43 protein-coding genes and 1 other annotated feature are annotated in these 57,671 nt (G+C 48.4%); of the genes, 23 read left to right on the top strand and 20 right to left on the bottom strand.

Features of this window, described 5'->3' with window-relative positions; translation table 11 throughout:
• Positions 1–5: 5 nt before the first annotated feature.
• On the bottom strand, positions 6–773 hold the full coding sequence (locus ACGTIC_RS13925) for a class I SAM-dependent methyltransferase (RefSeq protein WP_002586626.1): 768 nt from the start codon (positions 771–773) through the stop codon (positions 6–8).
• Positions 774–823: 50 nt separating this feature from the next.
• Positions 824–2,743: a tetracycline resistance ribosomal protection protein Tet(W) gene (gene tet(W), locus ACGTIC_RS13920; protein WP_002586627.1), complete on the bottom strand. Its 1,920-nt coding sequence runs from the start codon at positions 2,741–2,743 to the stop codon at positions 824–826.
• Positions 2,744–3,447: 704 nt separating this feature from the next.
• Between tet(W) and ACGTIC_RS13915 the strand changes: the two genes are divergently transcribed.
• Positions 3,448–3,648: a hypothetical protein gene (locus tag ACGTIC_RS13915; RefSeq protein WP_257536564.1), complete on the top strand. Its 201-nt coding sequence runs from the start codon at positions 3,448–3,450 to the stop codon at positions 3,646–3,648.
• Positions 3,649–3,729: 81 nt separating this feature from the next.
• On the opposite strand, the gene ACGTIC_RS13910 is transcribed toward ACGTIC_RS13915, so the two are convergent.
• Positions 3,730–4,617 (bottom strand): radical SAM protein, encoded by an 888-nt coding sequence (locus ACGTIC_RS13910; protein WP_113856377.1) that lies wholly within the window; start codon positions 4,615–4,617, stop codon positions 3,730–3,732.
• A 180-nt stretch (positions 4,618–4,797) separates the two neighbouring features.
• On the opposite strand from ACGTIC_RS13910, the gene ACGTIC_RS13905 reads away from it, so the two are divergent.
• From ACGTIC_RS13905 to ACGTIC_RS13890, 4 genes are read left to right on the top strand one after another with little or no spacing between them, the layout of a single operon-like run.
• Positions 4,798–5,796, top strand: a complete 999-nt coding sequence (locus ACGTIC_RS13905) for a permease (protein ID WP_113856376.1) — start codon at positions 4,798–4,800, stop codon at positions 5,794–5,796.
• A 9-nt stretch (positions 5,797–5,805) separates the two neighbouring features.
• On the top strand, positions 5,806–6,138 hold the full coding sequence (locus ACGTIC_RS13900; protein WP_059076554.1) for a helix-turn-helix transcriptional regulator: 333 nt from the start codon (positions 5,806–5,808) through the stop codon (positions 6,136–6,138).
• A 27-nt stretch (positions 6,139–6,165) separates the two neighbouring features.
• Positions 6,166–6,606 carry an arsenate reductase ArsC gene (locus ACGTIC_RS13895; protein WP_059076555.1) on the top strand — a complete coding sequence of 147 codons (441 nt, stop codon included), beginning with the start codon at positions 6,166–6,168 and terminating at the stop codon, positions 6,604–6,606.
• Positions 6,603–6,836 carry a thioredoxin family protein gene (locus tag ACGTIC_RS13890; RefSeq protein ID WP_236699663.1) on the top strand — a complete coding sequence of 78 codons (234 nt, stop codon included), beginning with the start codon at positions 6,603–6,605 and terminating at the stop codon, positions 6,834–6,836. Before ACGTIC_RS13895 ends, ACGTIC_RS13890 begins: the two co-directional genes overlap by 4 nt.
• A gap of 75 nt (positions 6,837–6,911) precedes the next feature.
• Here the strand turns inward: ACGTIC_RS13890 and gltB are convergent, their stop codons facing one another.
• The 5 genes from gltB to ACGTIC_RS13865 form a co-directional block, all read right to left on the bottom strand.
• Positions 6,912–11,462 carry a glutamate synthase large subunit gene (gltB, locus tag ACGTIC_RS13885; protein WP_113856375.1) on the bottom strand — a complete coding sequence of 1,517 codons (4,551 nt, stop codon included), beginning with the start codon at positions 11,460–11,462 and terminating at the stop codon, positions 6,912–6,914.
• A 362-nt stretch (positions 11,463–11,824) separates the two neighbouring features.
• Entirely contained in the window at positions 11,825–12,517 is a 693-nt protein-coding gene (locus ACGTIC_RS13880) for a uracil-DNA glycosylase (RefSeq protein WP_113856374.1), read from the bottom strand.
• Positions 12,514–14,139, bottom strand: coding sequence for a glycosyltransferase family 39 protein (locus tag ACGTIC_RS13875; protein ID WP_113856373.1), 1,626 nt, complete (start codon positions 14,137–14,139; stop codon positions 12,514–12,516). The genes ACGTIC_RS13880 and ACGTIC_RS13875 overlap by 4 nt, the downstream gene beginning before the upstream one ends.
• An 81-nt stretch (positions 14,140–14,220) precedes the next feature.
• Positions 14,221–14,823: a DedA family protein gene (locus ACGTIC_RS13870; RefSeq protein ID WP_113856586.1), complete on the bottom strand. Its 603-nt coding sequence runs from the start codon at positions 14,821–14,823 to the stop codon at positions 14,221–14,223.
• Between the two features lie 122 nt (positions 14,824–14,945).
• Positions 14,946–16,037, bottom strand: a complete 1,092-nt coding sequence (locus ACGTIC_RS13865) for an acyltransferase family protein (RefSeq protein WP_113856372.1) — start codon at positions 16,035–16,037, stop codon at positions 14,946–14,948.
• A 154-nt stretch (positions 16,038–16,191) separates the two neighbouring features.
• Here ACGTIC_RS13865 and ACGTIC_RS13860 point away from each other — a divergent pair, with 154 nt between their 5' ends.
• Entirely contained in the window at positions 16,192–16,905 is a 714-nt protein-coding gene (locus ACGTIC_RS13860; protein ID WP_257536563.1) for an MgtC/SapB family protein, read from the top strand.
• A gap of 85 nt (positions 16,906–16,990) precedes the next feature.
• Positions 16,991–18,235, top strand: coding sequence for a pyridoxal phosphate-dependent aminotransferase (locus tag ACGTIC_RS13855; RefSeq protein WP_113856371.1), 1,245 nt, complete (start codon positions 16,991–16,993; stop codon positions 18,233–18,235).
• A gap of 88 nt (positions 18,236–18,323) precedes the next feature.
• Here ACGTIC_RS13855 and ACGTIC_RS13850 read toward each other — a convergent pair whose 3' ends face one another.
• Positions 18,324–18,698, bottom strand: coding sequence for a P-II family nitrogen regulator (locus tag ACGTIC_RS13850; RefSeq protein ID WP_059076561.1), 375 nt, complete (start codon positions 18,696–18,698; stop codon positions 18,324–18,326).
• Positions 18,699–18,867: 169 nt separating this feature from the next.
• The gene (locus ACGTIC_RS13845) at positions 18,868–20,169 is read right to left on the bottom strand and encodes an ammonium transporter (RefSeq protein ID WP_113856370.1); all 1,302 of its coding nucleotides are present in this window, start codon (positions 20,167–20,169) and stop codon (positions 18,868–18,870) included.
• 945 nt (positions 20,170–21,114) lie between these two features.
• On the opposite strand from ACGTIC_RS13845, the gene ACGTIC_RS13840 reads away from it, so the two are divergent.
• A complete protein-coding gene (locus ACGTIC_RS13840; protein ID WP_113856369.1) occupies positions 21,115–21,846 on the top strand; it encodes a LytTR family DNA-binding domain-containing protein in 732 nt (243 codons plus the stop codon).
• Between the two features lie 93 nt (positions 21,847–21,939).
• Complete coding sequence (locus ACGTIC_RS13835) at positions 21,940–28,224, top strand: ESPR-type extended signal peptide-containing protein (RefSeq protein ID WP_113856368.1); 6,285 nt, start codon at positions 21,940–21,942, stop codon at positions 28,222–28,224.
• A 261-nt stretch (positions 28,225–28,485) separates the two neighbouring features.
• Here ACGTIC_RS13835 and ACGTIC_RS13830 read toward each other — a convergent pair whose 3' ends face one another.
• The 4 genes from ACGTIC_RS13830 to ACGTIC_RS13815 all read right to left on the bottom strand — a co-directional run bounded on the left by ACGTIC_RS13830 (position 28,486) and on the right by ACGTIC_RS13815 (position 32,173).
• A complete protein-coding gene (locus tag ACGTIC_RS13830) occupies positions 28,486–29,835 on the bottom strand; it encodes a sensor histidine kinase (protein ID WP_113856367.1) in 1,350 nt (449 codons plus the stop codon).
• Positions 29,832–30,995, bottom strand: coding sequence for a hypothetical protein (locus ACGTIC_RS13825; protein ID WP_162816293.1), 1,164 nt, complete (start codon positions 30,993–30,995; stop codon positions 29,832–29,834). The genes ACGTIC_RS13830 and ACGTIC_RS13825 overlap by 4 nt, the downstream gene beginning before the upstream one ends.
• Positions 30,974–31,159, bottom strand: a complete 186-nt coding sequence (locus tag ACGTIC_RS13820) for a hypothetical protein (RefSeq protein WP_113856365.1) — start codon at positions 31,157–31,159, stop codon at positions 30,974–30,976. Before ACGTIC_RS13820 ends, ACGTIC_RS13825 begins: the two co-directional genes overlap by 22 nt.
• Positions 31,160–31,258: 99 nt before the next feature.
• Entirely contained in the window at positions 31,259–32,173 is a 915-nt protein-coding gene (locus ACGTIC_RS13815) for a LysR family transcriptional regulator (protein ID WP_113856364.1), read from the bottom strand.
• 172 nt (positions 32,174–32,345) lie between these two features.
• Here ACGTIC_RS13815 and ACGTIC_RS13810 point away from each other — a divergent pair, with 172 nt between their 5' ends.
• The 4 genes from ACGTIC_RS13810 to ACGTIC_RS13795 all read left to right on the top strand — a co-directional run bounded on the left by ACGTIC_RS13810 (position 32,346) and on the right by ACGTIC_RS13795 (position 36,474).
• Positions 32,346–33,023, top strand: a complete 678-nt coding sequence (locus tag ACGTIC_RS13810; RefSeq protein WP_113856363.1) for an RraA family protein — start codon at positions 32,346–32,348, stop codon at positions 33,021–33,023.
• A gap of 31 nt (positions 33,024–33,054) precedes the next feature.
• Positions 33,055–33,945 carry an NAD(P)-dependent oxidoreductase gene (locus ACGTIC_RS13805; protein ID WP_162816292.1) on the top strand — a complete coding sequence of 297 codons (891 nt, stop codon included), beginning with the start codon at positions 33,055–33,057 and terminating at the stop codon, positions 33,943–33,945.
• A 30-nt stretch (positions 33,946–33,975) separates the two neighbouring features.
• Positions 33,976–35,283, top strand: coding sequence for an MFS transporter (locus ACGTIC_RS13800; protein WP_113856361.1), 1,308 nt, complete (start codon positions 33,976–33,978; stop codon positions 35,281–35,283).
• Between the two features lie 279 nt (positions 35,284–35,562).
• The gene (locus tag ACGTIC_RS13795; RefSeq protein ID WP_113856360.1) at positions 35,563–36,474 is read left to right on the top strand and encodes an Rpn family recombination-promoting nuclease/putative transposase; all 912 of its coding nucleotides are present in this window, start codon (positions 35,563–35,565) and stop codon (positions 36,472–36,474) included.
• Positions 36,475–36,547: 73 nt separating this feature from the next.
• Here ACGTIC_RS13795 and ACGTIC_RS13790 read toward each other — a convergent pair whose 3' ends face one another.
• Genes ACGTIC_RS13790 through ACGTIC_RS13780 form a run of 3 tightly spaced genes read right to left on the bottom strand, consistent with a single transcriptional unit; the run spans position 36,548 to position 39,880 of the window.
• Complete coding sequence (locus ACGTIC_RS13790; protein ID WP_162816291.1) at positions 36,548–37,492, bottom strand: hydroxyacid dehydrogenase; 945 nt, start codon at positions 37,490–37,492, stop codon at positions 36,548–36,550.
• Positions 37,493–37,521: 29 nt separating this feature from the next.
• Positions 37,522–38,871, bottom strand: a complete 1,350-nt coding sequence (locus ACGTIC_RS13785; RefSeq protein ID WP_257536562.1) for an MFS transporter — start codon at positions 38,869–38,871, stop codon at positions 37,522–37,524.
• 16 nt (positions 38,872–38,887) lie between these two features.
• Positions 38,888–39,880 (bottom strand): hypothetical protein, encoded by a 993-nt coding sequence (locus ACGTIC_RS13780; RefSeq protein WP_394522378.1) that lies wholly within the window; start codon positions 39,878–39,880, stop codon positions 38,888–38,890.
• A 170-nt stretch (positions 39,881–40,050) separates the two neighbouring features.
• On the opposite strand from ACGTIC_RS13780, the gene ACGTIC_RS13775 reads away from it, so the two are divergent.
• Entirely contained in the window at positions 40,051–41,007 is a 957-nt protein-coding gene (locus ACGTIC_RS13775; protein ID WP_059076573.1) for a LysR family transcriptional regulator, read from the top strand.
• A 78-nt stretch (positions 41,008–41,085) separates the two neighbouring features.
• Here the strand turns inward: ACGTIC_RS13775 and ACGTIC_RS13770 are convergent, their stop codons facing one another.
• Both ACGTIC_RS13770 and ACGTIC_RS13765 read right to left on the bottom strand, forming a co-directional pair.
• Complete coding sequence (locus ACGTIC_RS13770; RefSeq protein ID WP_113856357.1) at positions 41,086–41,535, bottom strand: flavodoxin family protein; 450 nt, start codon at positions 41,533–41,535, stop codon at positions 41,086–41,088.
• A 208-nt stretch (positions 41,536–41,743) separates the two neighbouring features.
• On the bottom strand, positions 41,744–42,718 hold the full coding sequence (locus ACGTIC_RS13765; protein WP_059076575.1) for an AEC family transporter: 975 nt from the start codon (positions 42,716–42,718) through the stop codon (positions 41,744–41,746).
• Between the two features lie 187 nt (positions 42,719–42,905).
• Here ACGTIC_RS13765 and ACGTIC_RS13760 point away from each other — a divergent pair, with 187 nt between their 5' ends.
• Positions 42,906–43,820: a LysR family transcriptional regulator gene (locus ACGTIC_RS13760; protein ID WP_075581578.1), complete on the top strand. Its 915-nt coding sequence runs from the start codon at positions 42,906–42,908 to the stop codon at positions 43,818–43,820.
• Here ACGTIC_RS13760 and ACGTIC_RS13755 read toward each other — a convergent pair.
• Positions 43,791–44,975, bottom strand: coding sequence for a M20 family metallopeptidase (locus ACGTIC_RS13755; RefSeq protein WP_257536561.1), 1,185 nt, complete (start codon positions 44,973–44,975; stop codon positions 43,791–43,793). The two genes, ACGTIC_RS13760 and ACGTIC_RS13755, sit on opposite strands and share 30 nt — an antisense overlap.
• A gap of 202 nt (positions 44,976–45,177) precedes the next feature.
• On the opposite strand from ACGTIC_RS13755, the gene ACGTIC_RS13750 reads away from it, so the two are divergent.
• The 8 genes from ACGTIC_RS13750 to nifJ all read left to right on the top strand — a co-directional run bounded on the left by ACGTIC_RS13750 (position 45,178) and on the right by nifJ (position 57,610).
• A complete protein-coding gene (locus ACGTIC_RS13750; RefSeq protein ID WP_059076578.1) occupies positions 45,178–46,749 on the top strand; it encodes a ClC family H(+)/Cl(-) exchange transporter in 1,572 nt (523 codons plus the stop codon).
• A gap of 279 nt (positions 46,750–47,028) precedes the next feature.
• Positions 47,029–47,529: a peptidoglycan-binding protein gene (locus ACGTIC_RS13745; protein WP_072235729.1), complete on the top strand. Its 501-nt coding sequence runs from the start codon at positions 47,029–47,031 to the stop codon at positions 47,527–47,529.
• Between the two features lie 177 nt (positions 47,530–47,706).
• Positions 47,707–49,080, top strand: coding sequence for a bifunctional UDP-N-acetylglucosamine diphosphorylase/glucosamine-1-phosphate N-acetyltransferase GlmU (gene glmU / locus ACGTIC_RS13740; protein ID WP_059076579.1), 1,374 nt, complete (start codon positions 47,707–47,709; stop codon positions 49,078–49,080).
• Positions 49,081–49,140: 60 nt separating this feature from the next.
• Entirely contained in the window at positions 49,141–50,106 is a 966-nt protein-coding gene (locus ACGTIC_RS13735) for a ribose-phosphate pyrophosphokinase (protein WP_059076580.1), read from the top strand.
• A gap of 21 nt (positions 50,107–50,127) precedes the next feature.
• A complete protein-coding gene (gene pth, locus ACGTIC_RS13730; protein WP_059076581.1) occupies positions 50,128–50,694 on the top strand; it encodes an aminoacyl-tRNA hydrolase in 567 nt (188 codons plus the stop codon).
• 137 nt (positions 50,695–50,831) lie between these two features.
• Positions 50,832–51,056 (top strand) — a binding site (T-box leader).
• Between the two features lie 434 nt (positions 51,057–51,490).
• Positions 51,491–52,477, top strand: coding sequence for an MBL fold metallo-hydrolase (locus tag ACGTIC_RS13725; RefSeq protein ID WP_234995353.1), 987 nt, complete (start codon positions 51,491–51,493; stop codon positions 52,475–52,477).
• A gap of 250 nt (positions 52,478–52,727) precedes the next feature.
• Entirely contained in the window at positions 52,728–53,927 is a 1,200-nt protein-coding gene (megL, locus tag ACGTIC_RS13720; RefSeq protein WP_059076583.1) for a methionine gamma-lyase, read from the top strand.
• A 170-nt stretch (positions 53,928–54,097) separates the two neighbouring features.
• Entirely contained in the window at positions 54,098–57,610 is a 3,513-nt protein-coding gene (nifJ, locus tag ACGTIC_RS13715) for a pyruvate:ferredoxin (flavodoxin) oxidoreductase (RefSeq protein WP_113856355.1), read from the top strand.
• Positions 57,611–57,671: the final 61 nt, after the last annotated feature.

The raw sequence follows: 57,671 nt of genomic DNA, 5'->3' as shown, positions 1-57,671 counted from the left end.
TGAATTTATTTTAAGCTATCACGTTTTACCTTCTTAAGCCTTACTATCATTACCATAGGAATTTCTTTGTTGGTTTTAAAACATTCTTCATAAAATCCATCAATGACAAATCCAGCTCTAAAACAAAGGTTAAAAATATCTTGTATGGAACGATGATAATAAATCTGCTCTTTCGGTTGCCCTTCAATCGCTATATCATAGTAACTGTGCGGTGTCATATATTTTTCAGTCAACGTGACAAAACAAGGGTGTTGCGTTGCAAAGACAAAAATTCCGCTTTCCTGCAACAGTTCATAAACAGCCATAAGAAGTGGTTCAATATCCGTAATATCCATAATTGCCATATTAGAAACTGCTTTCGTAAAGGCTCGATTTCTTTTTAATTCTAATATACTTTTTCTATCGGTCGCATCCGCCACACAAAATTCAATTTGTTTTGCATATTGTGATTGCCGTCTTTTAGCCAATTCTATCATTTTTTTGCTGTAATCAAAAGCGACAACCGAAGCGCCTCTTTGTGCAAGATACGAAGAATAATTTCCATTGCCACACGCAATATCCAAAATGTAATCCGCAGGATTAGGAGATAGAAGTTCCGTTACTTTGGGACGCACTACCTCTCTGTGAAATTCATTAGATTCGTCACCCATTGCATTATCCCAAAATTGTGCGTTCTCCTCCCAGATTTTTTTACTTTCCTCTGTTCCCATGTTCTCTCCCACTCCCCAAATTTGCTTTTTTGCTTCCATTAAATCTTCCTTACTATATTCCATTGTTACCCTCCATAACTTCTGATTGTTGCCGTCTTGACGATTATGTATCTTTACATTACCTTCTGAAACATATGGCGCACCTTGTCCAGGCGGCTGTTTGGACGGCGGGGCTGGATGACCGGCTGACCGACAGCGGCCTGATATCCTTTCAGCTCTGTAAGGCATACGCTCCGCCCGTTGGTGTAAAAGGCCAGATCAGTACGGTATGCCTGTATACAGCGGGCGGGAATCTCGCCAGTAAAGACAACTTCATCCTTTTTTACCTGGGCCGTTTCGATGGTGGCACAGTATTTCGGTGCATCATGATAAGCCCTGGAAAGGTATTCCTGGGGCGCATAGAGGATGAAGGAGAGATAAGGTTCCAGCAGCTGCGTCCCCGATTCCTTCAATGCCTGTTCCAATACAATCGGGGCCAATGAGCGGAAGTCCGCCGGCGTGCTGACCGGACTGTAATAAAGCCCGTATTCAAAGCAAATCTTACAGTCCGTTACGTTCCAGCCGAACAAGCCCTGCTCCAGCCCGTAACGGATACCATCCCTGACAGCGTTTTGAAAACTCTGGTTCAAGTATCCCAGCGAAACCCGGCTCTCGTATTGTACACCGGAGCCAAGCGAGAGTGGTGTAACAGACAGTCCTATGGATGCCCAAAACGGGTTGGGCGGCACCTCGATATGGATGGTGTGGCTGGCTGCTTTGAGCGGCCGCTCCATATAAATGACGGAGGGTTCCTTTACCACTGTTTCAAGCTTGTATTTTTCCGACAGCAAAGCGGAAACAACCTCCAACTGCACCCGGCCCAAAAAAGAAAGAATGATCTCATGGGTGATGGAATCCACTTCGCAACGCAAAAGCGGGTCAGTATCCGCAAGTTGCGTAAGAGCGTCCAGCAGCCGTTCTCTTTGCGCTGCCGTTTTCGGCGCAATCGTCGTCCGCAGCATGGGGAGGGGGTCCTCGCGCCACCTTTTACGAGGGAGCCGGGTTTGGTCCCCTAATACATCGTTTAACCTCACGCTGTCGCTGGGAAGGATAACAATTTCACCCTGATAAGCGGTGTCTGTCCGAACAATTTCCCCTTTGGATGGAATACGCATCTCTGTGATTTTCAGCTTTTCTCTCCCGGCCAGGGCCACCGTATCCCGCAGGCGCAGCGTTCCGCTGTATAACCGTAGATAGACACGCCGCTGGCCGCAATCGGTGTACTCAACCTTGAAAACGCTGCCGCATAGGGCGGCGCCCCCCTGTTCCCCAATCGGTTGGAACAGCCCTGTCACCGCATCCATCAACGGTTGAATGCCAAGGCCATTTTTGGCGCTGCCATGATAGACTGGGAACAGGGAGGCGTCTTGAACCCGCTGCTGTTCCTCCCGCGCAAGTTTTTCCCGGCTGATTGGTTCTCCTGCGATATACTTTTCCAATAATTCATCGTTATTTTCGATGACCGCATCCCATGCTTCTATGTCGGTATTTTCCTCCAGGACTATTTCCGGGGACAGCGACACCGTCTGCTTGATGATAATATCGGCGGAGAGCTTATCCCGAACAGACTGAACCACGCTCTGCAAATCAACGCCAGCCTGGTCGATCTTGTTGATAAAGATAACGGTGGGAATGTTCATTTTCCGCAGGGCATGGAACAGAATACGGGTCTGGGCCTGCACGCCATCTTTAGCGGAGATCACCAAGATGGCCCCATCTAAAACAGCCAAAGAGCGGTACACCTCCGCCAAAAAATCCATGTGGCCGGGCGTATCCACAATGTTAACTTTACATCTGTGCCACTGGAAGGAAGTGACTGCCGCTTGAATGGTAATCCCACGCTGCCGCTCCAAAAACATGGTGTCCGTCCTCGTTGTCCCTTTTTCGACGCTCCCCGGTTCTGAAATGGCTCCGCTGGCATATAGCAGGCTCTCCGTCAAGGTCGTCTTTCCAGCGTCTACATGGGCAAGAATTCCAATATTGATTATTTTCATGTGATTGTCCTCCCTTTACAGCCCCAAAGGGCATAAAAATCCCCAGCAGTAAAATACTTTTACCACTGGGGATTATAAGTTGCGGACATACACATATACAGCATACACCTGTTTGTGATTGCTGTTTTTGGGGATATGTCAAAATTGATAAGGCAAAAGTATTCTTAAATTGGGTACAAAAAACTAAGCCCCTACAAAAGGAGCTATCATAATCCTTTGTTCCCACTATTTGATTATAGTTTTATTTAAGAATACCTTGCCGCATATTTTTTACTCCTTTTCTGGATTAAATCATTGTATCACATCAGTTTTAGGAAAGCAAGTACCTAAAAGAAATTTTTCTTCCCCTTATATGTAACAATCATACCGGCTTCCTAGCGTTCAGAATGTTTTCTGCTGTCTGCTGTGGTGTTTGGTTGGAATTGTCCAACCAAAAGCCGATCCGTGGTGTTGTCTGCATTTTACTAAATACAAATTCAATGTATACAGAAAGATATAAGGAGTGGGAGGGATTCCGCCGTAGTTGGCATTGTAGGAAAATCCAAAAGTTTAGATTTTCCCACAATGCTTATCTTTTGGTCTTTGGTTCGGAATAGTGTAGTGCTGGCGGTCTATCTCTTGTTTTCGGTTGCTTGCTTCCTTACCGTACATGAGCATTAGGACTGGGTAAGAAACAGCAGCATTCCGTCACGTTGGAAGTTGGCATGCAGAACGATGCCCTGGCTATTTCCCTTGTTTCCGTTTTCTTTGCTCCGGCTGTAGCCATTCCGGCCGCTGTCGGTGCTGCTATCCATCAGGTCACCGGGTCCATCCTGGCCGGGATTTTTGCCCGCAACATGGATAAGATAGAAGCCCGGAATGCAGAAAAACAGCGCGAAACCATTACCGTTCCGGCTCAGCACTAAAAAAGAAAATATAAAAATAAAACAGAGGATGTGCAGAATGGCTTTTAAAGCCTGTAGTGCAGCATCCTCTGTTTTTTTGCTTTAGAAATGGGTCACATCGCCCAGAATGGGTGTCGTATCGTCCATATGGGGCATCATCTGCTCTAATGCCCGGAGCATGGCTTCTTTGTCTTTGGGCAGTGTGCCGCCTACGGGATAGAGATTGGAAACGTGATTGCTGCGGAAAATGCAGGGCTCTGTCATTTCCGTATGGCGCAGGAGCTCGTCCAGTTCCCGGATAAATCCCCGGGCCGTCAGAGGTGTAAAGGTGCCGTTTTGCACTTCCTTGTACAGGGGAACAAATTCGGGGATGATCAGGGACAGGGCGCTGAGCATAGTGGGATTGATGGCAGACACGACTTCTGCCGTGTGCAGGGCGTGTTCATGGGTCCGTTCCTGCCCGCCCAGACCGAGAAGAATCATGGCAGATAATTTAAACCCTGCAGCCAGCGCTTTCTGGCCGGCCCGCACGGTGAGTTCCGCCGTCGTACCCTTATGGACCCGGGTGAGGACCGCATCGTCGCCGCTTTCGATTCCCGTATAGAGAATCCCAAGACCTGCTTCGTGGAGTGCGGCTAGTTCTTCCGGCGTCTTGCGGTCGATATCTGCAGGAGTCGCATAGGCGCCGACGCGGGTCAGTCGGGGAAATAAATCATAGCATTTTTTTATGATGTGTAGCAGGTCTTCCGTTTTCAGGACCAGAGCATCGCCATCGGCGATAAAGACACGGCGGACATAGGGGTAAGCGGCGGCACCGCGTTCAATGATACCGTCGATTTCCTCCAGGGGACGGATCCGGAACCGCGATTCCTTGTACATCGGGCAAAATGTGCACGTATTGTGGGAACAGCCGATGGTGGCACGCAATATGAAACTATACGCTTCGCTGGGGGGACGAAATACCATGCCTTCAGCGTCATCAATATACATATCTATCATCCTTTCATGGGAGAATGGTACTATTATACTATACTTTATATCTTATAGTAAAAAGATTTGTGCCACCGGCAGGTGATTCTGGATAGATTAACTATTCATATTGACAAATATCAATGTGAATGATATTCTTATCACATAGATAAAAATAAATGTGACAAGGAGGCGTACCAGATGTGGCTGTTTATTCAAAATCAGATCTTAGGGATGCAATGGCTGAACGGACTGATTTCTGATGGATTAATCCGGGCCGGTGTAGATATAGAAAGCCGGCTTGGCGGCAGTCTGCAGTTCTTTTTATATGATGTCATCAAGATTACCTTGCTGCTCTGTGTCCTGATTTTTGCTATTTCGTATATCCAGAGCTTTTTCCCTCCCGAGCGGAGCCGGAAAATTATGGGCCGGTTCCATGGAATCGGGGCGAATATCATGGGAGCTTTGCTGGGAACGGTCACTCCCTTTTGTTCATGCTCATCCATTCCGCTGTTTATGGGATTTACCAGTGCCGGTCTTCCGCTGGGAGTTACCTTTTCGTTCCTCATTTCGTCGCCTATGGTGGATCTGGGGAGTCTCGTCCTGTTGATCAGTATTTTTGGTTACAAGATTGCAGCGGCTTATGTCGTGTTTGGCCTTATCATTGCCGTCATAGGGGGTTCGATCATAGAACGGATGCATCTGGAAAATGAGGTCGAAGATTTTATCCGTCAGGCTGTTGCAGGCCCGGATATAGAACCGGCTGAACTGACCGTATGGGACAGGCTGGAATTCGCCAGAGACCAGATGACCGGAACATTTAAAAAAGTATTTCCCTATATCCTGATCGGCGTAGGTATAGGAGCGCTGATTCATAACTGGATTCCAGAAACTATGGTCGAAACGGTGCTTGGCAGTCAGAATCAGTGGGGCGTCATCCTTGCGACGCTGGTAGGCGTTCCTATGTATGCAGATATTTTTGGAACCATTCCCATTGCGGAAGCACTGCTGGGAAAAGGAGCTCTCCTTGGTGCCGTCCTCAGTTTCATGATGGCCGTGACGACACTCAGCCTGCCGTCCCTGATTCTCCTGCGCAAGGCAGTAAAGCCGAAATTGCTGGGCGTCTTTGTAGCTATTTGTGTTGTGGGAATCATCCTGGTCGGATATGGTTTCAATGCTCTGCGATATGTATTATTGTGAGGTGGTAAGATGAATGCTATGGATGTGTCCCTCATATGTAAGGCGCTGGGAGATTCTAACCGTCTGCAGATTGTCGGGCTGCTGACAAAGGGAGAAATGTGCGCCTGTAAGTTATTGGAACATTTTCAGATTACCCAGCCCACGTTATCTCATCATATGAAAATACTGACAGAATGCGGGTTGGTAAAAAGCCGTAAAGAATGGAAGAATACATACTATTCCCTTAATTGTGATGTCCTTACGGCATTCCGTTCCTTTATTGATTCCCTGAATTGCGGCCCTGCCTGTTACCGGAAGGCGGAGCCCTGTTCCGATAAGGACGGAAACGGCGCAGACCGGTAATATCACATAAGGCGTGAGGTGAATCGTATGAATCGTAAAGAATCGGGAATAAAAAAACGTAAACCCGTTGTCGTCTTTATTTGTACCCATAATGCCTGCCGCAGTCAGATTGCCGAGGCTTTCGGGAGAGTGATGGCAGGAGATGTTTTTACCAGTTATTCTGCCGGTACGCATAGTAAAGATGCCATCAACCCCGATGTCGTGCGGCTGATGGCGGAAAAATATGGTATAGATGTTATAAAAAACGGACAGAGGCCCAAGATGATTTCAGAACTTCCCCGTGCAGACTGGGTCATTACCATGGGATGTGGTGTACAATGCCCGGCTGTCCAGGGCAGGCATCATGAAGACTGGGGGCTGGAAGATCCGACAGGGAAAAATGATGCAGTTTATATTGATGTCATGGAACAAATCCGGCGTTATATTGCCGGTTTGAAAGAAAAGATAAAACAGGAGGATGATGTATGATGAAAATCAAAGTATTAGGAAGCGGATGCAGCAAATGCGAAGCCCTGCTGGCAGCGACGAAAGAAGCCGTCCAGCACCTCGGTATTGATGCCAGGATTGAGTACGTAACGGATTTTGCCCAGATTGCCCGGTATGGCGTCATGAGCACACCGGCCCTTGTCGTAGACGAAAAAGTGGTATCGGCAGGCAGAGTACTCAAAGCCGGTCAGATAGAATCACTCCTGAAATAGGGCCCAGAAAAAAACGGCAGCAGCTGTGCAGTGAAAACTGCGCGGCTGCTGCCGTTTTTTTTGCCGGTGTGACTATTATTTTCCGTGTTTTGTCTGGAATGCAATCATATGGGCTTCTTTATCGGTGTGGCCTTCGGCCTTTGCCTTTTCGATGAGAGCCAGCATTTCTTCATAAGCTGTCGGAATGATGCGGGTAATCCGGCCCTGTGTGTCTTCCCAGTTTTCCAGGAGCCGGCGGCCCAGTTCGCTGCCAGTGTACTGGACGTGGCGGGCGAGCATAGCCTTGACGATGGCGATTTCGACTTCATCGGTAAGATCTTCCAGATGTACCAGGTCCTGGTTGCAGTTCGTCGGTTCCAGGTCATAGACATAGGCAATACCGCCAGACATGCCGGCTGCGAAATTCCGGCCCGTACGTCCCAGAACGAGGACGCGGCCACCGGTCATGTATTCACAGCCGTGATTGCCTACGCCTTCGACGACGGCCGTAATACCGCTGTTACGGACGCAGAACCGTTCACCGGCAATGCCGTTGATATAGGCTTCGCCACTGGTCGCGCCATAGAAGGCTACGTTGCCGATGATGATGTTGTCTTCTGCCGGGAATACCGATTCTATTGGCGGATGGACGACAATCTTGCCACCGGAGAGGCCTTTGCCGAGATAATCATTGGCATCGCCTTCCAGTTCCAGCGTCAGTCCCTTGGGGATGAAGGCTCCGAAACTCTGACCGGCCGATCCGACGAAGCAGAGCTTGATTGTATCTTCGGCCAGACCTTCTTCTCCGTAGCGCCGGGTAATTTCACTGCCCAGGAGAGTCCCTGTCACGCGGTCCGTGTTTTTGATGCGCAGGCGGGCACGGATGTGTTTTTTCTGTTCCAGGGCCGGACGGCACATGCGCACCAGTTTCGACATGTCCAGTGTCTTAGAAATTTCATGGTCCTGGGGTGTCGTGAAGTGATGACCGATGCGGATATCCGTGTATGGGCGATAGAGGAGCTGCTTCAGATTGACTGTGGAAGCCTTCCAGTTCGGTGCCGTGTCTTTCTGCTTCAACAGATCATAACGGCCCACCATGTCGTCGATTTTGTGGAATCCCAGACGGGCCATGATTTCCCGCAGGTCCCGGGCGATGAAATGCATGAAATTGATGATATATTCCGGCTTGCCCTTGAAATTCTTCCGCAGTTTTTCGTTCTGTGTGCACACGCCGTACGGGCAGGTATTGAGGTGGCATACGCGGAGCATATGGCAGCCGATGGCCATGAGGGGCGCCGTGCCGAATCCAAAGAGTTCAGCGCCGAACAGAGCGGCAATGGCTACGTCGCGGCCCGTGAGCAGTTTGCCATCCACTTCGACGCGTACCCGGTCGCGGAGCTGATTGAGGAGCAGTGTCTGCTGTACTTCCGAAAGGCCGATTTCCCAGGGAAGTCCGGCATGGCGCAGACTGGTCCGCGGAGATGCCCCGGTACCGCCATCGAAGCCGCTGATAGTCAGTTCATCGGCTTTTGCCTTGACGACGCCGGCGGCAATGGTACCGATGCCGGCACCACTGGTCAGTTTGACGCCGATGCGGGCGTTGCGGTTGGCATTCTTCAGGTCGAAAATGAGTTCTGCCAGATCTTCGATGGAATAAACGTCGTGATGCGGTGGCGGTGAAATGAGGGCGACGCCAGTCGTGGCATGGCGGGTTTTGGCGATGTCGGGATAGACCTTGCTGCCGGGCAGATGGCCGCCTTCGCCGGGCTTGGCACCCTGGGCGCACTTGATCTGTAGTTCTGCCGCATGGACCAGATAGTTGCTGGTTACACCGAAACGGGCCGAAGCGACCTGTTTGATCTTATCATTGGTATCGGTATCAAAACGGGCTGCGTCTTCGCCGCCTTCGCCGGTATTGCTCATGCCGCCGAGCTGATTCATGGCCCGGGCCACACATTCGTGAGCTTCCTTGCTGAGGGCGCCGTAACTCATGGCACCGGTACGGAATCGTTTGACGATATTATCTTCCGATTCGACTTCTTCGATGGGGATGCTGCAACCGGCAGGATAGACAAATTCCAGCAAATCGCGCAGGCGGTACGTGGACGACGTATTGACCCGGTCGGCATATTCACGGTATAGGTCATAATCGTTCGTACGGCAGGCTTTTTGCAGGAGCTGGACTGCCTGGGGATCGATGATATGAGCCTGTCCGCCTTTGCGGTACTGATAGATGTCTCCCTTCGGCAGGATATCGCTGCCAGAAAAAGCAGCTTCATGACGCAGGGCGTTTTCTTTGGCTATTTCTTTCAGGCCGATGCCACCGATGGGGCTGGGCGTATTGACAAAATACTTCTGAATCAGGTCGCGGCTGATACCGACAGCTTCAAAAATCTGGGCGCCATGATAGCTGTGGATGGTGGAAATACCCATTTTGGACATGACAGCCAGCATGCCGTTGACCGAGGCCTGGATATAGTTTTCCCGAGCTTCCTCGCAGGAGATTTTCCCCAGTTTCTTCTTTGCAGCCAGTTCTTTGATGGATTCCAGTGCTACATACGGATTGACGGCGGTGATGCCATAGCCGACGAGGGTGCAGAAGTGATGGATTTCCCGTGGTTCCCCTGATTCCAGGATGAGACCGACATCGGAACGGACGGTCTTGCGGATGAGGAAATGATGGAGTGCAGCCGTAGCCAGCAGGGCCGGGATGGCAGCCATGCGGGAATTGATGCCCCGGTCGGACAGAATCAGGATATTGGCACCGTTGCGGATAGCTTTCAGCGCGTCGATACAGAGTGATTCGATAGCCGTTTCCATAGCGTCGGGGCCGCCGCCTACGGGATACAGCATAGAAATGACCGATGTGTGGAGCTTATCTGTCATGAGTGATTTGATGACCGCCATTTCTTCATTGGTGAGAATAGGTCGTTTCAGGTAGAGAGCGGCCGTGTTTTCGTCATCGGGATCCATGATATTGGCGACGTTCCCTGCCATGACGAGTGAACTCATGACGATGTTTTCCCGTACGCCGTCGATGGGCGGATTGGTGACCTGGGCGAAGTTTTCCTGGAAATAATCATACAGCAGCTGGGGACGGTCCGACAGAACGGGCAGGGATACGTCCATCCCCATCGAGTCAATGGGCTGTTTGCCATCGCGGGCCATTGGCAGGATGATTTTATCCATGTCTTCCTGCGTATAGCCGAAGACCATTTCCTGTTCTTTCAAATCGTATGGTATCGTTTTGTCGCTGCCGATGAGATTCTGGCGGGACATGAGATCATCCAGGTCGATGACGTGTTTTTTATACCATTCCCCATAGGGAAATTCCGTGGCAATCTGCTGTTTGATTTCTTCATCGTCGATGATGCGCTGCTGCTGCGTATCGACGAGGAGCATTTTCCCTGGCTGAAGACGGCCTTTATAAAGAACATCTTCCGGCGGAATGGAGAGTGCCCCTACTTCCGAACTGGCGATGACCCGGTCGTCGCGGGTGACATAATAGCGGGCAGGACGCAGGCCGTTGCGGTCGAGCATGCCGCCGATGACGATGCCGTCACAGAATCCGATAGCGGCAGGGCCGTCCCACGGTTCAATCATGAAGTTATGATAGCGGTAGAAATCCCGTTTTTCCTTGCTCATGAGCGGGTCTTTTTCCCATGGTTCGGGAATCATCATCATCATGGCATGGGGAAGGGAGTGTCCTGTCATATACAGATATTCCAGGCAGTTGTCGAACATGGCCGAGTCGCTGCCACTGTCATCGACGACGGGAAAGACCTTTTCCAGATCTGGAAAATCACTGGATTTGGATTTGCTTTCCCGGGCATTGAGCCAGTTTACATTCCCCTGGATGGTGTTGATTTCTCCGTTGTGGACGATATAACGGTTCGGATGGGCCCGGGCCCAGCTGGGGAATGTATTGGTGCTGAACCGGGAGTGGACGAGTGCCATGGAGGTCGTAAAATCCAGGTCGGACAGGTCCAGATAAAAATGGCGCAGCTGGATAGAAGTCAGCATGCCTTTATAGACAATGGTCCGCGAAGACAGACTGGCAATGTAGAAATCGGAGCCCTTTTCCTGACTGGCCGGGATGATCTTCTTTTCCGCCATCTTGCGGATGACATATAACTTGCGTTCAAAATCCATCGGGTTGGTCATAGCGGGATCTTTGCGGATAAAGACCTGCAGAAAATGAGGACGGATTGTCTTGGCGATGCTCCCGATGAGGCTTTCATCGACTGGTACGTCACGCCAGCCGAGGATGGACAGGCCTTCTTCTTTGACAATCTTTTCAAATTCTTCCATCTGCTTCTTGCGGAATGTTTCGTAGCGATGGGCAAAAATCATACCGACACCATATTCTCCTTCTGGCGGCAGGGTAAAGCCCAGGACTTCACATTCCCGGCAGAAGAACTGATGCGGTATCTGTACGAGGATTCCTGCACCGTCACCGCTCTGGGCATCGGCGCCTTCAGCGCCGCGGTGCTTCAGATTTTCCAGGATGGTTAGAGCCTGGTCGATGATATCATAAGATTTTTTCCCCTTCATATTGACGACGAAGCCAATGCCACATGCATCGTGTTCGAATGCCGGATCGTACAGCCCCTGCGGTGCCGGCAGATCACGTAATTTTTTATACATATCGATTCCCCCTCTTCATATCCCCCCGGTACAACGCAGATGTATTTTTATAACGCATACAATAAACGTTGTACAGATTGGAATTTATTATAAAGGTGAAATGTGGTTATGTCAATAAAAAATTCAAAAATAATATTGTATACATTGACAAAAATAAAGACATACAGCTAAAATAGTTTACCTTTTATTGAATTTGCGATAAAATAAAATCATTTTAACTATGATAAATAATCATAAAATGAGAGCATTGATGATGCCGGTGATTTCTGTACCTGTATAGGATATGCAAGAAAAGACCGTATTGCCATGAGCCTTGGGTTCATGGCAATACGGTCTTATCAGGATAGGCAATAGAATTCGTTTTATACAGTTTTAATCAGCTCGGCAAATTGTTTCCGGAACAGGCCGGCTCCGCCGTTGGCCGGATGACGAGTAGCAATGGCATCAATGCCGGCGCTTTGCAGTGTCTCTGCTGCCTTGCGGCCGATGGCACCGATACGCAGGGGCTGTTGACAGAGCGCGAGGAGCTGGCGGGTGTACGCGAGGCCTGCCGATAATTCTTCATCCGTCGGTGTGCGGTTGGAAAAGGGCGAATCCTTGTGGGGATGAAAGGGAAAAATATTCCAGAGCAGGACGTCCCGCGGATTGAGACCGTTGTCCAGGATGGCACCCCATACGTACGTATCTGTCGGTTCATTCATGCCGTGATCTCTCTGGGGGCGGCTGGTCATATACGGAGAGTCGGGACGGCTCGTGCGCTGTCCTGCATGGCCCAGGACCATGGCACTGGTCACTTGTTTGTGGGCGTCGAGGAGCATCCGTTCGCATGTGATGGCAATGCCCGTAAACCGGCATCCCTGATATCCCGCGGCTTCGGCGACAAAGAGGTAACGGGCCTGCCCGATACGCTGGGCCAGATACTCCTGCAGCTGGTGACGGCGGATTTCCGGTGCCTGTGGTCCCAGATCGCACGTACGGTCATAGTCCCGCCAGGGGTTGCATACAGCCGGGCTGGTATACGTCTGGAGAGAGTGAATGAAATCTTCTATGGTCATGGCAAAGCCTCCTTTGTGTAAAACAGGTAACAAGCGCCTATCTTTCCGGCTTCTCTGGTAAGGGGATAAAATTCTGACTGGACATAATCGCTATAACGGCCCCGTGGCACGAGGATGGTTACCCTTTCCCCTGCCGAAAGGCGCGCCATGAGACGCGGGCTGTCTTCTTCCGGGAAGGGGTGTTTGCCAGCCCAGACAGAAGAACGGTGCAGCCGGGCATTTTCATCGTATCCGGCCGGCTCTGTATACAAAGCGGTACGGCCCGTGTAATAGGCAAAGGATGTGCGGTACTCTTCAAAGAAGTAGAGCTGCCCCTGTAAGGCTTCTTCCTGACGGCGAAATGCCGATGCCGACCGATAATCATAGAACGGTACCAGGCCCTGATAGAGGACCAGAATATAGATGACAGCCGTACCGATGGCTGTCATGACAGGCAGTGCCGGGAAGGCATGGGTCTTCTGGGCAGCCAGGAGAAGGATGATGGAAAGAGCGATGAATAGATACAGTCCGGTCCAGCTTCCGGGAACGAAGGCCGCCTTTTTGAATAATAAGGGAGCAGCGGCGAAGAGCAGCCACCAGATGATGGCAGGCCCGGTAAGAATCGTCCAGAACCGGGCCCTGTTTTTTTCATATAAATCTCCGATACCTAATACGGCAAACAGGAGAAGCGGAATATTGGCAATATAGGCGTAGGTAGGATATTTCGTTGCAACGAGAGTATAGAACAATATCGTTCCCAGTGCCCAGATCATCATGAACTGATATTCGGCGCCATCATGACGGCGATGCCATGCTCCGTAAAGTGCGGGCCCGGTCCAGGGAAGCAGACTGACGGGGACGAGCACCAGATAATAATACCAGACGTTGACTTCCGGGTGTTCCGATGCGGTGGCTCTGGCTACATTGTGCAGTCCCAGGAATCCGTCGATAAAATCGTTTCCGTGGAGCTGATACATAATTCCGTACCAGGGCAGACAGAGTAGGAGAAACAAGGCAATTCCCTGAGGCTGGAAAATCCGGCGTAGCAGTGATGCATCACGGCGCAGGGCGGCAAAGACCAGCAAAAACGTACCGGGCAGGACGATGCCGACCGGGCCTTTGGTAAGAACGGCCAGGGCGGCCATGGCATAGGCGGCCGTCATGTAGGGGCTCCGATTTTCTGTCAGGCCGATATAGGCAAAAAACAGGGTGGCTTCTGTAAAGAAGAAGAGAATCTGATCAGTAATGATAGAATGGGATACGGCCCAGACCTCCAGACTGGTGGCCATGACGGCGGCTCCCAGGACAGCCAGTTCCCGCCGGGTGCCACGGTGCAGCAGATACCAGGAAAACAGGACGACCGATCCCATGCCGAACACGGCTCCCGGCAGGCGGGAAGCAAAATCGCTGAATCCCAGCAGCGTATAAGACAGGCTGAGCATCCAATAGATGAAAATCGGTTTATCATACCAGAATGTATCGAAAATCCGGGGAGAAATCCAATCGCCGGACAAGACCATTTCCTTTGCTGTCAGTGCGTAATTTGATTCTACCGGATCGGTGATGGGCAGAGACGCATTGCCTGTAAGGAAAAATAAAAGGCTGACAATGGCGATAGCGAGTAAGAGACTGCGGGCTTTCATGTAAGACTCCTTTCCAGTGGGCCGTATGTGACAGAAAAAAAACTGCCGCACGATGAGGTATGCGGCAGCAGATGGCACAGATTATTCCGTCTGGCGGCGGTTGCGGCTGCGGCGGTATTTCCAGAGACCGACGACGGCAATGACGGCGCAGACGATGCCCATTCCGATGAGCAGCTGATGATTATACTGAATCAGGTCACGCCAATGACTGCCCAGTACGGAGCCGGCCCAGACGAGCAGCAGTGTCCAGGGAATGGTGCCGATAATCGTAAACAGTACGAACCGGCCGAAGGGATAACGGGCGATGCCGGCCGGAAAGGAAATGAATGTCCGTACGCCGGGCAGGCAGCGGCAGATGATGACGGCAATGCCACCGTACTTATTGAACATTTTTTCGGCCATATTGAACTTCTTTTCATTGAAGAAAATATATTTGCCGTATTTCAAGAGCAGAGGACGGCCGCCATACGAACCGAGCCAGTAACTCAGGATTGAGCCGGTCACGCCGGCTGCGCAGGCGATGATAAAAGTCGTCCAGAAATCGAAAATATGTTGTGAAATGAGAAATCCCGCAAAACCGAGGACGACTTCGCTGGGAATGGGAATATTGGCATTTTCGGCTACCATGGCCACGAACATGGCTGCATATCCATAGACTTCCATTAATTGCAGCAATGTATCCATAAAATTCATCCAACTCCTTAGGTGAAAAAAGAAAGTATATAACTGACTTATCCTATCATAGCATAGATAGGAGTCTTTGTGCCAGTAGGGCGGCGAAAATTAAGGAATTATTTAAATCCCCGTCAGCGCGTTTTAAAGCAGCCCAGATGGCATAAGGCGTATTTGTAAACGAAATATCCGTAGAACAAGGTCAGGCCCAGAGCCAGTATCAATTTGAGCGGGGCGGCAATTGTAAGGGGCAGGAGAAAGTACATGATGTTTTCCAATACCGGTTCGCTCAGATACCAGACGGGGTAGGCCATATGGGACAGGGTGAGCAGCGTCTGCGAACTCTGGTTTCCCCAGCGGGCAAAGGCAGCAATCAGACCGAGTGTCCCCGAAAGAGACAGGAAGGCGAGGGTGATGACGTGATAATAGGGAAATACATTGTATATAATGGAAAAGCCAATGGCCGCGGCAATCCAGACACTCCCTGGAATGTAACCTCCCTGGATGAACCAGCGGTGTTTGGCTGCGTAGATGCCGAGGAGAAAGTATAAGGCCGCCGTGATAAGCCAGCTCGGCTGAAAGCCCAGACCGGCAAAAAATGCCTGGAAGGCGGAAAGACTTTGCGGTGACAGGCTGAGCAGCCCGAAGTAGACGGCCAGGGCTAAAATGAGATGAACGCCGACGAAGAGAATGAGGAAGAGCGGGGATGGAGACGAAATTTCCGTATGGCGAAGGGCCTGATGATTGAGCTTTTTGGCTGCCATGAGCAGCAGGATGAACAGCAGGAGCACTGCCAGAAATCCGTATATTCCCAACGTGAATCCCCGGCCCAGGAAGCGTTGCGTAAGGAAAGTGAAAAATCCCGCGCTGTATCCCGTGCTGCGGGCGCTGATCCAGGCTATTTCCGGCATCATGATGATTATAGCAAACAGCAAAGGCCAGCCCAGACGCAGCCAGCGTCCTTTGAAATATGGCTGGAACAGGCGGATCCGCAGATTCGACGCGCTAAAATAGCCGCTGATAAAAAAGAGAACCGGAATGACCAGTGTCATGGCAAATTCATAAAAGAGATAATAAAAAGGGGTGATAGTACCCGGCTGGCCGGCAAAGACGTAATGAGGTGGCATAAACGGAGCCGGCAGGAACGAACCAGCTGCCAGGCAGAGAATACCCAGAAAAATGACGAATGTGCGCAGATTATCGAGATAAAATATATGTTTACCCATCAGGAAGGCTCCTTTCTGTAAACATGGTGTATAAGGAATATAGACATACAGTATAAACGCTGGGCGTAGATTTTCCTTCCGACGTATATTATACTATAACTAATATAAAGAAAAAGTGAAGATTTTGCTTTTTTGATGAATAGGAGTGATGCCCATGATGATTAGTACCAGTGACAGCATCATACGGCTCATCGTGGCTATTATCCTGGGTGGCCTGATCGGGTATGAACGGGAGGCCCGGAGCCAGTCTGCCGGTTTGCGTACTCATATCCTCGTATGCCTCGGCGCCTGCCTGTGCATGATTATTTCTATCAATATCGCCCTCGATTTCTATTCTGTCTATGGCTATACCCGTTCGGATCCCGAACGGATCGCAGCCCAGGTCATTTCTGGTGTAGGGTTCCTCGGAGCCGGCACGATCCTGGCCAATCAGAAAGGGCACAGTGTCAAGGGCCTGACAACGGCGGCCAGCATCTGGGGTGTAGCTGCCGTCGGGCTGGTCGTTGGTGCCGGCTATCTGGTGACAGCGGCGGCTGCGACGGTGCTCATATTTATCGTCCTCACCGTCTTTGTCCGTCTGGATAAGATGATGCGGAAACGGGGACGTCATTCCTACGTATTGCACCTGACGATGCGCAATACGGTGGGGCAGTCCCGCCGCCTGTCGGAGTATCTGCAGCACCATCAGCTGACACTTCTTTCCTTTCGCACTCTTTCTGGAGAAGAAGAGGAAAATGTCGAACTGGAATTGACGGTACACGTAGGAGAAGAACTGAGTCAGAGCGAACTCCTTTCAGACCTTCTGGGAATAAAAGGTATCAAACAGGCCACCGTAACAGAACCAAAAGAACAGAAAGAAAAAGAATGAATTGCATTAAAATATATGTAAACCAGGCATTGCGTGGTATAATAAAAAGGAATCATTGCTTTTTTGCTTTGGAGGGGGTCCTGTTATGTCAACATGTATGGCGGCTGCCAGCCGGGAAGGGAAAAAAATAAATGATGTCGTATTTTCGTCCAGCGCGGCAGCCAAAGAGGCAATAAAAAAATACGGAATTAAAAACGTAGTCAATGCTACCGTAGGTTGTTATGCTGGAGACGATGAAAAAGTAGCCTGTCTTCCTGTCGTCGAAAAAGTATATAAATCACTGCCTATGAGTGATTTTATTACTTATGCACCGCCGGTCGGACTGGCCGATTACCGCAGTGATGTCATCGATGCGACCTTTGAAGACCAGCGGCCCGATGGCTATACGGCTGCCATAGCGACGGCCGGTGGTACCGGGGCCGTTCATATCGCCATTACTAACTATTCGGAAGTAGGTGACCAGGTTCTGACGACGGACTGGCGCTGGTCGGTCTACGACAATCTTTGTGACGAAGTGGGCCGCCATCTTACGACTTTTGCTATGCTCGATGACAGCCATTCCTTCAATATTGATTCTTTTTCTTCGGCTGTAGCAGCCATTCTGCGCCAGCAGGACTCTCTGCTCATCATGCTCAACACGCCGGCCAATAACCCGACAGGATTTGCCCTGTCGGACCGGGACTGGGAAGAAGTGCTCGATGTGTGCCGGTTCCACGAAAAGAATGGAAAACGCATCAGTATCCTCGTCGATATCGCATATATCGCCTATACGGGGGATAAGAACAAAGTCCGTACGTTCATGAAGCAGTTCAGCCATCTGCCGGAACACATCTTCGTCATGTTTGCCTACAGCATGTCTAAAGGATTTACCCTCTACGGCCAGCGGGCAGGCGCTCTCGTAGGCCTGTCTTCCAGCAAGGATGTCATCGATGAATTTCAGGAAGTGGGGAAATATTCGGCCCGTACGGCCTGGTCCAATATCAACCGGGCGGCCATGACCCTGTTATCTATTGTACGCAGAGACCCGGCACTGCTGAAAGAACTGGAAACAGAAGAAAATAACTATTTCCAGAATATCCGCCGCCGTGCAGATATTTTCATGGAAGAAGCCCGGGCCTGCAATCTCGATTTTGTTCCCTATAAGGCGGGATTTTTCATTTCTGTCCCGACGCTGAAATCGGCTCAGGCCTGTGCAAAACTTCAGGAAGACCTCATTTTTGCTGCTCCTCTGGCACGGGGCATCCGCCTCGGTGTCTGCTCCATCCCGGCCTATAAAATGACCGGTGTGGCATCCAAAATCAAAAAAGCACTGGAATCGGTAGACGGATAAGAAAACTCCCATAGGATTCCATACGGAAAAAGAGGCCGCCCCATGAAGCATTTCGCTTCGTGGAGCGGCCTCTTCGTCGTATCAGGAATTACGTTGTAGGAGGTTCTTTTTCATCCATAATAGCTTCGGCTCCGCGGTCTCCCGTACGGATACGGACGGCATCTTCGACGTTGAACACGAAGATTTTGCCATCGCCCGGTTCCCCCGTCTGGCAGATGCGCATGGCCGTTTCGATGACATCATCGACAGGGACTTCGCAGACGACCGTTTCTACTTTAATATGAGGGAGGAGGTTTACCTGGTATTCCTTGCCCCGGTATACTTCGATATGGCCTTTCTGTGTACCACAGCCATAGACCTGACTGACGGTAATGCCCATGACGCCGATAGCGTTCAGGGCGGCTTTGAGTTCATCCAGCTTGCTCGGACGGGTCACGATGTCTATTTTTGTAATTTTTCTCATATATAATCACTCCTGCATTGGGATATATATCTATTATAGCATCAGCTGCGGGATTGTTTGTTAAGGAGATACATGTAACACGTCTTGGGATCGTCATGCCAATCCCGCAGCTGATGCGGCAAAGACCAGTGCTTGGGTAAGGGTGTGACACTGGCCGTTGCTGTCCATATTATAATGTCTGCTGCGTATAGCCGCGTTCGCCGTGTTCGTTGATATCGAGTCCGACCACTTCTTCATCGGCGTCGACGCGGAAATTCGTGAAGAGGCTGATGATTTTATAGAGTATAATGGATCCGATAATAGCCAGCGCGTACGCAACGACTGTCGAAATAATCTGTGCCATCAGAAGATGAGCATCGCCGTAGAAAAGGCCATTGGCACCGTCGGGGTTGACTTCAACTGTAGCCCAGAGGCCAGTTGCGATGGAACCCCACGTACCGCCGATACCGTGGATGCCAAAGGCGTCGAGAGCGTCGTCATAGCCCAGACGGTTCTTGCAGACGGCAACGGCCAGATAGCAGATGATGCCGCTGATGGCACCGATATAGAGAGCCGGAAGGGGGGCGACGAAGCCGGCAGCCGGCGTAATGGCTACGAGACCGGCGATGCAGCCCGATGCGGCTCCCAGGACGGTCGGTTTGCCATTGATGAACCATTCGATGAGGACCCAGGAAACGGTGGCAGCAGCCGCTGCGGCCTGGGAACAGATAAAGGCGTTGGCTGCCAGTGCGTTGGCACCGAGAGCACTGCCGGCATTAAAGCCGAACCAGCCAAACCATAAGAGCGTTGCGCCCAGGACGACCATGGGCATATTGTGTGGAATAATAGGATATTTGCCAAGCCCGCGGCGCTTGCCGACGAGCAGGCAGAGTGTGAGCCCCGATACACCAGAAAGAATGTGGATGACGAGGCCACCGGCAAAATCAAGTGCGCCGAGCTGGGCCAGGAAACCGCCGCCCCAGACCCAATGAGCCATGGGGTTGTAAATGAAGATAGCCCATAAAAGGATAAAAATGCAGAAAGCACGGAATTTGACCCGTTCGGCAAAGGCCCCGGTAATCAGAGCCGGTGTAATGACGGCGAACATGCACTGGAATGCGACAAAGGCCAGTTCGGGAATCGTACCGCCGGAAAGGCACTGCATGCCCACACCGGCCAGCCCGATTTTGTCCAGGCTTCCGATAAAGCCGTGAATGTCGGTACCAAATGTCATGGCATATCCCAGAATAATCCATTCGACAGAAATCATGGCGACGATGAAGAAGCTCTGCATAATCGTCGTCAGTACATTTTTACTGCGGACCATACCGCCATAGAAAAAGCCAAGACCCGGGGTCATGATGAAGACCAGTGCAGCGGAAATCAGTACCCAGGCCGTATCCCCCGTGTCGATGGTTCCGCTCCCGTCAGCAGCCAGTGCAGTAGGCGCTATGAGCAGGAACCAGGAAAACAAACACCAAAATTTTTTCATACCTGTCACCCCTCTGGTTGACTGCAAAAGAAAGAGGTCCTGCACAGCACGTGGAGGTTGGTGCTGGCAGGACCTCTTTGTCCCCTCATACAGACAAGCCTGTTACTTCCCCTCGAAATGACCTGCCTGCTCTTATTCTATTGCAGTACGAATAAATAATTACCAATAGAAAAACAGAAAAGCCCGGCTATGGCACACTACGGTGTGTGCATAGCCGGGCTTCATCGCCCTGTGTTCTATTGATGACATTCATTATAGTTGTAAATACAGGGATTGTCAATAAATTTTTATGAAAGCAACCAACTTTTTGATAGTTTTATCGTGAAATGAACTGGCTGTCCGGTCAACTAGGGCAGCAGACCGGCTTTGTTCCCTGTTTCCCGCCAGACGCCGAAGTTTCTTTTCTGCTGTAAATGTTGAACTGTCAACTAGTAATCACTTTGTATTACGGTCAGGACAAGTTTCTGGCATAGTATGTCTCCAACGGTCTGGCTGTCAGATAGCAGACGGCTGCTCTATTTCTGGCAGAAGGATTAGAAAAAGTTCTGCATTATATACTATATGTGGGGGAGTCTGGAAGAGAACCGGGAATTTCCTGGGATGAACCGGTCTGACAAAAACGCGCCAGTTGGTTCCATTTTTTGTGCCTCTCCCGTCCCACATCCCATAAGTATATACAAAAGTATACTATCGGCAGAACATGTTTTGTTATATACTAAAATTATAAAAGGGGAAGAACGTTGAAATCTATCTCCTGCCCATATCGGGACGGAAGAAATGAAAAGAAACGGTAAATTTACCTGAGTGAATATGAGGAAATCCCACTTGTGACAAAAAATGCACTTTTAATGACACGAAGGCCTTTCGAAGGAAAAGTACATGATATAATGCAAGTGCAATGAGAAATGACGGATGCTCATATCATATATCGAAAGGAGGTATACTATGCTGAGGATTGCCCTTTGTGACGATATACCGGAACAGCTGGATATCATGGAAAACGCCGTGCGTACTTATTTTGCAGACAGCACGTATGAAATCAAAATTTCCCGGTATGATAATGCCATGCTGTTTCTGGATGCCTTTGAAGAAGAAATGAATTTTGATATTGTACTGCTCGATATCTGTATGCCTGGTATGCTGGGAACCGATGTCGCAACAGAAATGCGAAACCAGAAAAGCCGGGCGGAAATCATCTTTCTTTCGACGAGCGATGAGTTTGCAGTCGATGCCTTCGGTGTCCAGGCCGCGCATTACCTCGTCAAACCGTTTACACAAAAACAGTTTGATCAGGCTATGAACCGGGTCATGGAAAGCATCCGGCAGCGGCATAGCAAAAAAATCATTTTCCGTCTTGTCGGGGGCGGCATACAAGTGGAAGAAATCAACGATATCCTGTTTGTAGAAAGTAAAGGCCATATCCAGAAGGTATATACCCACGATGGGGCGGTTCTGGAGACGCGCCAGGCCCTGGCACAGCTGCTTGCGACATTGGATTCCATTTCTCCCGGCCAGTTTATTTCACCGGGCAAAAGGTATATCGTAAATCAGGCGGCCATTCACGTCATCAAAAGCGATTATATCGAAATCCAGGGATATCAGATTCCGCTGGCAAAACGGAAATACCGCCAATTCCAGGAAGAATATTTCAAGTTTATTTTTAAAAAAGAAGCATAAAAATTCTGAAAAAACAGATTTTTTGTGAGGTCTTATTTTTGTACGCAAATTTAGGGTTATAGATGAATTTTTATACAGAAAGGGAGCGAAAACATGAATAAAATATTTAAAGTCATCTGGAGTAAATCAAGAAATTGCTACGTCGTAGCTTCGGAATTAGCCAAAGGCACGAGCAAATCCACGAGCACGGGCCGTATGGCGAAACGGGCTGCACTGGCAGCCGTAGCAGCTTTATTGATTAGCCCCCTCGGAGCGGGATATAGCTATGCAACTATTGACTCGGCGACAATAAATGGTACGCAGGTCATTACGGGTACGCAAAAAGATGCGAATAATCTGGCTGGTACGGTAATGAAAGCTACCAATAATGCAAAAGATATTGGAAATCTGAAAACTGCTATGCAGAGCGTCGAAAACGAACTAGCGCAACATCAGATGCTTATTGATAACTTGGACACAGATAAACTGACTCTTTCTTCGGACAATACATTACAGAAAGAAACATATGACAGCGCTACAAAAACCACAACGACGACGGATGTAACGGGATTGAAGGTTGCTGGTCCGGTTTCTGCAAAATCAGCTAGCATTTCGGGAACGCTGAGTGCCGGTGGTGCTGTGAATGCAGGAAGTGTTAATAGCCGGGGAAATATTACAGCCGTAGGAACCATTGCTGGTCAGACGGTTACGGCTACTGGTACCATAAAAGGGAAAGACCTGATTGGCACGAATAGCATTATTTCTCAAGGAACCATTGCGGCAACAGGAAATATTTCGTCTCAGGCGACGGTAGGTGCTAAGGAAATCGTTTCCCAGACCAATATTACTGCTAAAAATAAAGTCGTAGGCATGCAGGGCGTCGTGGATAATACCCTTACCAGCGGTAATTATGTAACGGCCGGCAATACGGTAGGTGAAAATATTGTTGCACTGGATACACAGGTCAAAGCCAATGCGGATCAGTTTACAACGGATAAGACCAGCACGGCCCTGCATGTTTCCAAGGATGGCAATCTGATTGTAGGGACCAAAGAAAATCAGACCGTCAAAGATCTGAAGATCCGTGGGCAATTGACATCTGGAAGTATTTCCACTGGTGATATCACCTCTAGTGGTGATGTATCGGTAGCAGGGAAAGTAGAAGCGGAAGCTGTTTACGATGATACAACGAAGACCGGAAACTATGTGGTCCAAACCAATAGTGTAGGGGCTAACCTTTCCGCTCTCGATACCCAGGTTAAATCCAATGCCGATGCTATCACTACCGAAGCAACGGCCCGTGAAGCTGGCGATACGGCTCTGAACGAACGTATCACCAATGTGAAAGAATATCTGGAAAAACAGACATCTGATAATTATGTAAGCAAGGCTGATGCGGCCGTACAGGATGGGGCCGTTGTGAAAGCGGCCAACACCATCGGTGAAAACGTAACCAATCTCGATGCGGCATTAGCGAAAGAAACAGCAGCCCGGATTGGTGCCGATGCAGCCCAGGACAAAGTTATCCAGCAGGTTAACCAGAATATGGTGGATGGGTTCAATACCATCAACAAGAATATGGCTGATGGATTCACGGCCCTGAACCAGGCAGATGCCAATGAAGCTGCTGCCCGGGAAGCAGCCGATACGACCCTGCAGACTAATATCGACAACGAAGCCGCAGAACGTAAAGCAGCCGATACGGTACTGGATGATAAGATTACGGCAGAAACTTCGGCCCGTGTGGCAGCAGATACCAAACTGGTGGAAGCCGTCAACAGCGGACTGAGCCTGAGCAACGACAATGTGTTGCAAAAGAACACCACTACCATTGACGCCCAGGGCAACGTGACCACTTCCAAGACCGATGCCAACGAAATGATCCTGAACAAGGGCAAGGACAACCAGATCACCCTGAACGAAAATGGAATCAAGGTTGGCACCAACAGCACGGTGGTGGATAAAGACGGTGTCTACACCGGCGGCGATACCTACAGCGAAGCCAAGGCAGCGATGAGCGCTGACGGCAAGATCAAAGGGGCCAATGGAGCCTTCACTGTGGATGAAAATGGGAATGTCACTTCCAAGGCAACCATCACCGGCGAAACAGTAACCGACGGTAAGGGTGCTTCCATGAGCAACGGAACGGTAACCGGCAAGACACTGACTGATGGGATTGCTACCATCACCAATGGCAACATCAACACCAGCGGTTCCATTACCGGCGGCACCGTAACTTCTACGGGCAACATCTCCGCATTGGGTGACATTCACGCAGGCGGTGCCATTACGGGAGCCAGCGCTTCCATCCAGGGCGCTCTCACAGCAGGCAGCGCCACCATTACCGGTGACCTGACCGCCGGCGGCGCTATCCAGGGTAAGAGCATCTCCGATGGTACGGCAACCATGCAGAATGGCAACCTCACTGGTGTGAAGAACCTGAGCGCTGAAACCATTACCACCAGCGGTGATGCCACCATCGGCGGCGACCTGACGGTGAAAGGCAAGCTGAACGTGGATGAAATCGACCTGACGAAGAACGGCATCGTGGGCGATAACAATGTAACGGCCAGCACGAAAGTGGCAGCCGGCGAAATCACGGGCTACAAGAAAGCCACCAGCACCAAAGATGGCAGCGAAAAAGAAGCAGCCTTTGACTATGATGAAAACGGCACTTCTACATGGGCGAAATCTACCGATGCAGATGGTAACTGGAACAAGAGTACTTTGACTGTAGAAGGCAACGATGTAACGTCCAAGGTTATCGATTCTGAAAAGAACAGCAACCTGTCTACACAGACATCTACTCAGTCACAGAGCACACTGAAGGATAAAGATAGTAACACCAATACAGCAACTCAGAGTGCAACGGAATCCAGTAGTGTCCTCCAAGATAAGGAAGGTAAGACCTCGACGTTCCAACAGCGTGTCGATGAAATCCTGAATCAGATTAATTCGTCTGATACGGTATTCTCCAAGGTAGATCAGAAGGTAGATAACATCTCCAGTGAAGTCACCGATGGAACTAACACGACTTCTTCTACCCAGACTACGACGGATATTACCAATACGGCGAAACAAGGTACTATTACTAACGAAGCCAAGGATATCATCAACAACGCTACGGAAAACATGACTAACACCGTTGGCAAAGACCTGACGACCACTGTTACTGGCAAAGTTACGGAAGACTACAAATCTGACCTGGATACCAAGGTGGGCGGAAATGAAACCCATTATGTGGCAGGTAATCAGACCAATACCGTGTCCGGAGACCGTACGGTCAGTGTAAAAGGAACGGAAACAGAAAACTTCAACGCCCAGGTTACCAACGTTAAGACAGACCTGAGCACCACGGTAGGCGGAAACCAGACCACGACGGTAACTGGTGACAGCAGCCTGACGGCAGAAAACATCACTAACGAAGCGAAGAACAAGATTACCAACAAGGCTATCGATGTAGAAACCGATGCTACCAGCTCCATCGTACAGAAAGTGACGAACGATGCCGGTTCCAATACTTCCACCCAGCTGTCCTATCAGACCAAGGAAGAAATGAGCCAGGCCGATGGCAAGACCGCTTCCTATCTCCGCGGTGCAGCGGAAGAAAAATCCCAGCTGATTGATGGTGACAAGAAGACCACCATCGACACCATTGCCGGCCAGACCAATACCAACATTACGGACGGAACCAATACATCCAACGACCTGCAGAAGGCCGACCAGATCGCTTCCTCCGTAACGGACGGCACCAATACCACTGTTGTGAACCAGGATGCAAAGAGCCTTGCCTCCTCCATCACCGACGGGACCAAGTCCAACAATACCAACAACACCGTAGACAAATCGGAACAGCTGATCAAAGCCAGCGATACCCAGTACAGTGCTACGTCTAAGACAGCTACTAAGATGGAAGATGCCCTGGTAAGCGGCAGCAGCATCATCGACGTCATCAAGAACCTCGACGATGCAGCCAACCCGTTCATCAGCAGCGCCGTAACGGATGGCACCAACAGCACTGGCATCACCCAGACGGCAAAAGATATCACCAACACGGCTAAGAACGGTACGATCGCCAATGATGCCAGGGATATCATCAACAACGCTACGGAAAACATGACCAACACGGTTGGCAAAGACCTGACCACGACTGTCGGCGGCGAAATGAAGACCGCCGTCACCGGCAAAGTCACAGAAGACTACAAGTCCGACCTGGATACCAAGGTGGGCGGTAACGAAACCCATTATGTAGCAGGCAACCAGACTAATACGGTGGGCGGTACTTTGACTGAAACCGTAACTGGAAAAGCTACGGAAAACTACAATGGCGGACTGGAAACCACCATTACCGGTGAAGAAAAGCACACAGTCAATGGCAATCAAATCAATAATATCACTGGTGACCAGACCAATACCATCACTGGAAAACAGTCTACTACTGTGACCGGCGATGTGACGGAAGACTATAAAGCCAACCTGAGCACCACGGTAGGCGGAAACCAGACCACGACCGTAACTGGTGACAGCAGCTTGACAGCAGAAAACATCACTAACGAAGCGAAGAACAAGATTACCAACAAGGCTATCGATGTAGAAACCGATGCTACCAGCTCCATCGTACAGAAAGTGACGAACGATGCCGGTTCCAATACTTCCACCCAGCTGTCTTATCAGACTACGGAAGAAATGAGCCAGGCCGATGGCAAGACCGCTTCCTATCTCCGCGGTGCAGCCGAAGAAAAATCCCAGCTGATTGATGGTAGCAACAAGACTACTATCGACACCATTGCCGGTCAGACCAATACCAACATTACGGACGGAACCAATACATCCAACGACTTGCAGAAAGCAGATCAGATCGCTTCCTCCGTAACGGACGGCACCAATACCACCGTTGTGAACCAGGATGCAAAGAGCCTTGCCTCTTCCATCACCGACGGGACCAAGTCCAACAACACCAACAACACCGTAGACAAATCGGAACAGCTGATCAAAGCCAGCGATAGCCAGTACAATGCTTCTGTTAAGACGGCAACGACTTCGACGGAAAAACTGGTCAGCGGCAGCATCATCGATATCCTGAAAGATGCCGACAATAGATTTGTCAATACGACTGTCAGCACAAGCGATGGAACTTCCAGCACCAGCGTAAGTCAGGGAAGCGCGGATATCACCAATACGGCAAAACAGGGAACGATTACCAACGATGCCAAGAACTTGGTGAACAAGGCGGAAGAAAAACTGTCCAACAGTGCGGCAGAAATTGAAAACACGGCAACTACCAGCATCAAAGATACGGTAGGCAAGAGCACCGTGACTACGACGACGGATGGCACGACTTTCGAAAATACGGACCACAACACGGCAATCGGCGACGGTTCGATTACGAAGACGACCATTTCCGGCAATACCCTCGAAACGGGCAAAGCGACTATGGATTATGCTGAAGTCATGAAAGACCTCACGGTCGGTGGCACGACTACTACGAAAGACCTGCATGTGACCAACAATGCGACTATTGATGGCACCCTCGATGTAACCGGAGCCGCAAACTTCCAGGATACGGTCACCGTTGCCAAAGACCTCAGCGTAGGCGGCAATGCCAGCGTATCGGGCAGCATGACAGCTTCTTCGTACAAGGTTGGCGACAAGACCTATATTGATGATAATGGCATCAACGCCAATAATCAGAAGATCACCAACGTGGCAGCGGGAGAACTTTCGGCCAACAGCCTGGATGCGGTCAATGGATCACAGCTCTATGAAACCAACCGCCGCGTCAGCAAGATGGACAGCCGCATCAACGAAGTTGGTGCTAACGCAGCAGCTATGGCCAACCTCCATCCTCTCGAATTTGACGCCGATTCCAAGTTCAATGTGGCAGCAGCCGTTGGTAATTACAAGAACGAAACGGCTACGGCTCTGGGCCTCTTCTATCGCCCCAATGAAGACGTCATGGTCAACCTGTCCGGTACAGTCGGCTCGGATGACAATATGATCGGCGGCGGCGTAGCGGTCCGCATCGGCCGCGGCGGCAACAAAGCACGGAATAAACAGATGGCGGAAAGCGCAAAATACGTCAAGAATCTCGAATCCCAAGTCAATACCCTGCAGCATCAGATGGATGCCCTCTTGTCTGTCCTCAATCCGAACCTGTCCAAGGAATTCCCCGATGTACCGGAAAACCACTGGGCATATGAAGCCGTATCCCGCCTGGCTGGCAACGGCATCATCCAGGGGTATGAAGATGGCAAGTATCATGGCGAACGCACGATGACCCGCTATGAAATGGCAGAAATCATTTACAAAGCCCTGCAGAAAGGCGCCAAAGCAGAAGCGAAACTGGTAGAAGAATTTAAACCAGAACTGAAAGCTATGGCTGCCCAGAATAAGGCATAACAAACGCTGAATCCCTGCATCGTCAGAGGCGGAAGCAAAAGGCATGACGAACTGCCGCATCCTGAATTTCATTCAGGATGCGGCAGTCTTGTTATTTGGTGAGATATTGTCAATAAGCGATGGGTCATACATGAGATTTCTCCATCTGCAGCATGATGTATCTGCCAAAGGGACGGCCCTTTGGCAAACTAAAACAGACTATCGCAAAATAGCTTTCGTAGCTTACATTGCGACAGCCTGTTTGTTGTTTCTTAGAAGATGTTATGTGTCTGGCAGTGCCAGCCGGATGTAGGTGCTGAACCAGCCCTTTTCGCAGGTACAGATGACATTGGCATGGTATTCGTCCCGGAAGCGGGCCAAGGATTTCATGCCGATGCCGTGGCCCGGGGCATCGGTCGTTGGCAGCCCGTCTTCGTTAAATATGACCGTGTCATCGAAGCGGTTCTTTATGAGAATGTTCAGCATATCTTCCTGACGAACGACGAGAAGCGTCAGGACGCGCCTGCCTTCTGCCTGTTTTTCACTGGCATGGACAGCGTTTTCAATGAGATTGGAAAAGACCATGGACAGGTCCGTGCTGAAGGCCGGACTGCAGTCCGGGATATCGGCCTGGGCCGTGACGGCGATACCTTTGCGTATGGCCGCACTGAGATAAGTCGTAAGGGCGGCATTGACGACCGCGTTTTTACAATACTGCTGCCGTTTGGTCTGATTGAGCTTCAGACCTATGTGTTCAATCAGGGCCAGGGCTTTATCATAGTCGTGATCCGATATGAGGGTTGTCAATTTCTGTAAATATTCCCGTCTTTTTTCGTAAAACTGTTCCATCAATGTCTGTGATTCATTCAGCGACTGGGCGTAATTCTGATTGGACTGGATCTGAGCGGCCAGGGCGTCATTGCGTTCGTGCGTCAAATAAATGGCATCAGCCTGATTGATGCCGGCCCGTACGCTCAGGGCGACGAGCAGGGTAGCGCAGGAAATGATGATTCGTGGCACCAGCATTTCGAAATAGATTACATTGGGGATAGACTGGGTGACAAAAAACAGAGATTCTGCCAGGAGCAGGCAGGGAAGGACACAGATATATTTCCAGTAAACCCGTGTGCTCAGCGCATGGTCATTGCGGAATATTTCATTGAAATACCGGATCAGGAAAGGCAGAAAGAGTATATAACTGATGGTGTAAACAAACAGTTCGAGTGGGTAGAGCAGGGAGCTTTCGCTGACAGGTAAGATGCCCAGATGAATGAATACATAGAATACGTAATAGATGAAGGTATGGAGCATCAGCATGAATATGGTGCGCAGGGCAAATACGTAGATATGCCGGAAAAAATAGGGACGGATGATGATGACGGCCCAGATAAAATAGGGAATCCATAAAAGGGAATACAGCTTTTTGAACATGAAAATAGAGTGGGACCACTGCCCGCCGAGAAAGAGATAGATCAGGACCAGTGTTTCTGCCATGAAACAGACAGCGTATCCGGCACACACCCATTTTTTTTGCGTTATGGATAGCAAGGGGGCAAAAGAAGCATACTGCAGATAGGCCGGCGGTACAATGGACAGGGTGAGCAGACAGGTAGTAATGAGTATCCATATCATACGGCCGCACCTCCCTTACAGGGAATACGCACGTTGGCGATAACCCATCCCTTCTTGCAGGTATACCGGCCGACTCCCTGATGATTTATTATAAACTGATGCAGGGCCGGTATCACTTCGGCATATGGGCCGTTTTGTGGATGCCCTTCAGCATCCATCAATACCGGGCCGGTCTGACGGTTGCCGATGAGAAGCATGATTGTCGTTTCTGTCTGACGGGCAATGATTGTGATAGACTGCTTGCTTTTATCCTGAGAGCGGCTGACGGCAATCGCGGCGTTTACCAGACGGGCGGCCGCCTGAGCCAGTTCCTGTTCAAAGGGAAGATGCGGCGCCAGCGAGAGGTCTGCCATGACGGGGATACCGTCTTCCCGGGCTTTCTCGATGAGCGGAAGCAGTGTCTTCCGGATACAGGTGTTTTCTCCCCAGTGATAGGGACGGGTCTGAGCCAGTTCCTGCGTGAGCGTTTTCAGTAAGGCCAGTGAAGCTGTATCGTCTTTTTCTTGGATTAATTTGGACAGAAGGCGCAGCTGATGCCGTGTGTCATGGCGGTATATGGACATGCGCCGCTGAGCGGACTGAAGCATCCGCGTATAGTCGGCGAACATTTCCATCTGTGTCAGCAGGGCCGCATTTTCACGCTTGAGTTCGATGGCATAATGCATTTTCCGCGTGCCCAGATACATCGTAATGGCAATACAAATCCCAAACAAGGCCTGCAGTACGCGCGGAATGAGGTATTCGCGGGCTATTGGTTCATTGGTATGGGCCAGAATGGCAGAATATAGGATCAGTGAGACTGGAATCCAGGCGGTGTATTTCCAGAACGACAGCATATCGACCATATGATAGGTGATGAACAAGGAACGGAAAAATTTTAGCAGCAGTGGTGCAAGGATGATATAGGACAGCATGTATGCCAGGAGAAAGAAAACTATATAATAGAAAAACTGGCTGCTGGGAATGATGAGAAGTTCCAGATTCATGATGAACGTAAAGAGGGCCACAATATACAGGCCCTGCATTCCCAGAACGAATACATACTGCAGCCGGTATGACGGCACATACAGCAGACCGAGTAGCAGATAAGGGATAGCGTGCAAGGATATGATGTCTTTGAATGAAATCCAGGCGATGCCTACAATACCTTGTGAAAACACAAAACAACGCACAGGACAATGGCGGCATACATCAGGATAAATGCCTTTGCCAGGCGGCGTGATTGGTAAGGAGCCAGGAGTGGGACAAAGACTCTGTATTGGACGAAAATAGATGGCAGCAGGGCAAGAAGAAGGAGACCGACTGCCAGAGACGAAGAATGCATAGGCACGACCTTCTTTTTATGATTATGAGTATTATGCATATATTATACCAATAAGCCAGATTTAATGTAAAGCCCTGCCGATGTATTGTAAACAATGTGTTACACTTTATAAGCTAATGCTTGTCTGTCAATATTCAACGAAAATTCCTGCAAGTATTTGAAAAAAATAGAAAGAGACCTCTGCGTGGTGGGACGGGGCTTTTTGTGCTGGATAATATAGGCGGTCAGGGGAGCGGGAGAATCGGATAAATACGAATAGGTGAATCCACCCAGCGAAAAAGCATACTGTGCCATACCCAGCGGCACGATTGACCAGCGCCCGCTGTTTTTCAATACTTGCAATGTGAGAGGTGCTCCTGTAAGAAGTGTAGGACTGCTGTAAATATCACTGGGCCAGTGGTCATCATGCCAGTTTTTGAATTCCGGTGTCCAGGGAACATAGATTTCGTCCTGGGGATTTAAATCGGTATTGTCAACAGTTGAAATGCCTTTGTCAGATATGGTACTGGATTTTAATACGACTAAAGGTGTTTTTTTCCAGGGAGTGCAGAGAATATCAGGATATTTGATGTTCCGCCAGGCAATGGCTACGTCGATTTCCCTGCGTTCGAGCAGTGGATATAATTCTGCCGTATGCTCAGTGTGCAGGGATAAATGAATTTTTGGCTGATGATTCAGCAATTTTTGAAATAATGGTGGAAAGATAAAATCATTCAGGTATTGGACAGAGCCAAAGGAAAGAGAAAGTTTTTCTCCTTCTTCTTTGAAGTGATCCAGCTCTTTCCATAAAGCAGCCCAACGATGGGCGATAGGCATAAAATCCTGTCCCGAAGGAGTAAGTGAAATTTCTTTGATGCCCCGGCCCCGTTCCAACAGAGTAACGCCTAGTTCGGCTTCCAGATTCTGCAGACGGTGGGTAATAGCCGTCTGGGATACGTAGAGCTGTTCAGCCGCCCGGCTGATATTGCGGGTCTGAACGACGGTCAGGAAGGCTTCGATGTCGTGTATATGCATGTGTGATACTCCTTTTAGTAAATATGAAAATAATTGATTATTAATTATTTATTTATTCATTTTACTTTATTATAGCCTGGATATAAAATGATATCAAGACATGAAGCTTATACCGGTAAAGCATTAAACATGAATGTCATCATTTATATACATGAAAGGCGGAAAGAGAAGAATGAGTGTAGGATGCAAAATTATCAAAACGATTGAAAGACCAGATAAATCTTTAGTAGAAGCATTTAAGGGAATGCCTGTAGCCAATATTGATGACTGCATGAACCGTACAGCGGCAGTGCGGTCGGATATCTGCCCATTGAACAAGGCTCCTTTGCTGGGAACGGCGTTTACAGTCAAAGTACCGGAAGGCGATAATCTGATGTTCCATGTGGCTATGGATATGGCACAGCCGGGTGATGTCATCGTCATTGATGCCGGCGGCGATCCGAACCGTGCTATCTTTGGAGAACTGATGATTACCTATTGTCAGAAACGGGGCCTTGCCGGTGTCATCGTAGATGGAGCTATCCGTGATTCCGATGAAATAGCGGCTATGGATTTCCCTGTATATGCTAAAGCTGCGATTCCCAATGGTCCGTATAAAAATGGCCCGGGAGAAATCAATACGGTCATTTCCTTTGGGGGCAAAATCGTCCGCCCTGGTGATATCATCGTCGGTGATGGTGATGGTATTGTCGTCATCAAACCGGAAGAAGCAGCAGATATTGCAGCGGCGACGAAGAAGGTCATGGAAAAAGAAGCGGGAATCATGAAGCATATTGTAGAAGATGGCACCTATATCCGTCCCTGGGTAGCAGAAAAAGTTAAAGAAATTGGTGCAGAAATAATAGAGTAAATCAAATAATGATGTATGGAGTGTGAGTATTGTGAAATTAGGATTCATTGGGTTTGGTGAAGTAGGATACGAAATCAGCAGTGGGCTGGTAGAGCAGGGCTTAAAAGAAATTTATGCTTATGATGTGATGCAGAATCATCCGGAAAAGGGATATATTGTAAAAGATAAGGCGGAAAAAGCAGGGGTAACCCTTCTGGATTCTGACAATGATGTGGTAGAAAAATGCGATATGATTCTGATGGTCGTACCCGGTGCATTTGCACTGGATACGACGAAAGGATTGCTGGGCAGTGTGACACCGGGGAAACTTCTCGTCGATTTATCAACCAGTCTGCCCAGTGTCAAACGGACAGAAAATCAGTTGATCAGTGAAAACGGCGGGAATTTCATTGACGGGGCGCTTATGGCCAGCCTGAGTCAGGCTCATTATAAAGTACCTATTTTGGTTTCGGGCGCAAATTGTCAGCCTTTTATCGACGCGTTAGTCCCGTATGGCATGAATATCAAACAGATTACGGAAAAACCTGGTGATGCCATCGCAGTAAAATTTGTCCGCAGTATCTACATGAAAGGCATTGCGGCATTGGGAGCAGAAATGCTGGAAGCTGCCAACGTACTGGGCGTAGATAAACTGGTAATTGATTCGATTGGCAACACGCTGGATGGGAAATCATTTGATTTCAACAATAATTACCTTGTTGTAGCCAGTGCATGGCATGGAGCCCGGCAGGCTCATGAAATGAGTGACGTCATGAAGATGCTGGAAGACATTGGTGTGGCACCGATTATGACGCAGGCTACAGAAAAACGACTGGAATGGTTCCGTGATCTCGATGCACATACCTATTTTAATGAAAAACGACCAGAAAACTGGCAGGACGTAGCTGTACTTTGGGATAAAGTGCGGGAAGAAGGGAAATAATTGGCATTGTTTTAACGTAGGAGGTTTGTTATGGTAACGGAAGCAATCGAAAAACAAACGATGAGTAAAGTAAAAGTACGTTTGATACCGTTTCTGCTTATATTATATTTCTTCTGTTTACTTGACCGGGTAAACGTCGGTTATGCGGCATTGACGATGAACGCAGATTTAGGTATTTCTGCTGCTGAATATGGACTGGTTGCGGGAATCTTCTTTATAGGGTACTTTCTCTTTGAAGTTCCGAGCAATATTATTATGACCAAGGTAGGGGCCAGAAAATGGATTGGGCGGATTTTGATAACTTGGGGGCTGGTTTCTGCATTATGTGGCTGTATTCAGACGGCAACCCATTTGTACATCATTCGCTTTTTATTAGGTGTGATGGAAGCAGGCTTTTATCCCGGTGTCATGTTATACATGACATATTGGTTCCCAGCAAAAGACCGGGCCAAGGTGGTTACCCTGTTTATGCTGGCATTGCCTCTTTCTGCTGTTATTGGAGCACCGTTATCCGGACTTATTCTGGATCATGTACATGCTTTTGGATTACAAAGTTGGAGATGGTTATTTTTACTTGAAGGGCTTCCTACGTTTTTTGCAGGTATCATCACTTGGTTTATTTTGCCTAATAAGCCATCTGATGCTAAATGGTTGGCTAAAGATGAAGCAAATTGGTTGGAACAGACGATTGAAGAAGAACATGCAATGGTCGCTAAAAAGCATAAGCAATCCAAATGGAAAGCCCTTACTGGTGGAACTGTATGGCTTTTAGCAATTATATACTTTAGCAAGACATGTGCATTCTATGGCGTAAGCTTTTTCGCACCGACATTAATTAAGCATTTAACAGTAGGATTATCTAATTTCGAAATTGGTGTTTTCAACGCTGTTCCATTAATTATTGCCTCGTTCTTCATGATTTTCTGGAGCCGTCATTCTGATAAGACCGGTGAACGATATCTCCATGTTGCTACTTCCGTTTTTCTTTGCGGAATAGGTGTTATTGGATTAGGATTTACTAGTAGTCCGGTAATGGCCTTTATATTCTTGACCGTCGTATTTTGCGGAGCCTATAGTATTTATGGCGCCTTCTGGGCGATGACGTCTATGATCTTTTCAGGTGAGTTTGCTGCAATCGCGATGGCCGCTATTAATTCTATTGCTAATTTAGGTGGATTTGTAGGTCCTGTGGGTATTGGTGCGTTACGGGCTGCAACGGGAAGTAATCAGTACGGCTTTTACTTGATTGCAGGATTCCTGATAGCATCGACGTTAATTACTTTAGGATTAAAACAAGTTAATCAACGTAAGGAAATTCCGGTGGAAAGTAAAATATAAGTGATATAGCAATACACCTTATCCTGTTTTGGAGGTAAGGTGTATTGCTATTATTGCATATATGATGTTTCTTTTGTTATGGTATAGGTGAGAATGAAGATCTTGATAGTGACTGTATATAAGGAGTGGAGCGTATGCTGTAAGTAATGACTGGTAAAGAATGTAAAATTTGACGGTATGGAACTTCAGGTTCACACGATTAGTGCTTTTTGGCGCAGTTGTGTGGACCTTTTTTTGTTTTTTTCATGATATAATAAAGAAAAGATGAGTGTATTGACTATGTATGAAATGAACAGGAAAGCCCGGTATGATATGCTGGATTCACAACTAAGTGAGCATAATTTCAATCCTATGAATGATGTCCTGTTTAAGTTTGTATTTGGAAAACCGGAGCGGAAACAAATCACCATGGATTTTCTCAATGCCGTTGTTTCTGAAGATTTGGGTCATCCAATTTGTGACATTGTATTTGCCCCAACGGAATTGATACCGGATAGATATGACGAAAAATTATCGCGGCTGGATGTGGCCTGTACACTAGATAAGGGGGAACAGGTAGATATTGAAGTACAGGTCATCAATCAGAAAAATATGCAACGACGTACCTTGTGCTACTGGGCCAGAATGTACCTCATGTCTCTGCCTCCAGGAGGGGACTATAAAGACGTAAAACCCTGTATTATGGTCAACCTGTTACGGTTCAATATATTACCCCAGGAAGAGGCTCATTCGTTGTGGAGCGTGTATAATAAACAGACGGACGATCGGCTGAACAAGGATTTGGTATTACATTTTCTGGAAATCCCAAAATTTGTCAAAATGCCTGTGTCGCATATGACGAAAATGGAGCGGTGGCTGGCATTTTTTGCCAACAAACTGAATGCAGAGGAAAAGGGGGAACTGATCATGAGTGATGCAGCGATTCATGATGCCATGAAAGCGGCCCGGGAATTCATGCAGAATACAGCAGAACGAAGAGCCTATATTAACCGGGAAATGGCTATCATAGATTACAATACAAATACTAGGGAAGCCTTTGAAAAAGGAGAAGAAAAGGGGATTAAAAAAGGGGAGAAACGGCTTGGCACATTGATTCAATACCTGATGGACGAGCATAAATTGGACGACGCCCGGCGTGCCGTACAGGATGAGGCATTCCGCAATGAATTGTATAATAAGTATGGAATTTGATATAGTATAAATAATAGAAGCGCTGACAGTGAAAGATATTGCCAGCGCTTCTATTATTTATTTAAAGATGATTTTAATGAATTTTAGCTCCGAGATTTGTAAGAGTAGGTTTGTTTTCACTTACGCGGATGATTTCATCGACGGCACCTGTGCCCATACGGGTCAGGGCTTCGTACGTATTCGCGCCGTTATGGGGCGTGCCGACGAAATTGAAGCAATTAAAGAGTTTATCATGTGGGGGAAGTGGTTCTGAGACAAAAGCATCAAAACCGGCACCCCATATTTTCTTGTTTTGCAGAGCTTCATACAAATCGGTTTCATTGACGATACCGCCACGCGATGTGTTGATTAAGATGGTTGTCGGTTTCATCATTCCCAATTCACGTTTACTGATGAGATTGCGTGTAGCATCGTTTAAGGGAACAGAGATAGAAATGACATCACAGATTTTGATGATATCATCGATGCTTTTTACATGATGAAATCCCATCGATTCGCATTTTTCTGTGGAAATAAATGGATCATAGGCGTAGACATCCATATTAAAGCCGGATTTTAACTTCTTCCCGACGAGATAGCCAATGTGACCGATTCCGATGAGGCCTAATCTTTTACCTGTGATTTCATAACCTTTAAGATACATTGGCTGATTGCGTTCCAGCCCTTTTTCGTTATCTATATGGGCCTGTGTGATTTTTCGGGCACAATCAAAAATCAGTGCAACGGCTTGTTCGGCTACGGAATTAGAATTGGCAGTCGGTGTATTGGTTACGAGGATGCCTTTGCTTTTAGCATATGGAATATCGATGTTATCTGTACCGACCCCATGTTTAGCGATAATCCGGAGTTTGGGCATAGCATCTATCTGGTCTTTGCCAATTTTATAAGTACGGACAATGCATGCTTCTGCATCGGAGGGAGAATTGATTTTATCATCCTTCCACGTCACAACGTCCAGATGTTTACGTGCATATGCCAGTGCATCGTCAGAAATAGGATCAAAAATATATGTTTTCATCAAAAGCATCTCCTCTAACAGGTGGAAAACTAATTATTATTTGGAACAGAATCTGTTTTTTGAATCGGCTCTATCATGGTAATAAGAAGGAAAACAACTAATAACGAAATACCAGCAAGGAAGGTAAAGACATGATCCCAGCCAAACATGTCAAGTATCAGCCCTACGGCAAAAGGACCAAATGCTCCGCCTAATGAACCAGCAGTATTTACGATAGCTGCAGCAAATGGCACTTTATCTTTGGTGGCAATGCCCATAGGATAGGCTAAGAACATGGAATATCCAAGATTCAGGAAAGTACCGGCCAGTAAAAGAAGCAAACCAAGAATGGTCATATCATTAGGGGCATATTTTAGAGAATACATCAGAAAAACAGTACTGATAGCGGTAATCAGCATAACGGGTTTTCTGCGGCTATGAAATACTTTATCTGATAGTGTTCCACCAATAACATTGCCCAAGACGGCGCCAATCCATGGAGCGGAAGCAACTAATCCCACTTTCATAATGGCAAATTGCTTTACTTGCACGAGATATGTAGGAATCCATGTCATAATGGTGTAGGTAATGGCTACAAGGCAGAAATAGCCAGCCGCATCCGCCCATACATTCCACGATTTCAGGATTTCTTTATTGGATTTTAAGGGAGTTACTAGTTTTGTACGAATAATCTTATCAATAACTCCTTCAGGATGCTTTGCATTGGAGGATGTGCTTTTTTTGCTATCTTCCAGTGTGACAGTAGGATGTTCGATATAGTGAATTTCTGCTTCATTGACATGTCTGCTGTCACGAGGGTTATCGCGAACAAATAACCACCAAAGCACTGCAAGGAAAATACCGGGAATGGCAAACACGTAAAACACAGTCCGCCAGCCAAATTCAAGGATGATCCACGCACAGAGTGGTGGAACAAAAGCTGGGGCAAATTTAATCGATGATAAGTAGATACCTGTTGCCATACCTTTTTCCTGTGTGGGGAACCACTTATTGATTGTAGCAATAGATCCGATATTAATTGGCCCTTCAGCAAGACCAAGGAGTGCACGGGCCCATTTTAGATGCAGCCCAGAGTCAGCGATACCCATAATAAATGTAGCGATGGAAGTGAATAAAATTGAGACGGAGTAAAAACCTCTTACCCCTTTTTTACTATATAAATGACCAGCAGGAATCTGTATAACTGCATAGGTCAGATAGAAAAAACTGGCCATAGCGCCAATATCTGTATTGGTTAGTTCAAAACTTTTTTTGATAAATGGTACGACCATTCCGATATTGGAACGGTCTGCACCAGCTACCATGTAAACACAGAATATTAATGCTAAGACAAACCAGCGATATTGTGTTTTTTTCGAGACATTCATCTTAGTTTCCATAACCTGATACCTCTCCTTAATGAATGGAACTTGCTACTTCTTCCATCAGTTCCCGGGTTGGGTTCTTTTGATTCCGTTTTGATGTTTCTACGATGAGTTTGTACAGGTCTGTACCTGTTTCTTTAGCTACTTCTTTGTAGATGTTGACAAAGCTGGAATGACAGCCGGCATAGCCTAAAATCAGGTCTAATGGTTTTATGGGGGTATGATATCCTTCTTTTTCCGTGGCAGGCATCAGTTTGTCATCAATGAAATGGAGAAGAGCATAGAAATCGTATTGTAATGCTTTGCCTTCTCTCTGGAAAATAGCCAGAGCCCCTTCGGTTGTGATATTTCCTGCACTGCGGGCCATGCCCATGAGGCCACAGTCGATAAAATCTGCGCCGGCGGCTTCAGCAGCCTGGGCGTTTGCCATAGCCATTCCCAGATTGCTGTGGCCGTGGAACCCTACGGGAATTGAAACGGCGGATTTTACTTTCCGGGTATATTCAGCGGCTTGTTCCGGGAACATGTAACCAGCGGAATCCATGATTGTAATAGCCTGGACTCCGGCATTTTCCAGCATAGCTGCTTCGGCGGCCAGTTCATCTGGCGTGAGTACATAGGCTTTCATCAGGCTGTAGCGGGCTTCCAGACCGGCTCTGCGGACTATTTTAACGGCATTTACAGCCGTTTTGCCATCGCCTGCATTGGCACCGACACGCAGGAAGCTCAGACCTTTATGGGCAGCTTTGAAGATGAGTTCTTCATCGGCATTTTTGGCGGACTGGAACATGCCGATATGACCTCTTTTGACGTAAGGTTGGATGGCGTCTAAATATTCATCGTCAGTCACAGGAGAGTGTTTGCCTCCATGCTGCATACTGCCAAGGCCTGTGCAATGTCCCATTTCAATCACCGTTATATGACTGTCAAGCAGTCCTTCAATCATAAGTTTTGTTAAATCAGTAGAAAAACCAGCACCAACGACATTAGCTCCATCACGAAGCGTGCAGTCCATAATCTCCATTTTAATATCCTCCTAAAGTATACTACTATTGCATTTATCAGATACGTATCTTACATTGACATCTTAATACAGGAAGAATTAAAATAAAAACAAATAATAATTCAGATAATTATTTATATAGTGAATAATTATCTGAACGCATAATCAAAATATAAAATGGGGATAATGATATGGAAAAAGATTTATTAGAGACTTTCGTAACGCTGGCAAATGTGCAAAATATTAGTAAAACTGCACAGGTTTTGTACATATCCCAGGCTGCCGTCAGCCATCGCTTGAAAAAACTGGAGGAACATGTAGGGGAAGAATTGATTATTCGTAATAAGGGAGCCAAGCATACCCATCTTACGGCAGCGGGGGCGCGGTTTCTGCCACTGGCCCAGAACTGGCTGAGACTGGATCAGGATCTGGAAAATTTTCAGCATCGCCCTCAAACGTTGGAATTGACGATAGGGACGGTCAATAGTGTCAATAACTATTTATTCAGCGCATTTTACAATCAGTTGAAGACAGATCCCCTGGACTGGCGGCTGCATATCCGGACTCTTCATTCAAATGAAATATATGAACAGGTACGGCTCCATGTACTGGATATTGGATTTCCTCTGCGGGAACAACGGGTGCCCCATATCAGGGTCCGGAAGATTCATTCCGAAACCCTGATGGTAGTAAGCCGGCATAAAATACATAATAAAACTGTCCTGATGCCGTCTGATCTGGATGGCAGGAAGCAGATATATATCAACTGGGGGGCAGATTATGTCCATTGGCATAGTTTGTATTTTCCATCTTACATCATGCCGAAGTTTTCTGTAGATACGGCTAAGATAGCGGTTGATTTGCTCGATGATACGACGTGGTTCTTTGCTCCTTATAGCATATGCCTGGAACTCCGTAAACGGGAAGACTGCTATATCTCCGGACTGGCTGTGCAGACTCCTTCGCGGGATATGTATATGATTACCGATACGCAGATGGAAAAAATGAAGCGCCGTGAAATCACGCTATTTAAATGGAGAATTATTCATTATATCCGTCATAAAGAAAAAGAATTTATCGATATGCTTCATCGGTTTCACATGGAAAATCAGACAGAGTATGTCTTTGAAAAAGATATGAGAAAATAAAGTAAGCAATGAAAAAGCCGGAACAGAGGTGAGAAATTTTCTTCTCATTCTGTTCCGGTTTTTTATCGTACTATCCTGCTATGCTGCTGTCAGAACCCGTTCATAGGTGTTGGCTGCAAAGTCCTGGAGTGTATCCAGACGGAGCGATTCCTGCTTGCCCAGGGGCGTTCTGGCGATGGATTCGTTTACGTAGCTGACGTGCGTACCGGCAACCCACACATGGGGCGGCAGCAGATCGACGGCCTGGCGCAGGTTTTTTGAGATTTCATCGGAATATAAGTCGCGGTGCATAGTCGCAAAAATAGCTACTTTTTTTGCATTCAGCCGCTGTAATACGGACCGGGATACGCTATCCAATTTGTAATCTAAAAACCAGATGCCGGCAAAGACGATGTCGTAGTCGTCAAAGTGTTCCGGGGCTTGTTCCATGGGCAGGAAATCCGTGTTTTCGGGGAGTACGGAACGGATTGCTTCGGCAAATTTTTTCGTTCTGCCAGTTTGGGATGAGTAGAGTACGAGAGCCTTCATGATGGATGTCTCCTTTCTTGTATATCGGTCATTTGTTTTTTTTCTATGATTACTATATCATGATTATAACAGGATTTCTGTTACATTTACAACATATGTTTAAAAGAAATGATTATCAATAACGAATAAAGAAATGCCAGATAATGCATACGAGGGTATGTATTATCTGGCATCTCTGATTTTATAAAAGGTATAATATTATAGAAAATTACACAAATATAAGGTGGCCGACGAATATGACTAATGTCAGTGAAATGGCACTGAGTGCCGTCGTATTCATGACGACCTGGGTGGCATAATTGGGATTATTATCAAATTCCATGGCAAACATAGCCGTGTTGACGGCAGTTGGAATGGCACAATAGATGAGGAAGACGATGGCCCCGACCGCTGTAAAAGTGCCAGGCATGAAAACATTGGCGGTAAAAATGATAGCCAGGCCGATGACGGGCATTATGAAGAATTTTAAGATGCTGATTATCCAGACATCGGGATTCAGCCACTCGATTTTCGTTTGTGAAAGCTGCACGCCAATGGTAAACATAGCGACTGGTGTGATGGCTTGACTTGACATTTCCATAATAGGCCAGAAATAAAAGTTTTCTGCATGTAAGCCGAGATACCGGGTCAGGACCGCTGCTGCAAACAAATAAATAATTGGCATTTGGAACATTATTTTCAGTGTGTCCCGTGCAGTAAGTCTCCCGCGTCCGGCCTGATAGAGTCCCAGCGTATTTAGGCCGACACTCTGAACTACATAAATTATAATCCAGACGACCATCGCTTCATCCAGATACGGTGTCTGGCCATTTACAATAAATGGTTCATGAGAAAAGACCAGGATAATTAATGCGACGCCAAGGTTGCCAGTATTATTGAACATCAGCGCATTGCGGCATGATTCAGTCATTCCGGCGTCATAATGCTTCCACCGGCTGATAATATTGGCAATAACAAAAGAGATGAAGAGCAGGACAAACACACAGAGCAGGATATTTATACTGTTGCTGGGAAAATTTGTTTTATAAATGTTAGTGAAAATAAAGCTGGGAATGATGAGGAAAAAGAGCAATTTAGACAATGACTTGACAGCAATGTGAAATTTTCTGTCTACAAGGTAACCGATAAGTACCAGTGTAAACAGGGGCAGCATCGTATGTTCAAGAATGTAAAGGAAAACCATGGTAGGACCTCACTTCGGGTAAAAATATTTGGAACCATATGATTTTCTACTATACGAAACTTTATTGATTTTGTAAAATAGTAAATATCAAATGAATGTATCGCGATTTGGAATAGGTATAGAAACAGAATCTGATATGTACTGATAATATTGATTTATGGAATATGAAACGAAGAGAGGGAAAAGGATGTATACGAATGAAGATTTACAGATTTTTGTTGATTTATCCCAGACACTCAGCTTTTCTCAGACGGCACGAAATCTCCATTTGTCTCAATCGACGGTGAGTAAACGGATAAAAGATCTGGAGACAGCATTGCAGGTCATTTTGATAGAGCGGGGGCAGGGCATGAAATCTCTCCGACTGACACTGGCAGGTGAGAATTTTCTCCCTATCGCCAATGAAATGCTGTCTCTGTGGAAGGATGCCTGTCATCTGGGAAGAGGGCGCTGGCAGTCGTCTTTTACGATTGCCTCTCTGAGCAGCCTGAATATCCAGGTAATCCCAACGATAGTGGACTATCTGCACGGACATGCGCCGGCGACACATCTGCAGGTGATGACCTCTCATTCGGGATTGATTTATGATTTGGTTGAACGCCATCAGGCAGATCTGGGATTTTCTCTCATTGCCAGAGAATATCAGAATACGCTAGTAGAAAAATGGTTCAGTGAGCCCATGGTCGTAGTCCGACCAATCGGGACCGAGATTTCCGGACCTGTCTGCAGTCCCCGGGATCTGCCACAGGAAATGGAAATTTATAATTACAGTGGCATTGGGTTCCAGGCATGGCATGATCAATGGTGGGCATCGGTCAATAACAGTTATGTCAGCCTGGATAATGCAAGCCTGGTTCCTCTGATGCTGAATAAGCCGGGACAGTGGTCTGTTATGCAGATTTCCATGGCCCGGCAATTAGCGGCGACGGGACAGTATGTTATACAGAAACTGACTAACCCGCCGCCAGATCGTGTGTATTATCTGGTCACGCATCTGCATCCGACGCAGACAGCAGCACATATTTTATCAGTATTGCGGCCGTGTCTGCAATCTTTTGCCGGTCAGGAAGAATCAGCCGGCGAAGTAATACACAAGGGTTAGCATACTTTCTGCCATGTACTGTAATGCATGGCTATCCCAGTGAAAATCCGGGTTGTGGCCGAATACAGGTTCTTTGTCATAGATGCCTGTGTAATAAAAACAGGAAGGAACAGCGGCACTAAAGTAGGCAAAATCTTCAGAACCGGAGCCGCGTTCCATGGTAATCAACTGGATGCGGTCAGCCATGTGGTGGCGCAGGATGGATTCGACGCGGGATGTGACGGCATCATCGTTTATGCATACTGGGGAGAAGGGAACGACATGAAGCTGGCAGGTACCACCATAAATGGTTTCCGAAGCGGTCAGGATATGCTGCAATGTTTCCAGTATATCCTGACGTTTTTTTTCATTATATGTGCGCAGCGTTCCCTTGAGTTCTGCTGTATCGGGAATGACGTTGGGATTATGGCCGGACTGGAACTGGCCAAAGGTGAGGACGACGCCGTCGCCATCGGCCCGTTTATGGTATACATAGTCCTGAATCTGGGAGATAATGGATACGCCCATCTGAATGGGGCTGATGCAATCCGATGGCCGCGATCCGTGTCCGCCTTTTCCATGGATTGTGATGGTGAAATCGTCACAAGAAGCAGAACATTCTCCATGGCGAAGACCGATGTATCCCTGGGGAAGTCCGCCGGCGACATGCAGTCCCAGAGCGTAATCGACATGAGGATTATGTAATATCCCTGCTTCTATCATGCGGGCAGCGCCGCCGTCTCCTTCTTCCGCAGGCTGGAAGGCGAGGCGGATTGTGCCACGCAGGCAGTTCCGGTGAGCCTGGAGGATGCGGGCGACGCCGAGAAGATTGGCCGTATGTCCGTCGTGGCCGCAGGCATGCATGACACCGGGCGTCTGGGAGGTATAGGAACAACTATATTGCTCTGTCAGGGGCAGTGCATCCATGTCGGCGCGGAGCAGTAAGACCGGGCCGGGCAGTGCCCCCCGGATGAGACCGGTGACTCCCGTATCAGCGATGATGCGGGCATCTTCTATGCCTGCTTTCTGGAGTTCGTGAAGGACTGTCTGACTAGTTTTGTGTTCCCGGCCGCTCAATTCCGGGTGGGCGTGGAACTGTTCACGCATATGGATCATATAAGGTAATTCATGTAAAACAGCAGATTCAATATCAAAATCGGGCTGGTACGTATGCACTGTATAGGCCTCCTTGCCATAAAAAATGTTATGTTTATCCATCGTTTAATTCACTTGTTTCTTATATTATATATACTATAATATATTGCGTTTTTTATACGATGATGTACTCTATGCCGTTTATTATATCATGAGAAACGTCATAAAATAATCAAAATATAAAAAATATGATATACTGACCATATATAGGGAGGTTGGCATCATGCAAAGTAAAATAGATATTATTCCGGTTATACGGAATTTAAACCACTGGCCCCGCTTCCGCCTGCGCTTGTTTGCAGAAGGCGCGTGGGTGGGGCTCTTGAGCGGTATTGTCATAAGCTTTTTCCGCTGGTGTCTCGAAGCGGGTACCCGGCTGCGCGAACAGATATACGTCCTGCTCATGCAGGCGGGATGGATGGAAAATATATTATGGTTTGTGTTTTTACTGTTAGCATCGTATGTACTGTACCGGCTGAAACAGCATGAACCGGAAGCATCCGGCAGTGGCATTCCGCAAGTAAAAGGAATCATTCTCGGCGTCGTGCGTTTGCGATGGCTGCGTGTCCTCTGGGTCAAGCTGGCTGGCGGTATCCTGGGGATTGGGCTGGGCCTGTCCCTGGGACGGGAAGGGCCGTCTATTCAGCTTGGTGCGGTAACCGCACAGGGGATGAGCCGCGCACTGGGGCGGACGAGGATGGAAGAGCGCTACTTAATCACGGCGGGAGCCAGTGCCGGTCTGGCGGCCGCATTCAATGCACCGCTGGCAGGGGCGATTTTTGCTCTGGAAGAACTTCATCGCAATTTTTCCAGTGTCGTGCTGGCTCCGGCTATGGCAGCAGCTCTGGTTGCAACCATGGTCAGCCGCGTAGTATTTGGCCGGGACCCGATTTTTCATTTTGGCATGCTGCCACCGTTTCCGTTACGTTACATGTGGCTGGCTGTTGTATTGGGAATCATTATTGGCGTAGCGGGAATTATTTTTAATAAAGGGCTTCTCAATATTGGCCGATTCTACGCATTGCCTGTATTCCGCAATGATTATATGCGCATTGCCTTTGCCCTGGTAACGGCGGGTATATTGGGATATGGATTTCCTCAGGTTCTCGGTGGGGGCAATGACCTCATCAACAGCCTGTATCAACTGCCGTTGTCGCTGACTCTGTTTCTGACACTGCTTTGTGGTAAATTCGTGTTTACACTGATCAGCTATGGATGTGGCACGCCGGGCGGATTTTTTCTTCCCATGCTGGTACTGGGAGCATTATGCGGTGGCAGCATAGGTATTCTTCTCGTACAAATGGGAGTGATTTCCTCGTATTACCTGACGAATATCATTGTCATTTCCATGGCGGCGTTTTTTGCAGCGTCTGTTCATTCTCCCGTTACGGGTACGATTCTGATCATGGAAATGACGGCGTCATATGAACATCTGCTTGTACTTTGCACGGCGTCTATGATTGCTCTGGCGACGGCACAGCTTCTGGGAGGGCAGCCTATTTATGATACACTGCTTAAACGGTCTCTTGCGACGAGACAAAAAGTGCTTCCTGCAGAAGAACGACGTAATATTCTGGAGCTGACTATCAGCAGCGGCAGCGTCGTTGATGGAAAATATATTGGGCGGATTGACTGGCCGGATCATGTTGCCTTAGTCGATATCAAACGGGGAACAGAAGAAATTATTCCCGATTATCATACCCGTTTATGTGCCGGAGATTACCTATATGTCCTGACAGATTCCGTCGAAGCAGCAGAAAAAGTCAGGAACTTGGTGGAACACGAAAATGCATAATAATTATTAAAATTAGTACCTGGTAATAAAAATTTATGATTAAAGTGTGACAAATAGAGGATAATAAAGAACGAGCACAAAGAGAATAGAGTATAAATAGACGAAAACTGATGCATAAATACGTATTTTTTTGACTTATGGTGTCATTTTTGCTATAATTTTGTCGATGTGATTTTTTGATGTTAGCAAAGAGGTGGTTTTTTGAAGAAACGAATAGTCTTCTTACTCACAGCTTTATTTGTTTTTGCATTTTCTTCGCTTGCGTCTGCGAACGTAGAAATGGGGATGACCGGCTCTGTTGTACAGAGTGTGCAATATATGCTCATTGATACTGGATATTTATCTGATGGAGCAGATGGTGTGTTTGGCAGTGGTACACAAAGTGCTGTGCGTCGCTTTCAAGCAGATCATGGATTAGACGCCGACGGAGTTGTCGGAACACAGACAATGCAGGCTCTGGCTGATGCCAGCGGGCGTGAAGTGCCTGAAGAAAGTGGTTCTTACCAGTACAGTATGGTGATGGATGCTACGGCCTATACGGCAGATGATCCGGGAAACAGCGGTATCACCGCAGGTGGTCACCGGCTGACGCATGGCCTCGTTTCTGTCGATCCCGATGTTATTCCGTTGGGAACGCGGCTGTATATTGAAGGATACGGGGACGCTATTGCCGATGATACAGGCGGAGCCATTGTTGGCAACCGCATCGATCTGGGAATGGACGACCGCGATGAAGCTTTGAATTTTGGCAGACAGAATGTCGTTGTCCATGTTTTATAAAATAGCAGAGTCAGAAAAGGAGAGGAGCCCCCTCTCCTTTTTGCATGTCAAAGAAGCATAAGAGAATTTACCAATTTGTGGCAATTTTTTGTAAATTTACTATGTATTTTAGGCAGTGTTTGTGTTATTCTAAAAAGACATGGTAAAGTTATTTGACACCAGGGAGGCTAAGGCTGAATGAAAGACACGATTGCACTTATCTTGGCAGCAGGCAAGGGAACGAGAATGAAATCCCGTCTTCCCAAAGTTCTGCATAAAGTCGGTGGAGTGCCGATGGTAGAACAAGTCCTGCGAACCGTAAAAGCGGCGGGCACACTGCGGCAGATTGTCGTAGTTGGTTTCGGTGGCGAAATGGTACAGGAATATCTGGGCAATGAAGCAGAAACAGTGATGCAGAAAGAACAACTCGGAACCGGGCATGCTGTCCTGCAGGCGGAAGCCCTGCTGAAAGATGCACAGGGAACGCTGCTGGTTACTTGTGGTGATACGCCGCTGGTTACGAAAGATACGTTTACATCCCTTCTGGACTGGCATGAAAAGAGCGGGGCTGCGGCTACGATCCTCACAGCTCATATGCCGGACCCTACTGGTTATGGGCGGATAATCCGCGATGAAGCCGGCCAGGTAGTGAAAATTGTCGAACAGAAAGATGGAACTCCGGAAGAACTGGCCGTCGATGAAGTCAATGCCGGTATATACTGCTTTGATTTGTCTTTACTCTGGCAGATGCTGCACAACGTGAATAATAACAACGCCCAGGGCGAATATTATCTGACAGATATTATTGGCATGCTGGTCAGTGCAGGAAGGGTAGTCAGCGCATTTGCTGCTCCCGATTATCGGGAAACGCTGGGTGTCAATTCCCGTCAACAGCTGGCAGCGGCCGAACAGGTCCTGCGCAGCCGTAAACTTGATGAGCTGATGACTGAAGGCGTTTCTATTATCGACCCGGCCAATACCTATGTAGATACGACGGTAGTAGTGGGCCGGGATACGGTCTTGTATCCGGGAACAATTCTGGAAGGAAATACCGTTATCGGTGAAGATTGCCAGATCGGGCCGTACGTCCGCATGACGAACGTACAAATGGGGTCCCACGATCATTTACAGTTTACCTATGCCCATGATTGTCAGATCAAGGATGGATGTGAAATCGGGCCCTTTGTCCATTTCCGTCCCAATACGGTGATCGGCAATCATGTCAAGGTTGGCAACTATATGGAAGTAAAGAATTCAAACGTCGGCGATGGTACCAAACTGCCGCACCTGAGCTATATTGGCGACAGTGATGTCGGTAGTGGCGTCAATATCGGCTGCGGAACGATTACCGTCAATTATGATGGCAAAATCAAACATCGCACGACGATTGCCGATCACGCCTTTGTGGGATGCAACAGCAATCTCGTAGCGCCTGTTTCGATTGGTGCTTATGCTTATGTCGGCGCTGGTTCGACGATTACCAAAGATGTTCCGGCCAAAGCTCTTTCTGTGGGCCGGGCCAGACAGCGTAATATCGAAGGCTGGGTAAAAGACGATACATATAAGAAATAATCAGTAAGTTCCATCGGTACTGCTGTTATTATATTTCACTACTTAATTAGGAGGCTCACCATGAGTTACGAAGACGGGAAAAAGCTGAAAATTTTTACAGGTAATGCCAATCCGAAACTGGCAAAAGAAATTGCAGACTACCTTGGCCTGGAATTGGGCAAGGCTTTTGTCGGCAAATTCAACAACGGTGAAATTCAGGTTATGATTGATGAAAGTGTCCGCGGCAAGGATGTTTTCGTCATTCAGCCGACATGTCAGCCTGCCAATGATACGCTGATGGAATTGCTGATTATGGCAGATGCGCTGAAACGTGCTTCGGCCCGTCACATTACGGCAGTTGTGCCGTATTATGGATATGCCCGTCAGGACCGCAAGACCCGTGGCCGCGAACCGATTACGTCCAAACTGGTTGCTGACCTGATGACGACTGCCGGCATTACCCGGGTGGTTACGATGGATCTTCATGCCGGACAGATTCAGGGATTCTTCGATATTCCTGTCGATCATCTCGGCTCTGCTTCTATCATTGCTAAATATATCAATCAAAAGAAAGCAGAATGTGATATGGGCGATATCGTCGTCGTTTCTCCGGACCTTGGCGGGGTAACCCGTGCCCGTGACCTGGCTGACCGCGTCAATGCGCCTATTGCAATCATTGAAAAACGCCGCCCCCGTCCGGGTGTTGCCGAAGTCATGAATGTCATCGGTGACATCAAAGGCAAGACTTGTATTCTCGTCGATGATATCGTCGATACGGCAGGTTCCTTGTGCGGTGGTGCCAAGGCACTGAAAGAAATGGGTGCTGCCCGTGTGTATGCAGCCTGTGCCCATGCCGTCCTTACAGATCCGGCGGTGGACCGCATTAAGAATTCGGTTATTACGGAACTGATTATTACGAATACGATTCCTCTTCCGGAAGAAAAACAGATTGATAAAATCAAAGTTCTCTCTGTGGCACCGCTTCTCGGCGAAGCAATCATGCGTATTTTCCACGATGTATCGGTCAGCCGTCTGTTTGACAAATAAGAGGCAGGTACGAAGGTGCACATGATAGTGGGCCTGGGCAATCCGGGCCGGGAATATGAAAAATCGAAGCATAATACGGGGTTCCGCGTCATTGACGAACTGGCATCACGCCTTGGCGTTACGGTCTGGCGGAGTCAGATGGATGCCCTGGTAGCCCAGGCGATGGATGACGGTGAAAAGATATTGCTGGTCAAACCGCAGACGTATATGAATAACAGCGGGGCTGCTGTAGGCCCGCTCATGCGTTGGTATAAACTGGATGAAACCGATGTATATGTCATATATGACGATATGGATCTGCCCGTAGGCCGGCTGCGTATCCGGACCAGTGGCAGTGCCGGGGGACACAATGGAATCAAGAGTCTTCTGGCTCATGGCTGTGAACGTTTTATCCGGTTCCGTGTAGGCATAGGCCGTCCATTGCCCCATCATGATGTCGTAGATCACGTTCTGACGCCTTTTCCAGACGAATTGGTACCAGAATATGAAGAAGGGCTCAAAAAAGCCGCAGACGCCATTCTGGGCTGCCTGAAATTGGGCGTGGATAAGGGAATGAACCGTTTTAATCCCCGGAAGAAAAAAGAATAAGAAAAAACACACTGATTAAACGTTTAATTTAAGAAATGTGGCGAAAAACTGAAATAAAAGCCTTGACAGGGAATGATTTTTCATAGATAATGTATTCAATCTTTCCTATAGGCATATATTTTAAAGAATAGATGCCACAAAATGCTATGATTGGGTAAAGGGTATGATTGGTATTTTCTGACAGAGAACCGGCGGTTGCTGAGAGCCGGGAGATGATCCGTATATCCGACTTCGCCCGGGAGCAGCTATGTCGAATTTTTTTCTAGAGAAACAGGAGGCATAGACGTGATTCCGCGTTAGGGAATGTCTGGTAAGACACTGAGTATAATATCAGGGTGGTACCGCGATACTTCGCCCCTGTTGCATAGGACATGCAGCAGGGGCCTTTTTTATTGCAGACAGGGAAAGAGATGCCATTGCATCTGGGGAGATCAAATGGCACAGGGAGCCGGCCGGACAAACTGTGGGGGCAGTGAGAATGGTGGCATATGGGGGTATGCAAAAGCTTCCTGAAAAAGAAACAATGCGTAGATTTACATCGGTTCGTGATAAGTGCCGCACAGCGGCATGGGGGAGTATTTTTGTAGGGGGATTGGTAAGGTTTTAGTTTTTTAATAGTTTTATATTAGTTGTGTATTTTGCATCGTGTTATTATTTTTTTGTATTCCTGACGGTAAAGTTGTTGACACTCTTTTATGCAGGACAAAACACCAGAAATGCGGATAGCTGCAGGTTATCCGTGTTTCTGGTGTTTTGTGTTATAATTAAATAATATTTCAGAGATAAGGAGCTTTATATGATGATTGAACATATATGTGCGGAACCGGATATATACCGCATTGAAGTACCACTGCCAAACAATCCGCTGCGATATCTGAATTCCTATGTCGTACGTGGCAGAGACCGGTTTTTAGTCATTGACACGGGATTTAACCGGCCGGAATGCCGGGAAGCGCTGTTTACTGGATTGGACAGCCTCCGTGTTGACCTGGCGCGGACCGATTTATTTTTGACGCATCTCCATGCCGATCATACGGGGCTTGTGGGAGATTTTGCCCGGGCGGGAAGCCGGATTTTCATGCATCATGATGACTATCAGTATCTCGTCGATTCGACTGATGGCAGCACCTGGCGATATGCGGAGGAAAAATTTATGGTCGAAGGAATGCCGCCGCAAGATATAAAGAATCAATTTTCCAATCAGGCACGGAAATATTCGCCGGACCCGTCCTTTACAGTACAGACTGTGCACGATGGGGAACGGATACTGCTGGCTGGTACGGAGTTTCAGGTCATTCATACGCCGGGCCATACAAAAGGCCTGTGCTGCCTGTATATACCGGACAAAGAAATTATATTTACCAGTGACCATATTCTCTTTGATATTACGCCGAATATTCAATACTGGTATCATATGCCTGATGCGCTGGAACGGTATCTGCAGAGCCTGGATAAGGTATATGATCTGCCTGTACGGCTGGCCTTGCCGGGACATCGCAAAGGAGATACGTCTATTGCCAGCCGTATCGATGCGCTAAGGAGGCATCATGCCAGCCGTCTCGATGAAGTGCTGCAGGCGGCCGCCGCGCATCCAGGAGCGACGGCCTTTGAACTAGCCCCCTGCCTTTCCTGGTCTATGCGGGGCAGGTCGTGGGCCGAATTCCCACCGACCCAGAAGTGGTTTGCCATGGGAGAAACGCTGGCCCATATTGAATACCTGCTCCACCACGGGCAACTGATTCGTCGGGAAATTGATGGTACGTACCGGTATTATACCGTATAATGTAATAAACAACTATTAACTGCACTCTGCCATGAGAGAGTGCAGTTTTTTGTCTTGAATTTATATAGTTTTAAACTATGTAATAGCACGATTGATACGTATTATACAAAGGATGAGCATTATGTTACACTTACATTGTCAAGAGGAAACGAAATAAAAACAAGAAAACATACTTTGTTTATTAAAAGCTGCATAGCTTTTGAATAGTGTTATATATTATCATTCTATATAATTTAAGGAGGAAATTGTAATGGAAAAAGAAATGTTGAAGAAAATGGGTTTTGCTACACAGGCTATTCATGCAGGTGCAATGAAAAATGAATTCGGTGCTCTGACCAACCCGATTTATCAGTCTTCTACATTCGTATTTGATTCGGCTGAACAGGGCGGTAATCGCTTTGCTTTAAAAGAACCGGGCTACATTTATTCCCGTCTTGGCAATCCTTCCGATACGCAGGTTGAAGAAAAGGTTGCCATGCTCGAAGGCGGCGAAGCCTGCTGCTCTGCAGCTTCTGGTATGGGCGCTATTTCTTCCGCTCTCTGGACACTGCTCCATGCAGGTGATCATGTAGTAGCCAGCGATACGCTCTATGGCTGCACATTCGCTCTCCTGAACCACGGCATGACCCGCTATGGTGTAGAAGTATCCTTCGTCGATATCACCGATATGGACGCTGTTAAAAAAGCTATCAAACCGAACACCCGCGTTATTTACCTCGAAACACCGGCTAACCCGACACTGAAGATTTCCGATATCGAAGGCATCAGCAAGATGGCTCATGAAATGGGCGATATTACCGTCGTAGTTGATAACACCTTCTGCTCGCCGTACATCCAGAAACCGTTATCCCTTGGTGCTGACGTAGTTGTTCATTCTGCTACTAAATATCTGAACGGCCATGGCGACGTTATTGCCGGCTTCGTAGTTGGTACTCAGGAATACATCAACAACGTACGTCTCTTCGGTATCAAAGATATGACTGGTTCCGTACTCAGCCCGTTTGATGCATTCCTCATCGCCCGCGGCATGAAGACACTGGCTCTGCGTATGGAAAAACATTCGGCTAACGCCATGAAGGTTGCTGAATTCCTCGAAAGCCATCCGGCCGTTGCAAAAGTCAACTATCCTGGCCTGAAGAGCTTCCCACAGTATGAACTGGCTAAAAAACAGATGCGTCTGCCCGGCGGCATGATTTCCTTCGAACTCAAAGGTGGCAGAGAAGAAGGCGCTATCGTCATGAACAACGTCAAACTGTGCAGCCTGGCTGTATCTCTCGGCGATGCTGAAACATTGATCGAACATGCTGCTTCCATGACACACTCCACATATACACCGGAAGAACTGAAAGCTGCCGGCATCAGCGAAGGTCTGGTACGTCTCTCCGTAGGTCTGGAAGATGCTGATGATATCATCGCTGACCTCAAACAGGCTCTCGATCTGATTAAATAATATTGGTAATGCAGACAGAATCCCACTCTGATTAATTGCATAACGCTAAGGGAGGCTGCAGCAAAATACATATAGAATTATGTTGCTGCAGCCTCTTTTTAGCTCTCTTATGGATAACGAAACATTATATTGCACTTTGACATTTAGTTACATTTTAGGAGGAGTTCTCAATGGCAATGAAAATGATGACCATGGACGGCAACACGGCTGCCGCCTATGTGTCCTATGTATTTACCGATGTAGCAGCCATTTATCCGATTACGCCGAGCTCGACTATGGCAGAAAAAATGGATGAATGGGCAACCAAGGGCGTCAAGAACATGTTCGGCCAGGTTGTTAAAATTCAGGAAATGCAGGCCGAAGGCGGCGCTGCCGGTGCTGTACACGGGTCTCTCGTGTCCGGTGCCCTGACCACGACTTATACGGCTTCCCAGGGCCTGCTGCTCATGATTCCGAATATGTACAAGATTGCCGGCGAACTCCTGCCGGGCGTCTTCCACGTCGCAGCCCGCGCCCTGGCCACCAATACCATGTCTATCTTCGGTGACCAGCGCGATGTCATGGCCTGCCGTCAGACCGGCTTTGCCATGCTCGCCGAAGCCAGCGTACAGGAAGTCATGGACCTGGCTGCTGTCGCTCATCTTTCGGCTATCAAAGGCAGCGTGCCGTTCCTCAACTTCTTCGACGGCTTCCGCACATCCCATGAAATCCAGAAAATCGAAGCCTGGGATTACGACGACCTGGCAAAACTCGTAGACCAGGATGCCCTGAAGAAATTCCGCGACCGCGGCTCGTCCCCGGACCATCCGACACTGAAAGGCTCCTTGGAAAACAGCGATATATACTTCCAGCAGCAGGAAGTACAGAACCGCTACTACCAGGCCCTGCCGGACATCGTAGAAGAATACATGGAAAAAGTATCGGAACTGACTGGCCGGGAATACCACCCCTTCACCTACTACGGTGCGCCTGATGCCGACCGCATGATCATCGCCATGGGCTCCCTGTGCGATGCGACGAAGGAAACGGTGGATTACCTCAACGCCCACGGAGAAAAGACGGGCCTCCTTTCGGTCCATCTCTATCGCCCGTTCTCGCTCAAATACTTCTTCAAATATATCCCGGAAACAGTCCGGAAGATCGCCGTCCTGGACCGCACGAAGGAACAGGGCTCCCTGGCAGAACCGCTCTATCTCGATGTCACCCAGGCCTACAGCGGCGTAGAAAACGCACCGCTCATCGTAGGCGGCCGTGCCGGCCTCGGCGGCAAGGATACGACACCGACCCATATCCTCAGCGTTTTCGAAAACCTGAAACAGGATACGCCGAAAGACCATTTCACCGTTGCTATTACAGACGACGTGACCCATACGTCCCTGCCGGTCACCAAGGATATCGATACGACACCGGCTGGCACGACGGCCTGCAAGTTCTGGGGCCTCGGCAGTGATGGTACGGTCGGCGCCAACAAGTCGGCTGTCAAGATCATCGGCAACCACACCAACATGTATGCCCAGGCATACTTTGCCTACGACTCCAAGAAATCCGGCGGTATTACCGTATCCCACCTGCGCTTTGGCAAGACACCGATTACGTCTTCCTATCTGATCAATAAAGCCAACTTCGTATCGTGCTCGCAGCAGACGTATGTACACAAATACGACGTACTGGCCGGTATCAAAGACGGCGGCACGTTCCTGCTGAACACCATCTGGGATGCAGCCGAACTGGAACAGAACCTGCCGGCATCGATGAAACGGACCCTGGCACAGAAACATATCCAGTTCTACACGATCAATGCTGTCAAGATTGCCCAGGACATCGGATTGGGCGGCCGGTTCAACATGATCATGCAGTCGGCATTCTTCAAACTGGCCGATATCATCCCCGTTGAAGATGCCGTGAAATATCTGAAAGACGCTGTCGTCACCAACTATGGCAAGAAAGGCCAGAAAGTCGTCGATATGAACAACGCCGCTATCGACCAGGGCGTATCGCAGATCGTGAAAATCGATATCCCTGCAGCCTGGGCCGATGCGACCGATGCACCGGAAGCGCAGAAAGACGTACCGGAATTCATCACGAAACTGCAGAAGCCGATCAATGCCCAGGAAGGGGACAGCCTGCCGGTCAGTGCTTTCCTCGGTCTGGAAGACGGCGCCTTCCCGCAGGGAACGGCAGCCTACGAAAAACGCGGTGTAGCTATCAATGTACCGGAATGGCAGGTAGAAAACTGCCTGCAGTGCAACCAGTGCGCCATGGTATGTCCTCATGCCGCTATCCGTCCTGTCCTGACGACGGACGAAGAAGTGGCAGCCGCACCGGAAGGATTTGTCTCCCGTCCGGCAACGGGCGCCCAGGGAATGCACTTCACCATGCAGGTATCCGTCATGGACTGCCTCGGCTGCGGCAGCTGTGCCCAGGTATGCCCGGCAAAAGAAAAGGCCCTGGTCATGAAACCGTTCAGCACACAGGAACAGAAAGCTCCCCTGTGGGATTATGCCATGAGTGTCAGCCGGAAAGCCAACCCGATGAACAAGTTTACCGTCAAAGGCAGCCAGTTCGAACAGCCGCTGCTGGAATTCTCCGGTGCCTGTGCCGGCTGCGGGGAAACGCCGTATGCCAAACTGGTTACCCAGCTCTTCGGCGACCGCATGATGATTGCCAATGCGACAGGCTGCTCCTGCGTATGGGCCGACAGTGTACCGTCTACACCGTACACGACCAATGCCGACGGCCACGGCCCGGCATGGGGCAACAGCCTCTTTGAAGATAATGCCGAATACGGCCTGGGCATGTACCTCGGCGTCCGCCAGGTACGGGAAAAGGTAGCCATGGACGTAGCGGAAGTACTGGCCAACGACCAGACACCGGCTGATGTGAAAGCGGTCCTGCAGGACTGGTATGATCACCGCGATGACACAGAAGGTACACGGGAACGGGCCGACAAGGTTACGGCCGCACTGGAAGGCGTAAAGGACAGCTGCCCGGTATGCAGACGGATTTATGACCGCCGCGACTATCTGGTAAAACGCAGTCAGTGGATCTTCGGCGGCGACGGCTGGGCTTACGATATCGGCTACGGCGGCCTGGACCACGTCCTGGCCCAGGATGAAGATGTCAATGTCCTGGTCATGGATACAGAAGTCTACTCCAATACAGGCGGCCAGTCGTCGAAAGCGACGCCGACCAGTGCCATTGCGAAATTCGCAGCTGGCGGCAAACGGACGAAGAAGAAGGACTTAGGCCGCATGGCTATGACCTATGGCTATGTCTATGTAGCCCAGGTAGCCCTCGGTGCTGACATGAACCAGTGCATCAAGGCCATCAAAGAAGCCGAAGCCTATAAAGGACCGAGCCTGATTATCGCCTATGCACCGTGTATCAACCACGGCATCAAGAAGGGCATGGGCTTCAGCCAGATAGAAGCAAAGAAAGCCGTACAGAACGGATACTGGCATCTCTACCGGTATAACCCGGATGTAGAAGCAGCCGGCAAGAACGGCTTCACCCTGGATTCGAAAGATCCCAAGGGCGATCTGAAGGACTTCCTCCTGGGAGAAGTACGGTATGCATCGTTGCAGAAAGTCTTCCCGGAACAGGCGGAACAGTTCTACGAACGTACGGAAAAAGATATGAAAGACCGACTCGATTCCTACAAGGAATTGGCAGACAGAAAGTAATACCCCTGTATCTCCCCTCTGTCTGTTAACAACCTCCATTTTCACCATAGATGTATAAGCG

The sequence above is a fragment of the Megasphaera hexanoica genome, from assembly GCF_043520715.1.
In the GTDB taxonomy this organism is placed as follows: domain Bacteria; phylum Bacillota; class Negativicutes; order Veillonellales; family Megasphaeraceae; genus Megasphaera; species Megasphaera hexanoica.
The sequence above is the reverse complement of the archived record's forward strand: the minus strand, read 5'-3'. Positions and strand labels throughout refer to the sequence as shown.

Bases quoted from the DNA above. Each gene is read 5' to 3' on its own strand.
- ACGTIC_RS13925 (WP_002586626.1), bottom strand. From the start codon at position 773: ATGGAATATAGTAAGGAAGATTTAATGGAAGCAAAAAAGCAAATTTGG.
- ACGTIC_RS13915 (WP_257536564.1), top strand. From the start codon at position 3,448: ATGCAGAACGATGCCCTGGCTATTTCCCTTGTTTCCGTTTTCTTTGCT.
- ACGTIC_RS13910 (WP_113856377.1), bottom strand. From the start codon at position 4,617: ATGTATATTGATGACGCTGAAGGCATGGTATTTCGTCCCCCCAGCGAA.
- ACGTIC_RS13905 (WP_113856376.1), top strand. From the start codon at position 4,798: ATGTGGCTGTTTATTCAAAATCAGATCTTAGGGATGCAATGGCTGAAC.
- ACGTIC_RS13900 (WP_059076554.1), top strand. From the start codon at position 5,806: ATGAATGCTATGGATGTGTCCCTCATATGTAAGGCGCTGGGAGATTCT.
- ACGTIC_RS13895 (WP_059076555.1), top strand. From the start codon at position 6,166: ATGAATCGTAAAGAATCGGGAATAAAAAAACGTAAACCCGTTGTCGTC.
- ACGTIC_RS13890 (WP_236699663.1), top strand. From the start codon at position 6,603: ATGATGAAAATCAAAGTATTAGGAAGCGGATGCAGCAAATGCGAAGCC.
- gltB (WP_113856375.1), bottom strand. From the start codon at position 11,462: ATGTATAAAAAATTACGTGATCTGCCGGCACCGCAGGGGCTGTACGAT.
- ACGTIC_RS13880 (WP_113856374.1), bottom strand. From the start codon at position 12,517: ATGACCATAGAAGATTTCATTCACTCTCTCCAGACGTATACCAGCCCG.
- ACGTIC_RS13875 (WP_113856373.1), bottom strand. From the start codon at position 14,139: ATGAAAGCCCGCAGTCTCTTACTCGCTATCGCCATTGTCAGCCTTTTA.
- ACGTIC_RS13870 (WP_113856586.1), bottom strand. From the start codon at position 14,823: ATGGATACATTGCTGCAATTAATGGAAGTCTATGGATATGCAGCCATG.
- ACGTIC_RS13865 (WP_113856372.1), bottom strand. From the start codon at position 16,037: ATGGGTAAACATATATTTTATCTCGATAATCTGCGCACATTCGTCATT.
- ACGTIC_RS13860 (WP_257536563.1), top strand. From the start codon at position 16,192: ATGATGATTAGTACCAGTGACAGCATCATACGGCTCATCGTGGCTATT.
- ACGTIC_RS13855 (WP_113856371.1), top strand. From the start codon at position 16,991: ATGTCAACATGTATGGCGGCTGCCAGCCGGGAAGGGAAAAAAATAAAT.
- ACGTIC_RS13850 (WP_059076561.1), bottom strand. From the start codon at position 18,698: ATGAGAAAAATTACAAAAATAGACATCGTGACCCGTCCGAGCAAGCTG.
- ACGTIC_RS13845 (WP_113856370.1), bottom strand. From the start codon at position 20,169: ATGAAAAAATTTTGGTGTTTGTTTTCCTGGTTCCTGCTCATAGCGCCT.
- ACGTIC_RS13840 (WP_113856369.1), top strand. From the start codon at position 21,115: ATGCTGAGGATTGCCCTTTGTGACGATATACCGGAACAGCTGGATATC.
- ACGTIC_RS13835 (WP_113856368.1), top strand. From the start codon at position 21,940: ATGAATAAAATATTTAAAGTCATCTGGAGTAAATCAAGAAATTGCTAC.
- ACGTIC_RS13830 (WP_113856367.1), bottom strand. From the start codon at position 29,835: ATGATATGGATACTCATTACTACCTGTCTGCTCACCCTGTCCATTGTA.
- ACGTIC_RS13820 (WP_113856365.1), bottom strand. From the start codon at position 31,159: ATGCATTCTTCGTCTCTGGCAGTCGGTCTCCTTCTTCTTGCCCTGCTG.
- ACGTIC_RS13815 (WP_113856364.1), bottom strand. From the start codon at position 32,173: ATGCATATACACGACATCGAAGCCTTCCTGACCGTCGTTCAGACCCGC.
- ACGTIC_RS13810 (WP_113856363.1), top strand. From the start codon at position 32,346: ATGAGTGTAGGATGCAAAATTATCAAAACGATTGAAAGACCAGATAAA.
- ACGTIC_RS13800 (WP_113856361.1), top strand. From the start codon at position 33,976: ATGGTAACGGAAGCAATCGAAAAACAAACGATGAGTAAAGTAAAAGTA.
- ACGTIC_RS13795 (WP_113856360.1), top strand. From the start codon at position 35,563: ATGTATGAAATGAACAGGAAAGCCCGGTATGATATGCTGGATTCACAA.
- ACGTIC_RS13790 (WP_162816291.1), bottom strand. From the start codon at position 37,492: ATGAAAACATATATTTTTGATCCTATTTCTGACGATGCACTGGCATAT.
- ACGTIC_RS13785 (WP_257536562.1), bottom strand. From the start codon at position 38,871: ATGGAAACTAAGATGAATGTCTCGAAAAAAACACAATATCGCTGGTTT.
- ACGTIC_RS13780 (WP_394522378.1), bottom strand. From the start codon at position 39,880: ATGGAGATTATGGACTGCACGCTTCGTGATGGAGCTAATGTCGTTGGT.
- ACGTIC_RS13775 (WP_059076573.1), top strand. From the start codon at position 40,051: ATGGAAAAAGATTTATTAGAGACTTTCGTAACGCTGGCAAATGTGCAA.
- ACGTIC_RS13770 (WP_113856357.1), bottom strand. From the start codon at position 41,535: ATGAAGGCTCTCGTACTCTACTCATCCCAAACTGGCAGAACGAAAAAA.
- ACGTIC_RS13765 (WP_059076575.1), bottom strand. From the start codon at position 42,718: ATGGTTTTCCTTTACATTCTTGAACATACGATGCTGCCCCTGTTTACA.
- ACGTIC_RS13760 (WP_075581578.1), top strand. From the start codon at position 42,906: ATGTATACGAATGAAGATTTACAGATTTTTGTTGATTTATCCCAGACA.
- ACGTIC_RS13750 (WP_059076578.1), top strand. From the start codon at position 45,178: ATGCAAAGTAAAATAGATATTATTCCGGTTATACGGAATTTAAACCAC.
- ACGTIC_RS13745 (WP_072235729.1), top strand. From the start codon at position 47,029: ATGGGGATGACCGGCTCTGTTGTACAGAGTGTGCAATATATGCTCATT.
- glmU (WP_059076579.1), top strand. From the start codon at position 47,707: ATGAAAGACACGATTGCACTTATCTTGGCAGCAGGCAAGGGAACGAGA.
- ACGTIC_RS13735 (WP_059076580.1), top strand. From the start codon at position 49,141: ATGAGTTACGAAGACGGGAAAAAGCTGAAAATTTTTACAGGTAATGCC.
- pth (WP_059076581.1), top strand. From the start codon at position 50,128: ATGATAGTGGGCCTGGGCAATCCGGGCCGGGAATATGAAAAATCGAAG.
- ACGTIC_RS13725 (WP_234995353.1), top strand. From the start codon at position 51,491: ATGATGATTGAACATATATGTGCGGAACCGGATATATACCGCATTGAA.
- megL (WP_059076583.1), top strand. From the start codon at position 52,728: ATGGAAAAAGAAATGTTGAAGAAAATGGGTTTTGCTACACAGGCTATT.
- nifJ (WP_113856355.1), top strand. From the start codon at position 54,098: ATGGCAATGAAAATGATGACCATGGACGGCAACACGGCTGCCGCCTAT.